This is a genomic window from Streptomyces camponoticapitis (assembly GCF_014646115.1).
GTDB classification, from domain to species: domain Bacteria; phylum Actinomycetota; class Actinomycetes; order Streptomycetales; family Streptomycetaceae; genus Streptomyces; species Streptomyces camponoticapitis.
In genome coordinates this window covers 1-57671 of record NZ_BMMV01000035.1, presented here as the reverse complement: position 1 = coordinate 57671, position 57671 = coordinate 1, and the positions used below count along the sequence as shown (strand labels likewise).

Genomic DNA, 57671 nt, shown 5'->3' with positions numbered 1-57671 from the left:
GGCAGCTACGGCTCAGGCTGCCCCGACCACAACGACCACCCCCACGTGGACGGACGCGCCTGCCGTTCCTGGTCCGCGCCCGACCGCGGCGTGTGACCGCCAAGTCCCTACGCGCACAGCAGTTCACCTTCCCCCCCGCATTCAAGTAGGAGTGCCCTGATGTCGTCCCGCATCCCCTGGCGCGCCCGCGCCGCAACGGCCCTGCTGGCGGTGTTCGCCGGTATCGGTGCCTTCGCCGCCCCCGTCCCCGCCGTGGCCGATTCCCCGCCCGAGAGCCCGCGGAGCGTCACCTACCACGGCTACCGCATCGAGGTGCCCGCCGGATGGCGGGTCGTCGATCTGGCCGATAACCCGCGCGCGTGCCTCCGGTTCGACAGACCCACCGTCTATCTGGGCGAGCCCGGCGACCAGAACGACTGCCCCGCCGGACTGGTCGGCCGTGCGGCGGGCATCGTCGTGGAGCCCATCACCGCCCGCTCCGCCGGCCAGGCGACGGCCGCGACCGCACGGACCCAGCGCGGCAAGGCCACCGCCCCCACCGCCACGTCCAGTAACGACACCATCCAGATCGCGGTCGAGGACGCAGGCGTCCTCGTGACCGCCGCCCACACGCCGGGAACCGAGAGCCTGGTTCGCGGCGTTCTCGCCTCGGCCGAGCTCACCGACGGCGCCGAGCGCACCGAGATGCCCCGCGCGGCACAGCGGTCCGATGCCACTGCGCGGGCCGCGGTGGGGCCGCAACCCGGCAGTTACCTGGGCAAGGGCTTCGACGCCTGCGCCGCGCCCTCGCAAGCCGCCATGAACGCCTGGCAGGCGAGCTCGCCGTACAGCGCGGTCGGCGTCTACATCAGCGGTGCCTTCCGCGCCTGCGCCCAGCCGAATCTGACGGCGAGTTGGGTGACCAGCCAGACCAACAACGGATGGCGTCTGTTCCCCATCGATGTCGGCCGCCAGGCACCGTGCACCAACTACTCGCTGAAGATGTCCGCCGATCCGGCCACGGCCAAGTCCCAGGGTGTCACCGCGGCGGCCGGTGCCATCACCGCCGCGTCGAACCTCGGCATCCCGGCGGGCAGCGCCCTCTACAGCGACATCGAGGCGTACACCTCCACTGCCTCGTGCAAGGCGGCCGTACTGTCGTACCTGTCCGGCTGGACCGAGCGGCTGCACAGCAGCGGCTATCTGTCGGGCTTCTACTCCAGCGCCGCCTCCGGCATCAAGGACGCCGCCAGCGAGTACAACAACAGCGCCTACACGCGGGTCGACCACCTCTTCTACGCGTGGTGGAACGGCGCCGCCGACACCAACACCGGTTCCTACGTGCCGTCCACGTACTGGTCCAACCACCAGCGGATCCACCAGTACGCGGGCGAGGTCACCGAGTCCTACGGCGGTTACTCGATCAATATCGACCGCGACTACCTCGACGTGGGCAACGGCACCCCGCCCACGCACACCTGCACCGGGGCGAACCTCGACTTCACCACGTACACCACCGTCCAGAGCGGCTCGACCGGAGACCGGGTCAAGGCGGCCCAGTGCCTGCTCAAGGCCGCCGGCTTCGACCCGGGCACCCCGGACGGGATCTTCGGGTCCGGCACGACCGCCGCCGCCCGGAACTTCCAGACCAGCAAGGGGCTCGCGGCGGACGGCGCGGTCGGCACGAAGACCTGGACCGCCCTGCTGTCCCGCGGATCCACCCCGACCATCCAGAACGGTTCGACCGGCGAGGCCGTCACCCGGCTGCAGCGCGCCCTGACCGCCGCCCTCGGCCGGACAGTGTCCATCGACGGCATCTTCGGCTCGGGCACCGCCCAGGCCGCACGCGACTACCAGTCCTCACGCGGTCTGGGCGCCGACGGCATCGTCGGCCCCGCCACCTGGGGCGCTCTTCAGTCGGGAAAGTGAGAGGACAAGTGGACGGGAAAGTGAGGCAGAAACCGTGAGACGACTCGCACGCATCATCACGCTGTTCACCGCGTTGGCGGCCCTGCTCCTGGGACTGGGCGCCCCCGCGCTGGCCTTCCCGCAGGCCGCGTTCCCGCTGACGAGCAACGGCAACCGAGGCTCCGACGTGGTCGCGTTGCAACATCTGCTCGCCGCGCACGGCCGCCCCGTGGCGGCGGACGGCGTCTTCGGCTCGGGCACGCGGAGCGCCGTGGTGGGCTTCCAGCAGTCCAAGGGCCTGGCCGCCGACGGTATCGTCGGGCCCGCCACCTGGGGCGCGCTCGCCGTCACCGTACGACAGGGTGACAACGGGCCGGCGGTGACAGCCGTCCAGTCGCTGCTCAACGCCAAGCGGGGCGCGGGCCTCTCGCTCGACGGGGCCTTCGGACCCGCCACCACCTCCGCCGTCCGCACCTTCCAGTCCCATGCGGGGATCGGCGCGGACGGCGTCGTCGGGCCGGCCACCTGGCAGAACCTGCTGTGGCACTACGAGAACATCGGCTTCGGTGCCGGCACGATGTGCGCACAGAGCCCCGACGGCAACGCGGGCGCCCACTGGGCGACGGCCGGCGCCGTCGGTCAACTGGAGGCCGCCGCCGCCACCTTCGCCGCCACCGGGAACGGCAGACTGCCGGTGGGCGACGCGGGCTTCGAGCACGGTGGGGACATCCCGGGACACGCCAGCCACGAAGTGGGGATGGACATCGACGTCTGGCCGGCCCGCACCGACTCGGCGCAGTGCACGGCGGGGCGTATCACCTGGCAGTCAAGCACTTATGACCGCGCGGCCACCCGCACGCTCGTGCAGGAGATCCGGGCGAAGGCCCCGGGTCACGTCCAGCTCATCTACTTCAACGATCCGCAGCTGATCTCGGAAGGGCTGACCACGAGCTACCCGAACCACGACAACCACCTGCACATCCGTTACCGGTAGCGCGCCGGCCGCGGGCCCGGGCTTCGCCCCCGGACCCGCGGCCGTCCGCGGCGATCAGCGGATCACCAGCGTGGTGCCGGCCACGGCGGGCACCAGTTCCCCGATGACCGGATGTCCGGGTATCTCCCCGGCGACCAGCAGCCCGCCGGAGGTCTGCGCGTCGGCGAGCATGTGCAGCTGGTCCTCGTTCGCCCGTCCCGCGTCCAAGTGCGGGCGCACCCAGTCGAGATTGCGCCGGGTGCCGCCACTGACGTACCCGGCCCGCAGGGACTCCCAGGCGCCGTCGAGCACGGGGACGGCGGCGGCGTCCACCACGGCCGTGACGCCGCTGGCCCGGGCCAGCTTGTGCAGATGGCCGAGCAGCCCGAATCCGGTCACATCGGTGGCGCATACCGCGCCGGCTGCCAGAGCAGCGGCACTCGCCTTGTCGTTGAGCGCCGCCATGCCCGCGACGGCGTGCGCGAAGACCTCACCGGTCCGCTTGTGGCGGTTGTTGAGTATCCCGACGCCCAGCGGTTTGGTGAGGGTCAGCGGCACACCCGGCCGGCCGGCGTCGTTGCGGAGCAGCCGGTCGGGATCCACCAGGCCGGTGACGGCCATCCCGTACAGCGGTTCGGGGCTGTCGATGCTGTGGCCGCCACCGACGAAGCATCCGGCGCCGCGGGCGACGTCGAGCGCTCCCGCCAGGACCTCGCGGGCCAGCTCCGCGGGCAGGAGGTCACGGGGCCAGCCCAGGAGGTTGAGCCCGACGACGGGCCTGCCGCCCATCGCGTAGACGTCTGACAGGGCGTTGGCCGCGGCGATCCGGCCCCAGTCGCGGGCGTCGTCGACGACGGGAGTGAAGAAGTCGGCCGTCGACACCAGGGCGGTGCCGTCACCCGTGCGCACCACCGCGGCGTCGTCACCGTCGTCGAGTCCGACCAGCAGCCGGTCCTCGTCCGCGCCGAGGGCCTGTCCGGGGTTCCGGGACGGCAGCAGTCCCGCGACCATCGCTTCCAGCTCGCCCGGAGGGATCTTGCAGGCGCACCCGCCGCCCTGTGCGTACTGGGTCAGCCGTACGGGCGCGGCGGGTTCGGCGGGTTGGGAGGGCTCGGCGGGTTGGGCGGGTTCGGCGGCGGAGCCAACAGTCGTCATACGACCATGATTTCACTCTTGCCCCAGCAGCGTGCGGGGACCACAATCTCGCTCGGAGGCGTTGGGTGGGCTGGTGCCCCTCCCGATCTTCAAAATCGGTGTGGTCCGGAAACCGGGCCAGGCGGGTTCGATTCCCGTCCGCCTCCGCTGACTTCGATCGGGGTGGCACGGGTGGCGCACGACAGGCGGCAACCGCCGGCGGACACCCGGAGGCAGGTGCCGAGCACCACGGCGCTCCTCGGCGATCCCCGGCTGAGCGAGGCGTCCACACGGCTGGGCAGACCCATCGTCAAGGCCGCGGTCACCACCGCCCAGCAGGCCGTACGCGACGGACGGATCGGCCCCGGCGACGCCGTCCACGCCGCTCTTGCCGCGCTGCCCACCCTCGCGGCCGGGTTGACCCCCGTGCACAACGCCACCGGCGTCGTGCTGCACACCAATCTGGGGCGGGCCCCGCTGTCGCGGTCAGCACTGGAGGCGATGACGGCGGCCGGCGGATACACGGACGTCGAACTGGATTTGAGCACCGGCAGACGGGCGCCGCGCGGCCGCAGCGCCATGGCGGCCCTGCGGGAAGCGGTGCCCGCCGCTGAGGCCGTGCACGTGGTCAACAACGGAGCCGCCGCCCTGGCCCTGGCGGCGGTGACGCTGGCCCCGGGACGCGAGATCCTGCTCAGCCGGGGCGAGTTCGTGGAGATCGGCGACGGCTTCCGGATCCCCGAACTGCTGGCCTCCTGCGGCGCCCGGATACGCGAGGTCGGCACCACGAACCGGACCCGTATCGGAGACTACGCGGACGCCGTCGGCCCGGACACCGGCCTCATCCTCAAGGTCCACCCCTCGAACTTCACGGTGAGCGGCTTCACCAGGGGAGTGGACCCCGGCGAACTGGCGTCGCTGGGCCTGCCCGTGGTCGTCGACATCGGCTCCGGCCTCCTCGCGCCCGACCCGGCGCTGCCGGACGAGCCGGACGCGGCCACGGCCCTGCGCGCCGGGGCCACGCTGGTCACAGCCAGCGGAGACAAGCTGCTGGGCGGTCCGCAGGCGGGGCTGGTCCTCGGCCGGGCCGCCGTCGTGGAGCGGATGCGGCGCCACCCGCTGGCCCGCGCCCTGCGCGTGGACAAGTTCACCCTGGCCGCGCTCGAAGCGACACTGCGCGGTCCCGAGCCACCCGTGCACGCGGCCCTGCACATGCCGCTGCCCCAGCTGCGTACGCGCACGCTGCGCCTGGCCGAAGACGCCGCGCGCCGCGGCCTGGACGCGCACGTCGTATCCTGCGAGGCGGTCGTCGGGGGAGGAGGCGCCCCCGGGATCGCCCTGCCGTCCTGCGCGCTCAGCCTCCCCGAGAACCTGGCAGGACCGCTGCGCACCGGTGAACCGGCCGTGCTCGGCCGGGTGGTGCGCGGCCGGCTGCTGCTGGACCTGCGGTGCGTGCCGCAGGAGTGCGACAGCGACATCCTTGCCGCGGTGCTGCGCGCGGCGGAGCACTGACCATGCGGGTCATCGCGACGGCCGGGCATGTCGACCACGGCAAGAGCACACTGATCCACGCGCTGACCGGCACCCACCCCGACCGGCTGGAGGAGGAGCGGCGCCGGGGTCTGACCATCGACCTGGGCTTCGCATGGACGGATCTGGCGTCGGGCGAACGGCTGGCGTTCGTCGACGTCCCGGGACACGAGAGGTTCGTCCCCACCATGCTCGCCGGCGTGGGGCCCGTGCCCGCCGTGCTCTTCGTGGTCGCCGCCGACGAGGGCTGGAAGCAGCAGTCCGAGGAACACCTGGCCGCCCTGGACGCCCTGGGCGTACGGCACGGACTGCTCGCCGTCACCCGCTGCGATCTGGCCGACCCCGGCCCCGCCACGGCGCAGGCCCGGGACCGGATCCGGTCCAGCACCCTCGGCGCCGTCGAGGCCGTGGCCGTCAGCTCCCGCACCGGCGCAGGCCTCGCGGACCTGCGCGCCGCCCTCGGCCGGCTGGCCGCGCGACTGCCGGACGGGGACGCCGACTCCCCGGTACGGCTGTGGATCGACCGGTCCTTCACCGTACGCGGCAGCGGGCTGGTGGTCACCGGCACTCTCGACGCGGGGCGGATCCGCCGGGGCGACGTCCTGGTGACCGCCCGCTCCGGCCGTCCCGTGCGCGTCAGGGGCTTGCAGGCCCTCGGCGAGGAGACCGACCTGGTGCGGGCCACCGCTCGGGTCGCCGTCAACCTCAAGGACCTCGACAAGGAGTCGACGGGCCGGGGCGACGCCCTGCTCACCCCCGACAGCTTCCTCCCCTGTCTCCGCTGCGACGTGCGCGTACACGGCGGAACACCGGCCGCGGAGCTGCCCCGCACCGCCGTCGCCCACATCGGTTCGGCGGCCGTGCCCGTACACATACGGCCCCTCGATGCCGATCTCGTCCGCCTCACCCTGCCGGCGCCACTGCCGCTGCGCATCGGCGACCGCGCGGTGCTGCGCGATCCCGGTCTGCGTCGGGTGCTGGCCGGCCTGACGCTGCTCGACCCGCAGCCACCGGAACTGCGGCGGCGCGGCTCCGCGACACGGCGGGCCGCGGAGCTCGGCGACGCTTCAGGCACTCCGAGCGAGACGGCTGAGCTACGGCGCCGGCTGCTGGTCAGGCGCGGGGAGCTGACCGCGATGGGGGTGGCCGTCCACACCACGCCGGTCGCGGACGACTGGCTCGCCGACCCCTCCCACTGGACCACCCTGCGCGCCCGGCTGGCCGAACTGGTCACCGCCCACCTCTCCCAGCGGCCCACCGAGGAGGGCATACCGGTGGAGGCCGCTCGGCACCGTCTGGGGCTGCCGGCCGTATCCCTGGTGGAGGCACTGGTCACGCCGCCCCTGCGGATGATCCGCGGCCGCGTGACCACTGGGCCCACTGGACTGCCTGCCGCTGTGGCCGACGCGGTGCACCGTCTCACCACCGACCTCGCCGACAGTCCCTTCGCCGCCCCTCACGCCCAGCGGCTCGCCGAACTCGGCCTCGGTCGCCGCGAACTCGCCACGGCGGTCCGCCACGGAGCGGTACTGCGGCTCGCCGAGCACGTGGTGCTTCTACCGGACGCACCCCTGCTGGCGGCCGACCGGCTGAGCGAACTCGACCAGCCGTTCACCGTGGGAACGGCGAGCCGCGCCTTGGCCACCACCCGACGCGTCACCGTCCCCCTGCTGGAGCACTGTGACGGGCAGGGCATCACCCAGCTGCTTCCCGACAAGCGCCGCCGGTGCGGGCCCCGCATTCGGCCCACGCCGGTCACCCCACCACCCTGAATCAGCTGGGCACCCTCACCGAGACGAGGCCGAACACGCCAGGTGGTTCGACCGCGACAGCCGGGCGAGCACGTCAACCGCACCCAACGCTACGGTCAGTGGCGGTCGGTCATGAGCGCGATCCCCTCGGGTCCCTAGCCCTGGCCGATCAGGCGCGGGTCGGTGGGACTCGCGACGTAGACCGGGGGATCCGGCTGGTAGAAGATGTCGATGTCAGCCTCCTCGCCGCCGACGATCAGCGTGTCCCAGGGGCCGCTCTCCTGGAGGGTCCGCAGGGTCGACGGAGCGAGCGCGGACAGATGCTCCCGCAGTTCGTCGTCGCTGGGCATTCCGGGGAGGCGCGGGGCAAGGCGCTCGCGGATAGCCAGCATGCGGTCCAGCAGGACGTCCAAATCGGTCCGGTCGGCCTCGAGTTCGGCGGCTCGGTCCCCCTCCATGCTCTGGGCGATGATGTCCTTGATGGCGCGGGTCACTCCCTGCCCGTCAGCGGCGACCATGGCGTTCCAGGCCCGACTCTTGTGGCGGTACTGCAGCATGGACATCGCTGCCTCGTGCCGGATGAAGTCGGCGTCGCGCAGCGGACGGCCCTGCCAGGCACGGGTGAGGGTCCGGGCGAGTGAAATGGCCGAGGCGAGGCCGCTGTTGAGGCCGCGTCCGGGCCAGAAGTGGATGGCGTTGGCCGCGTCGCCCAGCAGCAGGCCGTAGGTACCGGGGCTCGTGGCGGTGGAGCGGGTGAGTTCGGCCGTGAAGCGGGGCCGTTGCACCATGTCCAACCGGAACGAGGTGATGGCGCTGAGATCGTCCTCGGCGACACCGAACAGCTTCAGGCCCTCCTGAATCCGCTTCCACAGCGGCGAACTGCGCAACAGGGCGGGCAGGAACAGGGTGCCGTGGGTCGGGCAGACGAATTCGTTGTCCGTGTGGCGGCTCATGACGCAGGGCCTGGCCGCGATGCACTCCTCGAAGACCTGTCGGACCGGATCGATGCCGACAACGTTGCCCGCTTCCTCTCGGGTCAGCCTCATGTTGAGGAAGCCCTCGCCGCGCAGCGAGTTGAGCAGGAACCGGTTCTGCGCCACGGTGAGAAGGACGCTCATCGGGTCCGACAGCTGGGACTTGACGCGCAGTCCCAGCACCACGTCCTGAAGGTGCTCCCCCTCAAGGGAGTAGATTGACGCGTCCGCGGCGCCGAACCGATCCGCGAAGTGCTCTCGCGTGCGCGACCGTCCGCCCTCGCAGATCACCAGCAGATGTTCCTGGGAGAGTCGCTGCTCCTGTTCCGCCACGTCGAACGGCTTCGGCACCAGACGAATCGCGGACTTGCTGTTCGCCAGCTCCAGCAGCTTGTCCTCGATGTACGCGATCCGGATGTTCCGGGGCGGCCGTCCGTCGACCGAATCCGGTCCCACGGGCCACATCTCCGAATATCCGCCCGAGCCGAACAGCGCCGACCGTATCTCCTCGGTGAGCGCCAGGTACTGCCGGCTCTGAACGGTGACGACCTGCTGTCGGCGAACGTTGCCCTGACTCTCGTCCTTCCAGACCACGGTGGAGCCGTTTCTGATCCAGCGGCCGTCGTAGACGGTGATGGCCACACGCCCCGGCATGGAGTTCTCCAGCAGCAGGGCGAAGGCGAGGCCCACCGGGCCTCCTCCGGTCACCGTGACCCGCATCTCGCCCGGGTTCACCTTGGCGTCGACGCGTGGCAGGTCCAGCTCGGACAGGGCCAGGACCGTCTCCAGGGCCTCCTGCGTCTCGAACAGGAAGGTCTCGTCGCCGATACGTATGGAGTCGCCCGCCTTGAGCACATGACGTGTGACGCGCTGATCGTTGACGAACGTTCCATTCCTGCTGGTCCGGTCGTGGAGAACGAACTCCCCGTCCTCCGGGACGATCTCGGCGTGCAGACGGGAGGCACTGACGCTGACGATGATCACGTCGTTGTCGCTCTTGCGTCCAAAACGAAGCGGAGCACCGCCCAGTACCACGCTTTGACCCGCGAACGGGCCTGTGCGCCCCACGATGACCGACGACACGGACTCTCCTTGCGAATGTTTCGGCTGCGACGGAACGCCGCACCTTCGGACGAACAACTACGAGTGGCGAAAGATTCGACGCCGGCGCGCCGGTAGAACTCGGACTGCCTGATGCGACCTGGGGTGTCCTGGCGTCAACCGCCGGTCACCGAGGAGCATGTGATCGAGAACGGCACCGAGTTGGACACCTTGTCGAAGGGCGGCCGGATCTCGACCGCCAGTTCGCTTCGGAGCGTTCCGGCCCCCGCGTACGCCGACAGGCTCACCGTCTCCTCGCGGGATCGGGGTCCGTCTTCCCGGAACTCCAGCGTCCGCCACCGCCGGTCGATCACCGACCCGTTCGCCGAAACCCACCGGTACGAGAACTGGATGGGCAGCTCGGACACCGTGAAGTTCGCGGTGAAGCGGGGAGCCTGAGAATCGCTTGGGGGGCAACTCCCCGCGTACTCGGTCGTGTCAGCCGTCACCGTGATCGACACAGGCTGCTTGGTCTCGCCGTCCATGAGCGCGTAGCCCAGGCTTCCGGCGAGCAGCGCGAGTGCGACCCCGGCCACGGTGATCAGGAGGGCGCGCCGCCTGCGCGGAGTGGAGCCGGAACCGGAGGGGGCGGGGCCGGCGGATGTGTGAGGTGACGTGTCCGCCTGGTCCGAGGTGTTCCTCGGCGGGGTGTGGAGCGGCGAGGTCGGGGGCCGACCGCTGCGGTCGACCGAGATCGAGGGAGTTGCCGATTGTCGGGCGGCGAGGGGCTCGTCGCTCTTGGGCGCCGGGGGGAGTTCCCCGGCAGTGGGTACGGCGGCTGCGGCTGTCGGCCCCGCTTCCGGCACGGAGGAGCGGGGGACGGCTGTGCCGGTTTCCGACACCGTGGGAGTCGCGGGTTCTTCCTTCGTGGAAGTGTCGATCATCGCCACCATGACCCGGGGGTCTGCGGGCTGCCTCGGTGCCGGTGCGGTCGCGGTGGCGTTCAATTCCTCGGTGGCCGGGGTCGGTTCCGACTCCGCGAGGGGAAACTCGGCGGTAGGCAGGCTCGCGGTGCCGGACGTGGGCGCGGAGGGCGTGGTCGTGTCCGCACGGAAGAAGCCCAGCGCCCGCTCGGCCTCTTCGGCAGACATGCGTTCGGCGGGGTCCTTGCGTGTCAGGCCCTCGATGACCGACGCAAGCGGCCCGGCCTTGTGCGGCTGGGGCAACTGGTCGTCGACCACGGCGCGCATGGTGGACAAGGCCGTGGTCCGACGGAACGGCGAGCGGCCCTGAACGGCTGTGAAGAGCAGGATCCCGAGCGACCACAGATCCGATGCCGGCCCGGGAGCCCGGCCCAACGCCCGCTCCGGTGCCAGATACTCCGGAGAGCCGATGACCTCACCCGTCATCGTCAGTGCGGATTCACCCTCGACAGCGGCGATACCGAAGTCCGTGAGCACCACCCTCCCGTCGTCGGCGAGAAGGACGTTGGCAGGTTTCACGTCCCGGTGCAGTACTCCGGCGTCGTGCGCTCCGCGGAGCGCGGCCAACACCTCGGCACCCACCCGCGCGACCTCCTGCGGTGGGAGGGCACCGGTCGCGGTGATGACATCGGCCAGGGACTTGCCGCGGACGAACTCCATGACGATCCAGGGCCGGCCCTCGTCCGTAGCCACGTCATGGACCGTCACCACACCACGCGCACTGATGCGGGCAGCCGCCCAGGCCTCCCGATGCATACGGGCATACATCCGCTCCACGCGTTCCGCGGGCAGCCCGACAGGAGCGCGTACCTCCTTCACGGCCACCTCGCGCTGCAGTACCTCGTCATGGGCACGCCACACGGTGCCCATCCCGCCGTACCCGAGGACAGCCAGCAATCTGTAACGACCGGAGACCAGACGTCCGGCACCGGCATCGGACGACGCCGCGTCGTCCTCGTCATGCGTTGGCATGTGCCCCTACTCCCTGTCTACTGCGAACGGGCGGGGCGTGCCTACGCCCTCCGGTCGGATTCGGGCGCCCGGCCTTCGCCTTGACCACGGCCCGACTTCTTGCCCAGTTCCGGTGTACGACACGGGAGAACCCGGACGCATAGCCGCACTGCGCCCCGCGAGGAGGGCACAGCACAGAATAATATGTTGAAAGGCGAAGGACCGCAGACCGTCCTCACGTCCCTGGCGGCTTCCGTATCCAGCGTGAAGCACAGGGATCGCCGGGTTGAAGTCATCAACTGGCAGTGCCGTTCATCGATGAAATGTGACGGCGAGTCGGCTCCGGGTCGGCGTCAGACACAGGGGACTCGCCCCCTTCCGGCAGCGCGTCCGATCGCGAAGGCCAAGTGACGAACATGCCGGGTCGCCGGCGGACGCGGTGGGTCAGTCCTTCTCGGCCGCGTGCCAGGTCATTCCCCAGCCGTACTCGATATCCACGGCCTGCTGCTTGAAGATGCCCGGCGGCACCAGGATGTACTTCGCCTCCCGACGGACGATCAGTTCCCCGTCCACGTTCTCGATCAGAGCGATCGCGGCGGCCGTCGAGGGCACGGTGCACTCGTCCAGGCGCACCTCGATCGGTGGACCGACAGGGGGATACAGCGTGGCGACCCCGTCCAGGCCCGCGAAGCTCGACGCCCCGGAATGGATGACCACGAACACCAGAATGCGTTTCAGCTCAGCCGCGTGATCAAGATTGATCGCGAGGTTCTCGCCGGCCTCGCTTGAGCCGGTCCGGTCGTCCTGGTCCAGGCGTATGTAGGGCGGCTGGTCGAACGAGCCGAACTGGTTCTCGATGGGATGGACGATCCCCGTCATTCCGTTCCGCAGCTCCCACAGACACGAGAGGTCCAGGTCGACGTCCTCCAGCCGGACGGCGCTCTTTCCCTTCCTCAACCAGCCACTCGACGGCTTGCGAGGGCTCCACGAGAGATTGCACCGCATGGCTCCTGAGGTGGCGCCCTGCTTGGTCAGCGATACCGCGGGCGCCGCCTTCGTCAACGTGATCTTCGACAGCTGTGACGGCTGTGGCGGCTGAGGCGCCGGCGGCGTCGGATGCGGAGGGGCGGCCTGCCGCATGGGCGGTGCGGGCGGCGTGGGCGTGGCCTGCTGGGCCGACGGAGGCGAGGCGGGCTCGTCGACCGTGATACCGAAGTCGGTGGCGAGCCCCGCCAGCCCGGAGGAGTACCCCTGGCCCACCGCCCGGAACTTCCAGGCGTCGTTCCGCCGATACAGCTCCCCAAGCACGAACGCCGTCTCCGAAGTGGCGCCCGTGGCGTCGAACCGTGCCGCTTCGACGCCGCTCTCCGCGTCCAGCACCCGCACGAACAGCCCGGGTACCTGACCGAACGTGCCGTCGGTGGACGCGGCGACCACCACGGTGCCGATTCCCTGCTCGACCGCGGACAGGTCCACACCGATCGTCTCGACCACGCCCGTGCCGTCCTGACGCCTTCCATCGAGACGCACCGCGCCACTGCGATGCACAGGCTGGTTGTAGAAGACGAAGTCGTCGTCCGAGCGCACTTTGCCGGCCGTCGTCAGCAACAACGCCGACGCGTCCACATCAGGTGTCCCCGGCCCGCCGTGCCAACCCAGCTCCACCCGGACCCTGTTGGCGGGCACGGGTATGTTGGCGCCCTTCTGCAACAACACGGCGGGGCCTCCCTCCTTGAACTTCCCACTCCCGAAGTTCGAAAGCCCACCGTTGGAGTCAGCACCGCGTGCCCGGCGGCCGGGTTCGAAGTCGGCCAGAGCGGCGAACCCGGGATCAACCGTCGCGGTGGCCGTAACCGATCGCACCCACGCACGCACCCGTGACAGCGGATGGTCGGGGAACTGCGCGTCCCACGTCGGGTCGTCACCGCGGTGGTACGGCAGAGCGCTCTGGAGCTCGGGGGCGTAGGGATGCGGCAGGACCCAGCCATCCATGCCTGTGAGCCCCAGCTTGGCGACGATCGTCGCCTCCCTCACTCCGGTGATCCCGCTCTCCTCGGCGAGGTAGCTGACCGTGGCATGGCGGTCGGCCTTCGCCAGGAAGATCATCGCCATGAACACCTGCCCGGTGGGGGCGTTCGGTATCGGCACCTTCACCACCTGACACACGCCGCGAACACCGCCGAGGACCACCGGCTCGGCCTCGATGAGACATCCCATCCGCGGGTACGAAGCGGCGAGGTTACGCCGCATGGCGGGGATGTCCTCCAGCCAGGCGGTCTCGGTCAACGGCGAGTTCGTGACGGTCAGACTGACTCGGTCCCCGTAGGCGGAATGCAGCCAGGTCGTTTCGTCGACGCGCTGGAGGCCGGTGGAATCGAAAGTGACGACCACGCCTTGAACTCCTTCTGAAACCGGACCATGACAGCTGATCAGTCGCACCCTACCGCGCGCTCTTCGAAGCCCCTCCAACCACGGTGCCACGCGGTCGAGTTCGAGGTCCTACGCGGGAACGCGTGTGCCGCGACTACCCCTGGCTGGTGCGGATGCCACACTCTGCTGAGCCTCTGACGGAGGTGCCGGCACGACGCTGTTGTGTGTCTCCAGCCGAGGTATCCCGGGCAACCTGCCGAAGAAGGACGAGAGCATGATCACAGCAGAGCACTGGATCGAGACACTCGGCCTGGAACAGCACGTGGAGGGCGGGTACTTCCGCCGGACATTCCAGGCCGACCACCGTCCCCGCATCCCCACCCCCGCCGGGGACCGATACACCCTGACGTCCATCCACTACCTGCTGACGCACTGGTCGCCGGTCGGCCACTGGCACCTCAACCGATCGGACATCCTCCATTTCCACCACCACGGTGATCCGATCACCTACCACCTACTGCTCCCCGACGGCCGCCACCGCACCGCCGTACTCGGCCAGGACCCCGACGAGGGCCAGCTCCTCACGCTCGCGGTCCCCGGCGGAGTCTGGAAGGCTTCCCACCTCACCCTTGGGGACCACGGCCTGATCAGCGAGGCCGTCGCACCCGGATTCGACTACGCCGACATGACACTCGGACAGGCCGAGGACCTGGTGCAGCGATTCCCCGAGCACACAGAACTGATCCACCGCTACTGCCGCCCCACCGCACCGCGGTGAAACCGGCACGGCCCCCCGGGCTGCCGGCTCGGTCCACGCGTTGTGGCTCTGGCCCAACGTCCGCGGTGCCGGGCGCCGAACTGGTCCGGCAAGCGTCAGTGGCCGGGCACGCGACAGCCGCGACCTACGCGACCAGACCCGGGTGCGCTCAGGAGGTCGCGTGGCACGCCCTCGACCTGCGGGATCCCGAACGAGTGGAAGCAGTCGTGGTCGAGGTCAGCCCTTGTGGCGTAATCAACGCATCAAGCGGCGGGGCGGACTGGGCGGTCACGGCCGAGGATCCCGTCCGTCTGGCGATGGCGGCGGCGAAGTCCGGCACCCGTCTGACTTCGCGGAAGCCGCGGGCTCGACCGGTTGGAGATCCGTGAGCCCTCCGTCACCGGAATCGTCCACTTCGGTGCCCAGCCAGCCGTCGAGGGACATGGTCTCGGCTAGCTTTTCCCAGCTGACCTCGCCAGCTACCACGACGGGGCCGAGGTCTCCCTGGCGGTGGCCTTGGAACTGGTCCGCGTCATGCTCCGCGAACAGGGTGCCTGGTGCCGGCTGGAGGCAGGAGACGTGTTCACCGTGCACGTCGGGTGAGATCAATACATGTATGTGGGCAGTGATCAGCCCTGCACGGACGCCGTGGCCGGTACGCGGGAACTCGGCCTCTTCGCGCAACCCCTGGCGGCCTCCCCCTACGCCGCGTAACCAGAGATGACAGAGGTGGCCGATGAAGACTTCTGGGCGTCGGTACGCACCGAACTGGCGGCGGGACAGGGCCTGCTCCTGGAGGAGACCACATCGCCAACCCCACACGCCGGCACCGCCTCACCACGGAAAACCTGAACGCGGTCCGTCCTGACCGCACTGCCATCCGAATGGCACATCGAGGCCGCCTGTTCCGGGCCGTCTTCGGGATACCGCCGCAGGACCATCGAACCTATCGGTACAAACATTGCGCGAATCGTCAACATCGCTGCGCGGAATGACAAGGCCAGAGGCTATTCGCCTTGGCACTCTGAATGTCGAGCGCGCGACCACGGGCGCTCCGGATCGTACCCGAGAGATCGATCCGACTGTTCATCGAACTGGAAGGACCCGTCAAGTGTCCGTTATGACGACCTCGGAAATACAGCTCGACGATGCCTTCGACCTGGAGATCAAGGAAATCAAGGTGATCCAGGAGGGTCAGGAAGTGACCGCGACCGGATTCCTCTGCACATTGTTCACGTGTTCCTCGCTGACCTGCGACACCTGCACCGAATGATGGTCGCCTAGGTGCCATTCGGGCAGACGATCGACTGATCGCGACGAACCACGGGGCGCGGGTGCCTGCCTTCCGGGCGGACACCCGTGTTCCTGTGTCGCCGTCCAGGCAGAAGTGGAGAACGAGCCCAAAATGATTCGCGAACCACTATTTCGCTGCTCCGATGTCGCAATGCTGCGGGCTCCTGTGCATTCGGTCGGACAAGCGTCCGGGATGGGGACGCATACCGGTGAGCTGGCGGAAGACGTCAAGGTATTGGCTGACCTGGCGGCGGACCCGACGGTGAGGGAAGCCGTTTCAATCTCCAGCCCGTCACTGGCACATCGTCTGGACACCCTGATTGACACCGGCACCGAAGGAGTTGCTCCGCGGCCGGCCGATGTGCGCCGCGCCGTGCGGGCGCTGACCGGCTACCGGCTGAGGATGGCCACCAGATCTACCCCGTTCGGAATCATGGCCGGGGTGGCGAGAATCCACTTCGTGGACGATCCGGGCGACGCCAAAGTGCGTTTCGGTACGGAACACCGGCGGTACGCCCGGCCGGACCAGGAGTGGCTGAGCGAAGTCGTACGCGACTGTGAGCTGCGGCCAGAAGTGCTGCCCGAACTTCGGCTCGTGCTCAACAACCTCTGCTTCGTCCGCGGGGACCGGCTGGTGCTGTCCTACGTGCCGAATTCGGCGGAAGCGGAGAGATCGCGCACAGGTGTGCAGGAAGTGAGCGTCAGGCGCACTTCGGCGGTCCGTGCTGTCGCCGAAATGGCGAACGCACCCATCTCGTTCCGCGACCTGGTGATTCGACTGGCCGACGCCTTTCCCACGGTGCCGGAGGACAAGATCGATGTCATGCTTCGGCAGCTTGTCGGCAAAGACATTCTGCTCACCGAGCTACGGCCCCGTATGGACACCATTGATCCACTCGATCATGTGATCAGGACTTTGCCGCCCATCCCCGTGTCCCATGAGCTTCGAGCCCTCCGCGAGGACTTTGCGCGCTACGTCGCCCAACCGCTGGGCCAGGGCCGCGCCGCTTTGACGGAAGTGCGTGAACGGATGCGCAGGATGTCGCCGGGAGAGGGGCTCGTCCAGGTGGACTTGGCTTTGGACGCGGACGTGGCCCTGCCCCGCGTCGTGGCCGCCGAAGCCGAACGTGTCGCGACACTGCTGTGGCGGCTCGCGCCGAGACAACGGGGCACGGCAGAACTCCGCCAGTACCACGACGACTTCTTGGAACGCTACGGACAGGGCCGGCTGGTGGCCCTGAAGGATTTACTCAACCCCGACATCGGACTCGGCGCCCCGGCCGGCTACCGGATTCCGCCCAGCCCTCGGCTCCCCCGACCGGAGCAGGTACAGGACACCGACCGAGACCGTCTCGTCGCCGAACTCGTCCAGGAATCGATGCTGACCGGCCAGTCGGAGATGGTGCTCACTGATGACCATCCACTGCTGGCGCCGTCGGCGTCCGACGAAGACCGTCAACCAGCCTCGCTCGACCTGCACACGCACCTGCTCGCCGACTCGGTGTCGGCCATGCGGGAGGGAGACTTCCGGCTGGTCGTCCTTGGTTGTTTCGGGCAGGCGGCGGCAAGCGTTGGAAGGTTCGCGCACCTTCTCGACGACGCTTCACGGGAGGCGTACGGTGCGGTCGCCCGGGCAGGCATCACCGCGGATTCCACGACGTCGCCGGTACAGCTCACCTATCAAGTGCGCAGCCCGCGGGGCGGAAACGTGTCACAGGTGCCGCGCTGGGCACCAAATGTCCTGCCGGTGGCGGAGTTCGCCGAGATGGATGATCCCTCCGTGCTCCGGCTGGACGACGTAGCCATCGGGGGCGACGCGCAAGGACTGTTCGCGGTGGATGTGAAGAGCGGCAGAGAAGTCGTTCCGGCGACGTTCCACCTCCTTGTCGCGCGCAACGAGTCACCGAACGCGGCTCGATTTCTGCGTGAGATCGGCAGCATGGGGGCGCGCCCTTGGATGCCTTGGCGCTGGGGAGGTATGGGCGCCCTGCCGTACACGCCCAGGGTCCGGCACGGTCGCAGCGTGCTCGCCCTGGCCCGGTGGAGGCCGACGGATCGGCTCTGCGACCAGGACATGCCGTTCTCGGACTGGATCGCTGAAGTCGCGGCATGGCGGCGTCGCTGGCGGGTACCGAAGCACATCTGCCTGGGCCATGTCGACCAGCGCATCGACCTGGACCTCGACGAGCCGGCACACCAGCGGTTGCTGCGCCAGGAACTCGGCCGTCGCCGCAACTCCACATCTTTGTCGGAAGTGCCGGCCGCCGCTGGTCCCGGTACGGGCTGGCTCGCCGGTGCAGACGGCGTGCACCGCAACGAAGTCGTGTTCCCTCTCCTGGCCCTGCCCGGCAAACCTGCCGTGTCACGAACAAGGCATACAGCCTGCCGACCCGCGGTGGGCAAGCATTTGCCCGGCGGTGAATGGCTGTACGCATCGGTGTACTGCTCGGCCGAGCGACACGATGAGCTGCTCCTCGACGTCCCCGGGTTGACGTCCGGTCTGCCCATCGACCGCTGGTTCTTCCTGCGTTATGCCGACCCCGACCGCCATCTGCGGCTGCGGTTCCACGGTGATCCGGCCGTCCTCGCCTCGGAGTTGTTGCCCCGGCTGACTGCCTGGGTGAGCGGTCTGCGAGACGGCGGCAGAGCCCGGAGGATGGTTCTGGACACCTACGACCCAGAGATCGAGCGTTACGGTGGGCCCCGGGCCATTGAGGCGGCCGAACGGGCATTTCATGCCGACAGCGTTGCCGCGGTCACGCAGTTGGCGCTGCTGGCCTCCGGTGAACTGGCTCTCGATCCCTTGATCCTGGCTGCTGCCAACTGTGTTGATCTGGCAACGAGATTCTGTGGCAGCACAGAAGCGGGGATTGATTGGCTCGTACACCGGCTTGCGAAAAGCCCCGCCCACCGTGCATTCCAACTCCATCGCGGGGCCGCGTTATCACTCATCAATCCATACGACGGCTGGGCCGGGCTGCGCGGCGTACCAGGTGGCACAGTCGTCCTCAGCGCCTGGTCACAGCGCTCCGAAGCGATAACCCGATACGGCAACACCGTGGGTGAACTCCAAGGACATTCGCCGACAGCACGAACAGATTTGCTGAACTCGTTGTTGCATATGCACCACAACCGCCTCCTGGGAACGGATCGGGATGCGGAAGTACGGGCCTACGCCGTCGCACGTGGAGCGGTAGAGGCCCATCGGGAGCGCCGGAGGCGGGGAAAGTGACGGTACGCGGCGCCGCACAACAAGTCGCGGTGGAGATAGTAGCGCGGCTGGCGGACACGGACCGGGTGCTGTCGGTAGTGACGGCGCGGAGCAACCTGGACCATCCGCCCGGCATGCCACCGCGATCGCCGTGGTCCCCGCTGTCGCTGTCGGACGGGCACCCTGGCCTCGCGCTGCTCTTCGCGGAGTTCGCTCACGGTGACGCCCGGTACCGAGCGCACGCGCACGCACACCTGGCGGCCGCCGGCCGTGCGCTGGTCAGCAGCCCCTCTGACGGGCTGTTCGCCGGTCTCCCGGCGGTGGCATTCGCTGCTCGCTGCGCTCAGCAGACCCCCGATGACTACTCCAACCTGCTCCGGCCGGTGGAGGAACGACTGACGGCCGGGCTCCGCGCTCGACTCACCGCGGAGGCCGAAAGGCTGGACGCGGGGATGCCGGGCATGCCCGGTCCGGTCTACGACGTGATCGGCGGCATCTGCGGACTGGGCAGGTATCTGCTCAACTGGGCTCCTGCCGCGCCGGACCTACTGATGGAGATACTCGCTTACCTGGTACGCCTCACGGATCCGGTTTCCGCCCACGGGCATGTGGTCCCAGGATGGTGGGTGCGGGGGGCGCCATCCCTGGGCCAGCAGGCGCACTATCCGCGTGGGCATTTCAACCTGGGGCTGGCACATGGCGTTCCGGGCGTGCTGGCCTTACTGGCGCTCGCCAGCGAAGCGGGGGCAGAGGTGGAGGGCCAGTCGGAGGCGATCACTCGGATCGTCGAATGGCTGCTGGGCCGCCGGATCGACGACCATCGATGGCCTGCCGCGATCCCGTTCGATGCCGAGGCCGTCGGCGCGTTCGTGACTGAGAGCTCCGGTCCGGGATGGTGCTACGGCACAGCGGGCGTGGCCCGCGCCCTCTTTGTGGCGGGCCGGGCGCTCGACCGCGCCGACTGGCAGCGCACGGCGATTCACGCGCTGTTGGGAGCAGTTCGGGATACGAAGACGATGAGTGATTTCGGGTTGTGCCACGGGTGGGCGGGACTCCTGCACATCGCATGGCGCACCACCCTTGACTCGGGTGACCAGGCATTGGCCGACCACCTTCCGGAACTCGTCAACCGCATGGTGGAAGGCTTCGACTCGACCGTGCCGTTCGGTTACCGCAGCGATGACGCGGGCGGACGACGCGGTCCCCACCGCGCCGGCTTCCTCGAAGGAGCGGCCGGGATCGCGCTGGCGCTGCATTCATGGGCATCCGGCTCCGGCCCGGCTTCCCCCTGGGAGAGTGCTCTCATGCTCAGCTGACGGTAGGTCGGCGACATCAGTCCGGTGCGGACGACGTGTGACACCGAGGCGGATCCCGTACGCCTCCCCGGGGCTTCGCCGCAAGCAGCACGCAGCTGGCCAGGTGGCCCGCAGTCGCCCTATGAGCGACGCTCTGCGGTGGCCGCTATGTTGGGCTGGCATGACCAGTGATTGAAGTCCTTCGTGCGTTCCCATACGGCGCGTCCGAGCTGGATGTTCCGTTCGGGGTTGAGGGCGGTCAATGGCTCGGCACCGAGTTCCATCAGTTCCAGGTCGGAGAACTGAAACAGGCCCCACTGCCGACTGCCGTCGGGATTGCCCCAGATCCAGATGGGATCGAGCAGTGTCAGGCAGCGCACGAGGCGCACCGCTTTTTCTGGCTGTTCGGGGAAGACTTCACGCAGACGCCGTTCCACCTGTTTCGGTGTCCAGGTATCGATCTTCCGAGTCTCCTCGTAGAGTGCCTTCTTGGTGGTCTCATCCGCCATCGCGGTCAGAGGTATTCCGGCGAACGCCTGGAAGGCCATCAGACGCATCTTCGTGTAGGGGCCGAAGACTGCGTCTGCTGGAAGGTCGAGTCCATGGTGCTGGAGCCGCTTTTGCAGTTCCTGGACGCACAGATTATGTGCGCCTTTGACCAGTACCCCAGGACACTCTTCGGAGGACAAGAGAAGCGGCTGGCCCGAGTCCGGCTTCCCAATAGACGGACCGGCACGTGCTGCACGCCCGTTTGAGCTGTCCGGCACGATTATCCAGGCGAACGCCGCAAGTACGAGGGCTACGGCGACGACCGAGAGGAGGCGGAAACCTCGTGGCAGCCACGCGACACCTGAAGCGGCCGAACTGCCGACCTGCGAACCCTCACCAGCGGCGATCCGGTCCCTGGCCTCCAGCCATGCGCCGACATCGTGGTCATCGCCGCATGCCCGGACGAACACCGCCAGCGTCTCCGGACGGGGCAGGGTCGCCCGGCGCAGGACATCGGCCAGGGTGCTGCGCGCCAGGACCTCACCGCGGTCAGCCGCACGATCCTCCAACTGCCGGTAGGTCAGTCCCGACTCTTCCTTCAGCTGCCGCAGCAGCCCAACGAACGCGGCCGCATCCTGCGCATCTTGAGGCGCTAATCCCCCTTGGCTCCCCATGCGAACATCCTTGCCCGGCCCACGTTGCTTGACAAGGCCCGCTTCACGCCGGTCCGCCGCCGGATTGGCTGGGGAGCTTCTCCAGGTGGTGGACAGTTCTGATCCCGGTTCCCTCGAACTGCCGGTAAATCAGCCCCGACTGCTGCTTGAGCTGCCACATGAGCTCCACGAACTCTTCAGCATCGCCTGCTTGATGCGCCGGCGGATCCTCTCGACTGTCCATTCCGTGAGCTCCTCAAGCGTCGGGTGACATGACACCGGCAATCCGACCTGCTCTGGTGCAGCCCAGACGGATCGCCCGGACAGGACTCCCGGACAAACGCTCTGACCAGGCCGGACAGCACCCCTCCTGTCCCGGACAGGGCTGGGTTCGTCCCGGACAGCCTCTGCTATTGCTCCTTCTGTTGCCGACCGGCAAGGTCTGGGTCGAACTAGCCCGGCCGAACCGAAAGACGCGGCGTTCGTGCGCCCGGATAATTCGAAGTGGAAAGCGGGATCCTGTCGGCGCTATCAAGGCTTCCACTAGTTATGACCGTTGGAGACAACGGCGGATTCGGCTCGGTTCTCGCAGAAAGAATTTTGTGGAGGACCAGTGATTGAGACGGTGTTCACCACCGAGAATCTACCCGCAGAAGAGCGATTCGCGTGCTGGCGCGAGCTGACCTGCCGCACACTCGTCCCAACTCAGGCGCGATGTCACGACGAAGCGAATTTCCTGGCCTCGACACTTGTACGTGGCTCGAACACCCTTCAGGTGTATACGGAAACGGTGATATCACCGTGGTCCGCGGAACGTACCCAGAAGCTCGTCCGCCGGTCGGATCCGGAAAAATATCTACTCGGAGTTGTCCGGACCGGTACCTGCGGATTCAGTCGAGGGAGCCGGGAGACGACCCTCGGAGCGGGTGACCTGATCCTTATCGATTCCTCGCAACCGTTCCGGGCAAGGCGCGAGAGCGGGACGCACGAGATCCTCGTCCTCCCTAAAGCGGTGCTGCCACTGTCAGCGGCAGAGGTGGCCCCGCTGCTGGCCGGACGACTCTCGGGGCGTGAGGGCATCGGCGCCGTTCTTTCCCGCTGTCTGCACGAGATCACCAGTCCAGGAATCCGGGACAGAGCCGCTGATATCGTCCGCCTGCTCGACACCGCCCTGGAACTGCTGACCACCATGCTGGCCCATGAACTCCACTCGCTACACGCGGTGCCGCCCGAGAGCCGGCAGCGAGCCCTGCTCGCCCGTGTCCACACCTTCATCCACCAGCACCTCGGTGACCCGGAACTCTCACCGCGGACCGTCGCCGACGCCCACCATGTGTCCCTGCGTCAACTGCAACAGGCGCTGGCCGTCACAGGCACGACCCCGGCGGCCCTGATCCGGCGAAAGCGCCTGCAGCAGTGCCGGCGCGCTCTGGCGGATCCCGGGCTTAGCCGGCGCACTATCCACGCCATCGCCGCACGCTGGGGTTTCACCGACCACGCCCATTTCAGCAGGCTCTTCCGCGCCACCTACGGGGCGTCGCCCAGCGAGTACCGGGCTTCCCATCATCTTCTCGTGCGCGAACCGACAAACCCACTGCGCGAGTAGACAACGACGGCACGGGACCTTCGCGGAATCATGAAACCCGTAGAGCAAAATCGAACAAAAGGAGCTGAAGACTTCGACGCGACGGCTTGCTACGAGGCGCCCACACTGTTCGCAGCCGGGGGTTCGCCGACACCGTACGGGCGACCGAACGAATCGAGTACCCATGTCCGGTGCGCCAATCGGTGCGCCAATCGGTGCGCCGAGCGGGTGCGCCAGGGGCCGAACGAGAGCGTCGCGCGTGGCAGGGGCACGCTCGTCACCAGGACGTCGAAGAGGATCCGGGCCGGGCGGCGCATGGCGACCGGACCTCAATCGCCGTATTCACTGCCGTAATCGTCCACTTGGTGGCCTCCCGCCCGCCGCCAGGGGCGGAAGAAGTCGGGACCCGGCCCGCGCCGTGCCGTCACGCGGCAGCCCGCCAACGGCTGACGGCCGGCCCGCCGCACAGGCCGACACAGACCGTATGAGGTACTCATGGACGCTCCATCCGGCAGTCCGCCGGCACCCATCCCCCAGCTGCCGACCTCGTCCGAGCAGGGCAGACCTCATTCGCCCGCCACAACACCGCCGCCCCCCTGGCGGCAGCTTCTCCACTACGTGCGTCCGTACCGCTGGGTGCTGCTGGCCGGCGCGCTCCTGGCACTCCTCACCAGTGCCACAGGACTCGCCCTGCCCCTGGTCGCGCGCGGGCTTGTCAACGACCTCGGCCACGACCGGTCCATCACCACACCGCTGCTCGTGATGAGCGTTCTCGTCCTTGCCAACGCCGGGCTCGGGGGCGTGGGTTCGTACCTGCTGAAGCGCACCGCCGAGTCCGTGGTCCTTGGGGCACGCCGGGCGCTGACCTCGTATCTGCTGCGACTGCGCATCTCCGCGGTGGACCGCAGCGAGCCCGGCGATCTGATGGCGCGGGTCACCTCCGACACCACGCTGCTCCGCTCGGTTACCACCGACACCCTCATCGGCCTCGGCACCGGCGGACTCACCATGATCGCCACGCTGGTACTGATGGGTGTCGTCGATTCGGCACTGCTGGCCGTCACCCTCGCCGTGATCGTGTGCACGGGCATGGTCATCTGGGTGATCATGCCGCAGGTCAAGAAGACCATCCGTCGTGCGCAGGATTCGGTAGGGGTAATGGGCGCGTCCCTGGAGCGCGTCCTGGGCAGCCTGCGCACCATTAAGGCTTCCGGCGCGGAGCACCGCGAGGAGCAGGCAGTGCACGCCGCCGCGCACGAGGCCTGGCGGCACAGCGTGGACTCCGCGAAGTGGTCAGCTCTGGCGGGGAACATGGCCGGCCTGTCCATGCAGATCGCCTTTATAACGGTGCTGGCCGCCGGGGGCGCCCGGGTGGCCACCGGCGCCATCGACATCGGCACCCTGGTCGCCTTTCTGATGTACGTCTTCTACCTGATGTCGCCCGTCCAGCAGGTGATCGCCGCCGCCACCGGGTATCAGACCGGCACCGCAGCCATCGCCCGTATCCAGGAGGCCCAGGCTCTGCCTGCGGAGCCGGAGGCAGAGCCCGCCCCACTGCCCGCACCGGACGCCGAGCCGGCCGCGCTCGCCTTCGAGGAGGTCTGCTTCCGCTACGCCGGGGAGCTGCCCTACGTCCACCGAGCGGTCAGCTTCACCATCCCCGGCCGCGGGCTGACCGCCTTCGTCGGCCCCTCCGGCGCCGGGAAGACCACGGTCTTCTCTCTCATCGAACGGTTCTACGAGCCGACGGCCGGTCGCATCGTCCTCGACGGCCGCGAACTCATGCGCTGGGAGATACCCACGCTGCGTGCCGCCATCGGGTACGTCGAACAGGACGCCCCTGTGCTCTCGGGCTCGCTCCGCGGCAACCTGCTTCTCGGCAACCCCGACGCTTCCGACGAGGAGTTGTGCAAGGTACTCAAGACCACCCGACTTGACGGCCTCGTCGCCGGCCTTCCCCAGGGCCTCGACACTCTCGTCGGCCACCGCGGCACCAAGCTCTCCGGTGGTGAACGCCAACGCGTGGCCATCGCCCGCGCGCTGCTGCGCCGCCCCCGCCTGCTCCTCCTCGACGAGGCCACCAGCCAGCTCGACGCCGTCAACGAGGCCGCCCTGCGCGACACCGTCGCCGACGTCGCCCGCACCACCACCGTGCTTGTCGTCGCCCACCGGCTCTCCACCGTCACCACGGCCGACCGCATCGTCGTCATGGATGCCGGCCGGGTACGCGCGGTGGGCAGCCACCGCGAACTCGTCGCTGCCGACCTGCTGTACGCCGAACTCGCCGCCACCCAGTTCCTCACCGCCCTCAACTGACACATGATTCATCGGCCCGCCTCGCACAGAGCAGAACGGGACTTGTTCACGTTCAGTTGCCGGCGGCATCGCACAAGACGACCGGCCGGAATGCCGCTGGCGGCAGGCCAGATCGCGACGGCTCTGACCCCCCAACAGTGTTCCCGCGACGACTGGTCGCACACCCGCCGAGGACCTCAAATGATCTTGCGTAATGGATCATGGTCGGGTGATGCGTCGCCATGAACTGTCGGATGCCGAATGGGAGTTCGTTCGGCAACTGCTGCCCGAGTCGTTGCGGGGCAGGAAACGGTTGGACGACCGCACGGTGCTCAACGGGATCGTGTGGAAGTTCCGCACCGGGACGGCTCGGGGTGACGTGCCCGATCGGTAAGGCCCGTGGGCCACGCTGCACATTGGTTTCCGCCGGTGGGTCCTGGACGGCATGTTCGAGCGGATGCTTGGAGCCGTCCAGGCCCGGGCCCTGCGTTGGCCGCGCCGGGTCGGCCCCTCTCGTCCGGTTGCCGCTTGCAGGCCCCCGACCGCGGACGAAAGGCTGTTTTCTGACCGGTCAGTACGCGGCCGGATGAGGGTCGGGCTGCGGGACGGTCAGGGCCCAGGCTGCCATGGCTTCGAGTACGTCGCGCAGGTCCTCGCCGAGGGGGGTGAGCCGGTATTCGACGCGTGGGGGTACTTCGGGATACGCGGTGCGGGTGACGATCCCGTACGTCTCGAACCGGCGCAGCCTGCTGGTCAGGGTGTGGGGGCTGATACCGGGCAGGGCCTTGCGGAGTTCGGTGAAGCGGTGGGGACCGTCCAGGAGTTCACGCACGATCAGGGTGGCCCAGGGCCCGTCGAGCAGCGTGAGGAACCGGGAGACACCGCACTCGGGGAGCGGAACAGCAATCAATTCTCTTCTCGATCCAATAGTGCAGTTGAAGTAACCGGTGCACCCTGTGCACTAATTCGGTCATGAGTTATGTGATCCATGGCGCCACCGGCGCCCAGGGTGCCCCTGTTGTTTCTGTTCTCGCCGCCGCGGGTAAGTCCGTGGTTGCTCTCACGCGCCGCGCGGACGCCGCCGTGGCCGGCGCGCGGGTGAGGCCTCTCGACTACTCTTCCTCCTCGGAATTGGCAGACGCCTATCGGGGCGCCGAGGGACTGTTCGTCCATCTGCCGGCGGCCGCACCCGGTGACCGTGAGGCCTACGTGCGGCATATCGTTGCCGCGGTCCGCGAGGCCCGGCCCGCGCGTGTGGTGTTCTCCACCAGTGGCTCCGGGATCGGCGCCCCGGCGAGCCCGCCATCCATCCCTGTGGACAGCGCCGCCGCGACACTGATAGCGGGGCTGGAGGCCAGTGAGGTGTCGTATGCGGTGATCGCGCCAAGGGTGTTCCTGGAGAATCTGCTCCTTCCGACGGTTGTCGAGGCAGTTCGGGGACAGGGCGTTCTGCGTTACCCACTCCGTGCCGATTTCCCTGTCTCATGGGCCTCGCACCAGGACATAGCCGATGTCGCCGCCGTGCTGCTGGAGCGCCCGGATGTGACCGGCACAGTCGGCGTCGGGCAGTTCCCGGCAGTCACCGGACCGGATCTCGCCGAGGCATTCGCCGCGCGGCTGGGACGGGATGTGAGATACGAGGCGATCACGCCCGCGGCCATGAAGGAGTCCATTACGCCGTTGCTCGGTGAAGGTGCCGCGGCCGGCGTGGCGGCTTTCTACCAGGCTCTCGGTGCGCTGCCGGACCACGCGATCAGGCCCGAACACTCTGCCCAGGAACTTCTCGGTGTGACTCCCCAAAGCACAGCTCGCTGGCTGGCAGACATCGGCTTTTGAGCGCCACGGCGCTCCGGGTGCCCGCCCGGAGCGCCGGCTGATCGTGGTCGGCGGATCCGGCTCAAGGCAGGGTCATCCTTCAGACGGTGAGTTCCGCTGGGAAGTGCCGCGGGACCTGTCGGAGGGCGGTGCGAGCGCCGACAGTCCCAGCCGCAGCCCGTCCCGCTCGTCCTCGCTCAGGTGGCCGAACAGTTCGCGGTCCAGGCGCGCCGTGGCCTCACCCGCTTCGGTGAGCAGCCGCCGTCCCTCCTCGGTGACCTCCAGGCGTGCCGCGTGGCCGTGGCCGGGGAGGGTTCGCGTCACCGCGCCGCGCTGTTCCAGTGCGCGCACGGTCGCGTGCATGCTCTGTGTGGTGATCCCGGCGCGGCGAGCGAGGTCGGAGTACGACAGGTCCGAGCGGTGCGACAGGTGAGCCAGGGCGCCGTAGTGGCGCAATGTGAGCCCCAGCTCGGCGAGTTCGTCCTCGACGCGCCGGCTCAGCATCCGCCCCGCGGCCACCATCAAGAGCGCCACGGAACCCCGGTCCGTCGCCTCGTCCACACCTGCCATGCCGACCCTCTTCTCCCAGCCTGAGCCGCGTCCTGAACCCGCTCCTCCTCAGTATGGGCCCCTTCCTCGACGGGGTTCTCGGTCACCGGGGCTCTGCGGGAGGGTGCGTTCCGGGGCGGCCGCCCGGGCAGCGGGTGGAGACGACGACACTCAGGCGGATATTTCTTGTTCCCGGAGGCGATCCAGTACGGCGCGGGCGCCGAGGTTCATCATGGAGAGCCTCTCCAGCGAATCCTTGGTCATTTCCGGGCCGGCCAGGGCGGGGCTGCCGGTCCCGAACGGCGGGTGCGGCGCGTACTCGATGTCCAACTCGGCCCGCCGCGCGGCCTCTTCACCACGCAACTCGGCCAGTACGAGGAGGGCGGCCTCGTAGGACCCGGTAGCGGGCCCGGCCGTCCACAGGTTGCCGTGCCGCACCACCTCACCACCCCCGACAGGGGTCGCACCGACCTCCGGCAGCAGATCGAGGATGTGAAAGTTCGTGGTGGCCCGCCGTCCTTTCAGCAGACCTGCGGTGCCCGCCAGGAGTGCTCCGTCGCACACGGCGATGATGTGCTTGGCCCGGGAAGCAGCGTCCTTGAAGAACGCGATGACCTCCGGGTCTCCCTGGACGTCGGGGATCATGCCGCCGACGGCCAGCACGTCGAGTTCGGCCGGGCAGTCGGCGAACGAGGTGGTGGGCACGGTGGGGAACGTCGGGTATCCGTTGACGGTTTCACGGTTCTTCCACAACAGGTGGATCTCACTGTCCGGCTGGATACCGAGCACGGTCTGGGGCCCGACGATGTCGCAGACGAGATAGCCGGGTGAGACAACGATCCCGACGGTGAGTGGCTTGGACACGATGTCCTCCGAGTGTTGACAGATGTGCGGTACGCGGATTGCCGGCTGAGTTCCGGCAACCGACCATAAGTCACACTGTAAGTCATGCTGATACATGTCTGTAGTGCCCGGCCCTTCTTCGCGTCGCCGGTCTCGTCGACCAGGAGCACTGCCCGGTCGTCGTGCGGGCGCTCTGCCGCGTAGCCGCGAACCCAGGCCGTGGCGGCCCCGCCGGCGTGACCGGGTTCCGCCGGTCTGGTGCGGCTACCCATATCCGCGCATCACGGCTGGCAAGGCGCCCCCTAGGAGGCGAGTGCACAACGCGCCATGGTCGGAGCGGTGTCGGGTGCGCGTCTTCGTCGAGGTTGCCGTCGCGGCTGCTCTGCTCGCCAGGGGGGTGTCCTCTCGCCGTGCGAAGGGTCTTAGTCGCGGGGGGCTCTAGAGGTGGGTATTAGCTTGGCTTACAGTGTGGCTTAAAGGTGGGGAGCGGGCGGATGGCCCGTTCCCTTACCCGGCCGTTTCTCAGTACTTGGAGGACACCTTGTCCAAGCCACTCACCGTCGGGATTCTTGTCGGCCCCGACTACGCCCTGTGCGACATCGTCGGGCCCCAGACCGTCCTCGGCATTCAGCCGGACAGTGAGATCCACCTGTTGTGGAAGAACCGCGAGACCGTCAACGGTCTGCCGACGTTCCCGACCGTGCCCACCACCTCGTTCGCCGACTGCCCGGCGGAACTGGATGTCCTGGCCGTCGGCGCCATCTCGCCCGAGGTAGTCGCGGACCCGGAGGTCGTCGAGTTCTTCAAGGACGCTGCTTCCCGGGCCAAGCACGTCATCGCCGTGTGCGGCGGGGTCATGCTGGCCGGCGCGGCGGGACTGCTCGCAGGCCGACGGGCCACCACGAACTTCCACATCCTCGATCTGCTGGGGGAGTTCGGTGCGACCCCTGTCGGGGGTGGTGAGGTGGTGCGGGACGGCAACCTGTGGACGGCCGGGCCCGCTACCGGGTCCTACGAGGCCGCCCTCCTCGTACTGGCCGAGCTGCGTGGTGAAGAGGCCGCGCGGCGGGCCGAGTTGGACATCGAGTACGCGCCGCACCCGCCGTTCGGGACCGGCAGCCCCGCCCTGGCCGGCCCGGAAATGACCAAGAACTCGACGGAGAGGCTGTTCGCCATGCTGGACCTCGGCGACGGGCCTTCGGTGATCGACCAGTTCCGGGCGGCCAAGGCCACCGGCTGAGACCGTTCCCGAGCCGCCGCGGGCGCCGACGCCCGCGGCGGCTCACCCAGGGCTCTCGTACGCCCCCGGGGAACGGGCCGTGACAACCGGGCAGTTCACGCTCCGCAGAGCGACTTTCTCCCGAAGACCGCGCCCGGCCGGCTCGCGGTCCGCGCGAGCACCGACTGCCCCCCAGCGGCACCAAGTAGTGCGCGCACAAGAGTAGAAGGAACCATGCCCGCCCAAGGAACCCGACGTCCACAGCCGAACCGCCTACGCCCAACTCCCGGTGGCTTTTCACCGCCGACCGCCGACCGCCGCCCCGCAAGGGTCCACGTCCTGGTCGCCATCGTCGCCGTTGGGCCGGTGGCCGTGGCGGCAAGCATGTTCCCCTCGGCGACCCGCGCACGGGCACCACGGAGGGCGGCGTCCTCGACAACGTGTCCACCGTCCGTCTCCCGCAACGTCTACGCCGCGGTCGGCCTCGCCGCCACGGTTCGCCTTGCGATGTTCACCGGCGTTTGCAATCTCCTCTGGGGCACCGTGACTGTTCTGATGATCGTGCGCCCCGGCTCCACCACGGGAGCCTGACCATGAAGAGCACCCGTCGCCCTCTACGTATCTCCGCGGCTGTCGAACTCGTCTCGCTCGGGGTCCTCCTGCTCAACCTGGCCACGTTCCACTTCCAGTTAGTCGCCGCGCTGACCGGGCCCGTGCACGGCTGTACCTGGTTGTTCAGCATCGTCGCGGCCCTGCGCGATCCCCACATCACCCGCCCTACCGCGGCTTTCGCGGTGATACCCGGCATCGGCGGCCTGCTCGCCCTGCGCAGGCTGGATCGCGCCGACCAGGCGCACGCTCCGGAAGCCACCGCTTCCGAGCGTGTCGGACCCGGCCATCCGTGACACCCGCACCGCACTCATGGCACCCACCCAGCACCACCGCCCCGGACGGATACACCCGTGCGTGCCGCGTGATCCCCAGCGGCACCGTCTGGAGATCCGCTCCTACGAACCGGTGGGGGCGGCGTCGAAGTCGAAGACCCGGAGAGGGTCCTCCCCTGGGAAGCACGCGGCTTTGATCCGTCGTTCCGACCGGCGGCTGGCCCGGCTGCCGCACCCGGTCATCAGCAGCAGTAATCTCGCAGTACCGTCGCGCACGCGACGGCGGGTGCGGGAAGAAGGGCCTGATGGACCGGCACGCGGGCGAAGCCGCACTGCTTGAGGACGCGGCGCTGACGCGTGCCGCGCAGGCGGGCGAGGTGGCCGCCCTGGGACTGCTGCTGGAGCGGCATCGGGCGGGGATGCGCGCGGTGGCGCTGAGCATTCTGGGCCCGGGGCCCGACGTCGACGACGTGGTCCAGGACGCGGCCGTGACCGCGCTGCGGCGCGTGGGCGACGTGCGCGACCCGGCGGCCGTGGGCGCCTGGCTGCGGATGATCGTACGCAACGCCAGCCTTTCCCTGGTGCGCGGGTCCGTACCGTCCCGGCCCATCGACGATCTGCACCTGCCCTCCCTGGGCGCCGGTCCGGAGGAGTGGCTGGAGCGGCACACTCTGCGGAACTGGATCTGGGAGGCCATGGAAGAGCTGTCCCCTGTGCTGCGCCTGCCCATGGTGCTTCGGTATTTCAGCAATGGGGCCACCTCGTACGAGCGGATCGCCGAGGCCTGCGGGGTCCCGGTCGGCACGGTCCGCAGTCGGCTCAGCCAGGGACGGGCGAAGCTCGCGGCGGCCCTCGCCACCACGGCGGACGCCCGGCACGGCGACACCGCGCAGCGGGTCCGTGCCAGCCGCGCCGAGGCACGCGAGACACTGGCCGCCGCCGAGAGCGGACGCTTCGGCGCGCTGCTGACTGAGCGCTGGTCACCCGAGATCGCGCTGCTGAGGGGGAACGTGCCAGTGGGCGGCAGGAGGGTCCTGACCCGTGGCATGGACAGTGACTTGGAGGCCGGTGTGCGCCAGCGCCTGGTCCACGCGGTGGCCGGCCGGTCCCTCGTCGTCTGGGAGATGGATCTCCTCAGCCCGGTCGACAACCCCGACCACTGCCCGCCCTCGGTGGCGTGGGTGATGACCCTGGACGGCGCCGGGCGTCCGCACCGGCTGCGTCTGCTGCACCCCAGGCCGGTGGCGGCCCTCCAGGCACTCACCACCGTGTGACGGCCATCACATAGACGAAATCGAACTTCGTTCATTCTCCGGCGTCCTGCCTGTGTCATCGACACCGCGGGATACGGAGAACCCCATGACCACCTCTGCGACCGATCCTCTGGCCGCCGGATCGCACACCGTCGAAATCGACGGTGTCGTACAGCGTTATCACGTCCACGGCACGGGCCCGGTGTGCGTCGCGCACTCCGGCGGGCCTGGCATCCACTGGGAATACATGCGCATGCCCGCGCTGGAGCGCTCCCTGACGATGGTGTATCCGGAGCCGGTCGGCAGCGGTGCCTCCGACCGTCTGTCGTCCCACCCCAACGGCTACACCCGGCCCCTCTACAGCCGGTTCCTCGGGGAGCTGATCGAGCACCTCGGCGTCCCCGAGGCGCACCTGCTGGGGCATTCGCACGGCGGCTTCGTCGTCCAGTACCACGCCCTGCACCACCCCGAGCGCGTCGCCGGGGTGATCCTCTACGAGAGCGCGCCGCTGACCGGTCCCGAGCACGGCGCCGAGGCCATGCGCCTGGTTGAGCTGTTCGCGGCGCGGAACGCCGGCCGGCCCGAACTCGCCGAGGTACTCGCGGCTTTCCAGGCCATCCCCACCATCTCCGACGACGCGCAGATGACATCAGTCGCCAGGGGATTGCTCCCCGCGTACTTCGCCGACTACTGGGGCCGGGAGGAGGAGTTCGCGCCCTTCCGGGCCTCCGTACGGGCTTCCCACATCTCCGGGCTGGATGAGAATCTCGTGCCGCACCTAATCGACGACCGGGCGGCCCTCGGCTCGCTCACCGTGCCGGCCCTCGTCGTCGTCGGCCGCCACGACGTCATCTGCGGGGTGCGGTGGGCCGAGGAACTGCACCGGCTGATACCTGAATCGGAACTGCTGATCCTGCAGGACAGCGGGCACTTCGGCCATTTGGAAGAGCCTGCGGCCTTCGCGCGGGCGGTGACGCGTTTCGTGACGGCGACCGCGCATAGCGCGGCATGACCTTTCGTCTTTGCGGTCGGCCTGCGGCGCGCAGCATGTCCCGAGCCCGGCGATCCGGGTCGGGGGTGTGCCGTTGGCCGAGGTAGCCGAGGGTCGTGCTACTGGCGCGGGCCTACAGCCGGCGGCGACGGGTGGCGGCGCTGCGCCGGAAGCGGATCTCTGCGCTCAACTGGGACGCCGCGCGGCGGAATCGATGAGATTCCACCGCGCGGCGAGATCCGTGGTTCGTTTTCGTCAGGCCAGGTGCTCGGGCTTGTCGCCGTAGCCGCCGTGCTCCGAGGGCTTGGCGCCCTCGTCGTCGCCGTAGCCCGGCTTCTCCTCACCGTGGTCGGGCCGTCCGTGGTCGGGCTTGCCGTGGCCGTGGTGCGGCTTCCCGGGCTTGCCCGGCTTGCCGCCGTGGCCGCCGCCGATGTTGCCCGCCGTGTTGCCCACCGTGTTGCCGGTCGTGTTGCCCGAGATGACCCCGCCCGTGGACCCGCCGGTCGTAGCACCGGTCGTCCCGCCCGAGGTGCCGCCCGTGGTGCCGCCGGTCACGACGCCGCCGAGTACGCCACCCAGCACGCCGCCGGTCGTGGCGCCCGTCGTTCCGGTGGTGGTTCCCGTGGTGGTGCCGGTGGTGGTGCCGGTCGTGGTCCCCGTGGTGGTGCTGGAGCAGGTGGAGCGGGTGATCCGGTTGGTGTCCAGGGTCACCGAGCCTTCGCGGGCGAGCGCACGGCCGTTGATGGTCGCCCCGGTCGTTGCGCTGATCGAGGTCAGGGCCAGGATGTTGCCCACGAACGTCGAGTTGGTGCCCAGGGTGGCCGAACTGCCGATCTGCCAGAACACGTTGCACGCCTGCGCGCCGTTGATGAGCGCGACCCGGCTGGCGGATGCGGTCGTCAGGGCGGAGCCGACCTGGAAGACCCAGACGGTGTTGGGGTTGTTCTGCGCGTCGAGGGTGAGGGTGCCGGTCAGGCCCAGGGTCGAGGGCGCGGTGTAGACACCGCCGACGAGCGTCAGGCCGCCGGCGTCCGGCGGGAGCACCGCGTCCGTGGCCTGTCCCGCGGCGTTGTTGTACGCGGTGACGAGGTCGGTCTTGGCCTGCAGGGCCACCGCGTCCGCGGAGTGCTGGACACCGAGGACCATGCCGGGCGGGAAGCCGGTGATGGACGTTCCGGGGCTCACGCCGATGTCGCCGGTGATGACCGAGGGGCCGGTGTTGGTGATCGACTGACCGGCCAGAACGGCGAACGATTCGGTCGTGCCGAGGGGGACGGGCGTGGCGACGGCGAGGGCCTGGGTCGGCGTCACGGCCACCATCGCGGCGGCGACGGTCGCCGTGAGCGCGGTGGTGAGCCAGCCGGAAATGGATCGTTGTCTGGCCTTGCCACGGATGTTGAGCTTCATCGAGACCATTTCTCTGGGGAGACGGGGGCCGGCCGGGCCACTGCCGATCGCCCGGAAAGCCTTCATTCTGTCGCGGGCAGATTACGCATGAAATTTCCCTCCACAGCAATACACGCAGAGGATTCCCGATGTATTCAGTTTCAATATAGTGAGAAGAATCGGGCGGGCATTACAACGCCGTACGCCGAACGGTTCAGGCTTCGAATACACAGAATGCGCTCTCCACTCGGAATCAATAACGGCAGGACACCTTCTCCGTACTCGCATGGACGAACTCCCGTGGTGTCGCGAGCCTCGGCGAGATGGCGCCCGTCAGCTCCACCTCACTGGTCCTGCACGGGGCGCTGCCCCGGAGCACCGCAGCCTGTCGTGGGCGAGGCGGTAGAAAGCGTCCACGGGGTCGAGGGCCGCGCCAGACCGGCCGGCTGTGTCGTCCATATCACTGCCGGGGTGAGGTTTGGATCTTTAGTGAACGAAGTGTCTGGAATTGGGAGTGAGGGGCCATTTGTGGACAGGGGGTGATGGCTTAGTGTTCGGCGATGGGCCGCTCGGTCCCGTCATGGAGGGAAGTGCGTGGTGGCTGGTGGGGAAGGTACGACTCGTCTGGTCGAGTTGCTGACGGTTCGGGGTGAGGACCTCGGAGCCGACTGGGCGGACAGGGTCAGTCGTTCGCTGGGCGGGCGGGTGAGCCGGTCCGAGGTGCAGCGTGAGTTGGGCGAGCTGTACACCGCTCTGCTGACCGCGTTGCAGACCGGCAGTCTGGACGCGCACGGCGAGGCGTTCGGGGAGGTGCGTGCTCTGCTCTCGGAGCTGTCGCGCAGCCGGGCCCGGCAGGGGTTCACTCCTTCTGAGACCGCGCTCAGTCTCTTCTCGCTCAAGGAGGTTCTGGAGCCGGTCCTGACGGGCGAGGACGGTGGGGACGTCCGGGCGTATCTGGCGTTCACGAAGCTGGTGGACGATCTGGGCCTGTTCACGATCGAGGCATACTCCCGTACGCGTGAGGAGCTGATCGGGGCGCAGGCCGAGCAGTTGCTCGAGTTGTCGACTCCGGTGGTCAAGCTGTGGGACGGGGTCATCGGTGTGCCGCTGGTGGGCACGCTTGACTCGGCGCGCACGATGGTCGTGATGGAGAAGATGCTTCAGGCCCTGGTCGACACCGGTTCGGAGCAGGCGGTTATCGACATCACCGGCGTCCCCGCCGTGGACACCGAGGTCGCCCAGCATCTGCTGAAGACGGTCGTGGCCGCGCGTCTGATGGGCGCGGAGTGCACGATTTCCGGTATACGGCCGCAGATCGCGCAGACCATCGTTGCGCTGGGCATCGACTTCGGCGACATCGTGACCAAGGCCACGCTGGCGGACGCGCTGCGCCATGCGCTGCGAGCCTCCGGTGTCACCTTCACCCGACCTGGTGGTTCGGCCGGTGCCCGGTGACCGAACGGGTTCCCGTTCTGCAGATCGGCCAGATTCTGCTGGTCTCCATCCAGACCGACCTGGATGACCAGGCAGTTGTGCATCTGCAGGACGATCTCACCGCGAGGATCGTGGGCACCGGCGCCGACGGCGTCGTGATCGACATCAGCGCCGTGGAGATCGTCGATTCGTTCGTGGGCCGCATGCTGGCCACGATCGCTTCGCTGTCACTGCTGCTGGACGCGCAGACAGTGGTGGTGGGGATGCGCCCGGCAGTGGCGATCACCCTGGTCGAACTCGGCCTTTCCCTGGGCGGGGTCAGGACAGCCCTGACCCTTGAGATGGGCCTGAAGGTCCTGGAGCGCAGCCGCGTCCTCCGACAGGGTCCCTCCCAGGAGCTCGCGGAAAGCGGCCTGTCCGACGAGGACGGCGTGCGAGCTGATCCGGCCGGCCAGTGACGGCTGGAAGCGGTGGTGGCCCGGAAGTGCTGGCGATCGCCGCGAACGACGGTGTGGTGCGGGCCCGGCAGGTGGCCCGGACTCTGGCGCAGCAGTGCCGGCTGTCGCTGGTCGAGCAGACGAAACTGGTGACCGCGGCGAGTGAACTGGCCCGTAACACCCTGGTCTACGGCGGTGGGGGCACGATGACCGCTTCTCTGGTCGATGAACGGGGACGCCGTGGGGTACGGCTGGTCTTCGCCGATCAGGGCCCGGGGATCCCGGACGTGGATCTGGCACTCACGGACGGCTGGACCTCGGGCAGCGGCATGGGGCTGGGACTTTCCGGGTCCAAGCGGCTCGTCGACGACTTCGTGCTGGAGTCGGCGCCCGGTCGGGGCACCACCGTCACCATCACCAAGTGGGGCCGATGACTGTGCCGGGCAGGACACCGCTGGCCGACTGCGAGGACGTGGCCTGGTTCCGGGATCAGGCCGAAGGCGCGCGCGGCAGCGCCGCCGCGCTCACCCGGCGGATCGGATTCAGCGAACACCGCAGCGCCGAGGTGGTGCTGGCGGTCACCGAGTTGGTGACGAACATGCGCAAGCACGCCGTGGACGGCGCGCTGATCCTGCGCGTGCTGCGTACCCCGGCGGTCGCCGGGGCCGAAGTGGTCCTACTGGACCATGGACCGGGAATGGCCGACGTCCCGGCGGCGGTACGCGACGGGATGTCGACCGCGGGGACGCTGGGCATCGGCCTGGGTGCGGTACGGCGGCTGGCCGACACCTACGACGTACACTCCCGACCAGGTCAGGGCACCATACAGATGGCACGTTTCTGGCCCCGCCCCGTCGGCGCCGCGATCATGGCGGAACCCCTGGTGGGCGGTATCACCCGCCCGATCGGCGGAGAGCAGGTGTGCGGTGACGCCTGGGCGGCCCGCACCGACGGCGGCGAACGTACACACCACACACAGGAGTCGGCCGACGACACGGCGCCGCCGACCTGGCGGCCCGCGTTCGACTGGCGGGCGCTGACGGGCACGGACGGTGGCGCGAGCCGCTGGGCCGACCGCGCTGCGGCCGACGAACCGCGGGGTCGCACCAGCCCCGTGCGGTCCGTGACACCCGGGGCCGGTGACGGGGTGCTGGTGATGTCGTGCGACGGGCTGGGCCACGGGCCGGCGGCGGCGCTGGCCGGTCGGGCGGCCGTCCAGGCCTTCGCCACCGGCACCGCCCGTACGCCGGAGCAGGCGATGCAGGAGGTTCACCGGGCTCTGCACGGCACGCGTGGGGCGGCCGTGGCGATCGCTCGTATCGAACCGGCCGAGCGGCGCCTGCTGTTCTGCGGGGTGGGCAACATCACCGCCGCGGTGGTGACAGGCACCACCCGGAACAATCTCCTCTCCCACCCGGGCATCGTGGGCCATCAGATGCGCCAGTTGCGGACCTACGAGCACACACTGCCCCCGCTCGGGGCGCTGGTGCTGCACTCGGACGGTCTGAGCGAACGGTGGACTCCCGCGGACGTGGCCGGTTTTCTGCACCATGCCCCCGCCGTGGTCGCCGCCGGGCTGCTGCGCCGTGCCGGGACCCGCCGCGACGACGCCAGCGTGGTGATCGCCAAGGGGGCCTGGTGACCACGAGGTCGACGAACCGGTCCGAACCCGGCTCCGCCCGGATCCTCCTGGCCGTGCTGGTCACCGAACAGGACGTCTTCACGCTGCGCCGCCAGGCGAAAATCCTGGCGGACACGATCGGGCTCGACACCCGCGACCAGGTACGCCTGGCCACCGCCCTGAGCGAACTCGGCCGGGACCTGCTGCGTCCCACAGCCATGACCGCGGCCTTCACCCTGAAGCACGAACCGCCCGAACTCCAGGTGGCGCTGGCGTGGCCGGACGAACGGGTGCCGAGCGAGGAGTCGCTGACCGCTGTCACCCGCCTGCTGCCCCGTACCGCCTACGACCCCGCCGAGGAGAGCACAGACCACCTGGCCGGCCGGCCATTCCTCGGCGGGCGTATCACCCTCACCCATCCGCTCCGAACAGCCGTCCCGGACCCGGCCGCTGTCCAGGAGGCGCTGAGCGCCGGCCTTCCCGCCACCGCCATCGACGACCTGCAGGCACAGACCCGCGACCTTCTCGCGGCGTTGCATGAGGCTCATGCGCAGCGTGACGAACTGGAGCGGCTGAACGAGGAGTTGTCGGAGACCAACGCGGGCGTCATGGCGCTGTACGCGGAACTCACCGTGGAACACAAGGAGGTGGTGGAGCGCTTTGCCGAGGAACACGAACTCGCGCTGGCACTCCAGCGCACCTTCCTCCCCGCCGAACTCCCTCACACGCCTGGCCTGGAGCTGGCCGTACGCTACCTGCCCGCGGCAGCCACCGCCGAAATCGGCGGCGACTTCTACGAAGCGGTCCACACCCCCAACGGTCTGCTGCTCGCCGTCGGCGACGTGGTCGGCCACTCACTCCAGGCGGCCATGGTCATGGGCCAGCTACGTCACGCCCTGCGCGCCTACGCCGCCCAGGGCCACCCGCCGCACCGGCTGCTCGAACACCTCGACCACCTGCTCCATCTCCACCAGCCCGGCTGGACCGCGACCGTCTGCATCGTCCTGCTCGAATCAGGAAACCGGCGACTGCACGTCGCCAACGCCGGACACCTGCCGCCGCTGGTCATCATCCCCGGCGGTCCGGCCGCCTATCTCACCGAACACGGCCCGCTCCTTGGCCTCCACCTGCCCCAGCCCTTGGCGACCGCGCACGACATCACCCCCGGCACTCGGCTGCTCATGATCACCGACGGACTTGTGGAGGTACGGAACACCGACCTCAACGACCGGATGAAAGCCCTCACCGCCGCTGTTCTCTCAGGTCCCCCGGATCCGGAAGGGCTGTGCGACGCGCTGCTGGCCGAGTTCGGCAAGGAAACCGACGACGACATCATCGTCTTCGCCGCGCACGTCCACCCACTCGATTCGGCGAAGAGATGACGCGACGTAACACGGACCGCGTTGTCGAGGGTCCGGGCGTGCTGCGGGGCACAAGAGGGGCGATGACCCTCGTCCGACTGCGGGTCGCTTTGTCTCGGAGGCACATTGTGAGAACGAGTCCGTGGATCTGACGGCATCGGACGGTGAGGAACAGCCAGGCCTCGCCCGCACGTTCGCATCGGCGAGTGCCGTTTACGACGGAGAGCCCCAGTCCATCCCCGAAGCCCGCCAATTCACCCGCGAGTTCCTGACCCGCGTACAGGCCGCACAGGGAATTCTCGTATCCGCCCCGGCGATCGGCACCGCTCAACTGGTGGTCAGTGAACTGGTCACCAACGTATGCAAGTACGCGCCCGGCCCCTGCCTACTCGACCTGCGCGTGGCCGGAGACATGCTGATGATCACCGTATGGGACAGCGACCCCGCCCTGCCCGCCGTCTTGGAGACCGACCCCACACGGATCGGCCAGCACGGCATGGAGATCGTCCGCGCCCTTTGCCAGAGCCTGAACATCGACCAGGAACCTGTCGGCAAACGCATCACCGCCCGGCTCCCGCTCTCTGACAGTCAGGCGCCCACCGCTCCAGGCCGCTGATGTGCGGCCTCGTCCTGTCTGCGATCGCGATCTTTACCCGAGCCCGTAGTTCCCCAGGTCCTGGCCGCGTGAGTCAGTAGGTTGGTGTGCGTGGAGACGCGGGGGCAGAGGTATCGGTATGTGGGTCCGGCTGGGCCGAAGGCGCTCGTCCGGGCGGGTGGTGATGGTCGGAGTATCCGCATGAGCTTCCGTGAGGAGTCCGGGCAGTGGGTGGTCGGGGAGGTCAGCAACCAGTCGACCGGCTACTGCCCGGACATCGGCTCATGGCCGGCCGTGGCCGAGGCTCTGGATCGGATCGGGATCCGTCGGCCGTCCGGGTTCACGCACGAGGTGGTCTTTCGCCGATGCCGGTCCTGCCGGGAGCCCAGCATCGTGCGGGAGGAGGACTTCGTATGCGTCTTCTGCGGCGAGGACCTGCCGCGGGGGTGGAATGTCGGGGAGCCCGGGTGACTGGTCAGACCGCGAGGATCGCATCGTGTTGCGAGTGCGGCAGCGTGGCGGTGCGGCAGGTGAGCCAGTTCGTCCTTCGCGATGAGTTGTGGTGGGACTCGGAGTTCTCCTGCGGGTCCTGTGGCATCCACCTGTGCGAACACGCTGGTCCGGGACCAGCGCCTGATGACGTCCGGGGGGCTCTGCTCGCAGCGCACGGTTCCGTCAGGCTGCGGTTGGCCGGTCCGGTTCCCAGTCTTGTCCCAGCTTTGAGGGTTTTTCGGGAGGTCTCAGCGGCCTCGTTGTCGCGGGCTCGTGAACTGGTCGGGGAACTGAGCCACGATGGCCTGGAAGGGACGTTGTCGGAGATGGAGTTCCTGAAGGACCGGCTGCAGACGCGTGGTGTTCCCGTCGACGTCGATCGGTAGCTGTCCCGTCCCAGCGAGTCCTCCGGCGGCTGGACCAAGACCTTCACCGATGCGGACCTCGGGCGGCCGTCCGGCCGGAGCCTTGTTGGCATTCGGGCACGTGCTGAGCACCCGGCGAAGGCCGTCCGCCTCTTCGGACAGAGCGGACAGTGCCGGCTCAGGCGTCCGGCTGAGCCGGGCCCGTGGCGGGCGGCCAGCTTCGCATGGTCATGTCGGCCACCTGCAGGAGGACGTCGCGGGTGATGCCGCCGGCGGCCTGGACGGCGATGCCGTTCGCCATGGTCATGAGGTGACGGGCGAGCAGGTTGGGATCGGCGTCGGGAGGCAGGTCGCCTTCGTCGACGGCCTGCTGGAATCGGTCGCGGAGGAGTGATACGTGCTCCTCGCGCCAGGCGATGAGTGCGTCGCGGGCGTTGCTTCCCGGCTCTCCGGCGGCGAGGGATCCCTGGATGCCGAGGCACCCGGCGGGGCTGTCGCTGCCGGTGGTGGCCCGGACTGCGCCGTTGAGCACCGCGGTGGCCACCTGACGGGCGGTCGGTTCCCGCAGGGCACGGGCACCGTATGAGGCGGGGCCCTCCGTGTAGCGCTCCAGGCACTTTCGGAACAAGTCCTCCTTGTTGCCGAACGCCGCGTACATGCTGGTGCGGTTGATACCCATGGCGCCGGTCAGGTCGGTGAGGCTGGCGCCTTCGTAGCCCTGCTCCCAGAAGACCCGCATGGCTCGTTCGAGGGCCTGCTCGGTGTCGAATCCCCTCGGCCGGCCGATCGGCGCCTTCTGTCCCGTCTCCATGCCGTCGATCGTACTCCTTCTGTACCGGTCGGTGCGAAAGATGCTACGGTCTCCTTCAGTACCGATCGGTACCGAATCTGTGGAGGCCTTGATCATGGGGGAGCTCGAAGGCAAGACCGCCGTCGTCACCGGCGGCAGCAGCGGGATAGGTCTGGCCGCCGCCGTTCGACTGGCGGCCGAGGGCGCGCACGTGTTCATCACCGGTCGGCGCAAGACCCTGCTGGACGCGGCCGTCGAGACCATCGGCCCGGCAGCGGCCACCGCTGTGGTGGGCGACATCTCCAGCCTGGCCGACCTGGACCGGCTCTACGACACGGTCCGCGCCCGGGGCCGCGGCCTGGACATCGTGTTCGCCAACGCGGGAACCGGGTCGTTCGCGACACTGGAGCAAGTCACCGAGGACCACTTCGACGAGACCTTCGGCGTCAACGTACGGGGCACGCTGTTCACGGTGCACAAGGCGCTGCCGCTGCTCAACCGCGGCGCTTCGGTGATCCTCAACTCCTCGGTGCGCGCCGACGACGGTGTCACGGCGTTCGGCACGTACGCGGCCTCCAAGGCGGCCGTACGGTCCTTCGCCCGTACCTGGGCGAACGAGCTGAAGGATCGCGGCATCCGGGTCAACGTGATCTCCCCGGGCGCCATCGACACTCCCGCGGTCGACGCCGTGGCCCAGGGAGCCGCGCCCGTCACCAAGGCCCAGTTCGTCGCCGGTGTCCCGCTGGGCCGGATCGGGCGCCCCGACGAGGTCGCCGACGCGGTGGCCTTCCTCGCCTCCGGGCGGAGCAGCTTCATCCTCGGCGCCAACCTGTACGTCGACGGAGGCGAGAACCAGATCTGACATCGGCGTACGCGAACCGAATGACACAACCCGGAATCCAGAGCGCACAGAAAGGCCATCATGTCCGACACCGACCTGCGCGAGTTTTTCCAGCGCTACATCGACGCCCTCAACGCCCACGAGTTCCACCGCATGACGGAATTCATTCACGACGAACTCGTCATGAACGGCCGGCCGGTCACGCGGGACGACGTCATCGCCGAGTTGGAGGGGCACGGCGACGCGGTGCCGGACTTCACCTGGCGGGTCCAGGACCTCGCCGTCGAGGGCGACCGTGTGGCGGCCCGTCTGTTCAACAAGGGGACGCCCGCGAAGGAGTGGTTCGGTCTGACCCCCACCGGCGCCACGGTCGAGTACGGCGAATACGCCTTCCACAAGGTCCGTGACGGGCGCTTCTACGAGATGAACTACCTGATCGACGCCCAGGCAGTGCAGCGACAGCTGGTCGGCTGACCTCCAGGTCGACCTTCCGTCAGCATCTCTCAGACCGTTCGCGCGCCGCGCACATTCGCGCGGGCCCGCAGGTTCCCGGGGGCTCCGGCCACCGCGCGAGATGCACCTGCACGCGGTCATGGCCGTGGCCCGTGCCACGGCCATGACCGTATTCGACTTCCCGAGCCGGGTCTCGGAGGCTCGGAAAGTCGAACTCAAACGTGCCCGCCGGCCAGGGTGTCCGTCGCGTCGGCCAGCGCGGTCAGTGTGCTAGGGGGTGTCCGCAATGTCAGTTGGGGAGCCATAGTCGCAGGCAGGCGAGGGTGACCAGGGCTTTGTAGTGGCGAGCTCGTTTGTCGTAGCGGGTGGCGAGGGCCTTGTTCTGCTTGAGTTTGTTGAAGCAGCGTTCGACGACGTTGCGGCGCCGGTAGACCTTACGGTCGAGACGGCACAGGCTCTCGCCTCGTCGCAGGCGTCCGCTGATCTGGTCGACGCGTTCGGGGATGGTGCAGGCGATACCGCGTCTACGCAGGTAGGAGCGGATCTTGCGGGATGAGTAGCCCTTGTCGCCGAGCACCCGCAGCGGTCGTGTGCGGGGCCGGCCGGGCCCGGCCCGCTTGATGGCGATGCGGGCCATGACCGGCTCGAACTGTGTGCAGTCGTTGACGTTCCCGCCGGTGAGCGTGAACGCGAGGGGAAGGCCGCGGCCGTCGCAGGCGAGGTGGATCTTCGTGCTCAGCCCGCCGCGGGACCGGCCGAGTGCTTCACCGGTCCAGGGCCCCCTTTTCGGGCTCCGGCGGCGTGCTGGTGGGCGCGCACGATCGTCGAGTCGACGCAGACGACCGACCAGTCGACTTCGCCGATCGCATCCGAGTGCTGCTGGACGTGGGCCAGGAGCCGGTCCCAGGTTCCGTCGGCCGACCAGCGGCGGAACCGTTCGTAGACGGTCTTCCACGGCCCGTACCGTTCGGGCAGGTCCCGCCAGGCCGCCCCCGTGGACAGCTTCCACAGGATGCCGTTGAGGACCTGCCGCCGGTCCCGCACCGGACGACCCATCCGAGGCGGGGCCAGCAACGGCCCGATGACATCCCAAGCCTGATCAGTCAGTTCATGACGTCGCACCACGAACGGACCAACGACCGACCGACTTTGCGGACACGCCCTAGGTGCCCGCCCGTGCAGCTGGTCAGCGCGGGCTTCCTGCCGCGGCAGGGGATCACAAACAGAATTGCTCTGACTGTATTTCGCCCCACACCACCACCATCGGCGGAACCCTCAACCGGACCGAACCACCGGGCCGCAGCTGGCAGACCTCCCCGCGCGAGGGTGAGCGCCACGGCGGGACGCCGTGTCACCCCCCGCCCACGGCCCGCGAGGTAATTCGCGCTCCTCCTGCCGCGCGACGACATCAACAGATCAGCATCGGGTGGCGCGCCGTGAACTATGGCGCCATAGCGGGGGCAGTGATCGCGTGACACCGTGGAGTGTCACTGCAACAGCACGGCGCTGCGCCGCATTTCGCCTACGAAGCGTCTGATTGTGGTCCTCGACCAAGGTGGTCGCTGCGGCGAGGTTCGTCACTACGGCAAGGAGAACACTCGATGAGTGCGGGGAATTCGGCTTCGGCGCGCGCCGAGGCACTGCGGGCGGCGGCCCGGAAGGGCTGGTGGCGGCGTGTCTTGGGTTGGATAGGAATCGGAGGGCGTGCGACGCGGCATGCGGACGCGAGGGCGGCGTTGTGGTCGCACGGTGCCGCGGGGGAGGAGCGGACCGCCGGATTACTTGTCGGGCTCCAGGCCCAGGGGTGGGTGGTGTGGCACGACCTGATGTTGTGGGGGCGCCGGTTCAACCTGGACCACGTCCTCATAAGCCCGTGCGGGACGGCGGTGGTCGTGCTGGACACGAAGGCGTGGCGCCGCACCTGGACCACAGGGCTCGTGTACGAGCGGGTGTGCTGCGGGCCGGAAGACCGCCACATTCAGGTAGAGAAGGTCGCCTCGTACGCGCAGGCGGTTGCCGCAGTGGCCGGTTTGCACCCGGCGGTTGTACGTCCTCTGATCGTGGTGCACGGCTCCCCGGTCGCCGACGGGCTCTTGGTGGCGATGACGCCTCACGGACCGGTGCAGGTCCTCAGCCCCGGGTTTCTGGTGCCGACGCTGGTCAACTCCACAGGAGAGTTTGATGTCTGGCGTGCACGGGCGTTGGCCGAGCAGGTGGGCCGGGTGCTGACCCCTTACGTGGACCAGGGGTAGCGGTCCAGTCGTCTGACCATCTGGAGCGCAGACGGTTCCACTCCTTTCGTGGGGGCGGAGAGCCGTTTTCACGCGTTCACAGATGTAAGCCTGTCGGACCAGCCATGCCCGCACGGTCTGACGCGTTGCGAAGAAGCACTTCGTAGACCGCAGTCCCGTAGTCGCGTCGCGCACAGCTTCCTGGTGAAGCTCGATCGCGGGCACGGGGAGCTCCGGGCCACTCCTTGAGGTCCAGGACGCCCTGGGACCCATCAACGCACGCGCAGTGAGCGCAAGGTCGAAGCCATCGTGGGTCGGTATTGCGACCATCCCGCCCGTGCGGGGAACAGATCATCAGACGGTCGCGGCCGGGTTTGATCGGCGGACCAGGCCTTCCACGTGGACGCAGTCTGCGCGGGCTCCGAACTGTTCCGTGCCGAGGACCGGTTCACGCCGCCGGCGCTCGACCGCAGCCGGCATGCGGCTGCGAACGTGTCCGCGGTGAGGAAGAAGCCCGGATCTGCCGTACGTCGCCCATTACCTGACGTCCAGGCCGGTGCGGCGGGGATCCCTCTGGGACAGCTTCGACACTGGGATCGCAGCCGCCCCTATTTGGGGACCCGGACATGGCGCGCGATCACTTCGAGCGAGTCCTACGAGAGGACCCGTTGGAGCCTTGGATTGTCGAAGCCCAGGAGAAGACTCGTGGGCTTCAAGCGATCGCGGCCTCGCAGTTGAGCGCCGCCGTACCGACCGCGCGTTGCAGCAGTTCGTAGAGAGTGGTCCGCTCGTCGGCGTCCAGGGCGGCGAAGGTCCGGTCCTCGACGACGACCGCTCGCTCGTCGGACAGGACGACCTCCTCCTTGCCGGAGGCCGAGAGCTCGACGATGTGGCGCCGTCGGTCGGCGGGGTCGCGCCGTCGCACGATCAGACCGCGAAGACCACCCGGCGCCACCTCGCTGATGTAGACACGCTTGCCCAGCCGGGTCAGGTGCTCCAGGAGCGGCAGCACGCCCTGTCGGGCGGGATCAGCGGCGGCGGGCTTTTCCTGGACCATGGATCCCTGGATCACCTGGCACGCACACACCCTGTGCCGATGGTTCTGAGCCTCGTCGGCTTGCGCGGTGCCGGAATCTCGTCGTCCACCCGCGTCAGCTCGCGGGAAATCCGCGGCAGCGGACCGACATCCGCAGGTTTCCGCCGCAGGCGCCTTCTCGTGCCCGTCGTGGGTGGTGGAGCGCCCGATGCTCGTGGGCATGGACATCGATCACTCACCTGTCCAGAGGCCACCCACGACTCCAGCCTCACGGTGGAAGACCCTGCTGCTGCTCGGCTCGCTCGTCGCGGTGGGCCCGCTCACCACGGACATGTACCTGCCGGCCCTCCCGTCCATCGCGGAAGATCTCCACTCCGGCGCGGCCGCGGCCCAGCTGACGCTGACCGCGATGCTCGCCGGGCTGGCCCTGGGACAGCTCGTGTTCGGGCCGCTGTCCGACGCGATAGGCCGGCGCGTGCCGCTGCTGGTCGGCGTTGCCGTGCACATCCTCGCCTCGGTGCTGTGCGCGTTCGCGCCCAGCTTTGCGGTGCTCGACGTACTGCGGGTACTCCAGGGCCTGGGCGCGGCCACGTCCACGGTGGTCACCATGGCCATCGTGCGTGACCTGTACGAGGGCACGGCGGCGGCCACGATCCTCTCCCGGCTCATGCTCGTGCTCGGGACCGCGCCCGTCCTGGCCCCGACGATCGGCGGCGCCGTGCTGACCTGGTCCAACTGGCGGGGGATCTTCGGCCTGCTCGCCGTGGTCAGCGCCGCGGTGCTCGTGGTGACGGCCCGCGCCCTGCCGGAGACACTGCCGGTCGAGCGCCGCCGCTCCGGCGGCCTCGCCCGTTCCATGCGGGACTACGGCACACTCCTGCGCGACCGGGTCTTCATCGGCCTGATCCTGCTCGCCGGGCTGGGCATGAGTACGATCTTCGCCTTCGTCGCGGGATCTCCCTTCGTCTTCCAGGAGCACTTCGGACTCAAAGAGCAGCAATTCGGGGCCGTCTTCGGCCTCGGTTCGGTGAGGGTGGTACTCGCTACCCAGTTGAACGTCCGGCTGCTGCGCCGTCGCTCGCCCCGGGTAGTGCTGATTGCCGCGATCTGTCTTGCCGCCGCGGGCGGCGTGCTGCTGCTGGTCCTCAGCGTCAGCGGCGTCGGCGGATTCCCGGGAGTGCTGCGGCCCCTGTGGCTGGTGCTCTTCGCCATCGGCTTCGTCCTGCCCAATGCGCCCGCACTCGCCCTGTCCCGGCACGGCCACATGGCGGGAACGGCGGCAGCCCTGCTGGGTGCCGTCCAGTTCGGCATCGCTGCCGTGACGGCGCCGGTGGTCGGCTTCCTCGGCACAGGGCCCGCCGCGATGGCCTCCGTCATCACCGGAGGTCCGGTGATCGGCCTGCTGGTCCTGGGGACGCTGGTGCGCCCACGGCGTCCGGACAGCGGTCTCACCACCCACTGACCGTCATAGCGCACCCGTAATTTCTCGACCCACCGTATTTTTCCCGCGAAGGAGACACAGCTCGTGATCGCACTTGTGACTCGGCGGAAATCGTGGTCTGGGCCGGGCCACCGTACTGAGGCTGGCCCAGGACGGGACCGACATCATCCTCACCTACCGCGCCCACCGGGAGGAGGCCGAGGCCGTGGCCGGTGCGGTGCGTTCCCTGGGCGGGAGGCGCATGTGCTGCGCCTTGACGTCGCGGATGTCTCAACCTTCGCGTCCTTCGCCGACGAGGTGCGCGAGGTCCTGAAGGGTGAGTTCGGCCGCCCGGACTTCGATTTCCTTGTCAACAACGCCGGCTCCGGGAGTCCGGTGCCTTTCACGCAGGTGTCCGAGGAGCAGTTCGACCTGTTGGTGAACGTCCACTTCAAGGGCGTGTACTTCCTCACGCAGCGCCTGGAGCCTCTGCTGGCAGACGGTGGCCGGATCGTGAACGTGTCCTCGGCGCTGACGCGGTTCACCAACGCCGGTATGTCCGCGTACGCCTCGGCAAAATCGGCGGTGGAGACCCTCACCCGCTACCTTGCCGCGGAGCTCGGCCCGCGCGGCATAACGGTCAATGTGGTTGCCCCCGGTGCCACCGCGACCGACTTCGGCGGCGGCTTCGCGCGCAGCCCCGAGGGGCGCGCCGCCCTCAGCGGGATCACCGCACTGGGGCGGGCCGGGGAGCCGGAGGACATCGGCGGGGTGGTGGCCGCCCTCCTCGCCCAGGGCACAGGATGGATCACCGGCCAGCGTGTGGAGGCCGGCGGAGGCATGATGCTCTGACCGAGAACCGGACCCCCTTGGAAGGAAGCGCGCATGAGTCTCGCTCCGAGCGCCCGCCTGGACCGGGACGACCTGCGTGTCATCGCCGCGCTCCAGATCGCACCCCGCGAGGGCTTCGCCCGGCTCGGCTAGGGCCTGGGCCTGTCGGAGGCGACGGTGGCCCGCCGCTATCGCCGTCTCCGACACGAAGGAGTCCTCCAGGTCGTCGGCGTGGTGAACACGGCGGTTCTCGGGCAGAGCGAGTGGATCATCCGCGTGCGGTGCCGGCCGGACAGTACGCCCGCGATCTCCGACGCCCTCGCGCGCCGCACCGACGTCAGCTGGGTCTCACTCAACGCCGCCGGCTCCGAGGTGACATGCGCGCTGCGCTCCCGCTCCCAGGAGGATCGTGAACACCTGTTGGTGGAGCTGCTGCCCCGGGTCGCGTCGGTGCTCGACATCGACGCGACTGTCGCCATGCACGTCTTCACGCGGGGCTGTTCAGCGGACTGGACCGACCTGCACGACGCGCTGACCGATGTGGAGCGGCTGGCTCTGGGCACGCCCGGCCCGCCTCGGGAGGTCGGCGAAAGCGCCGAGTTCCGGCTCCAGCCGCACGACGAGGCCCTGCTGCTCGCCCTGGCACGGCCGGGCCAGCCACGTCAGTCTGGCCACCGCTGCCGGAATCAGCCCCGCCCGGGCCACCCGGCGCGTACGGGCGTTGCTGGACGCAGGTGTGGTCCACCTGGACGTCGAGCTCTCACGCGCCGCTCTCGGCTTCACCACCCGGGCCGACTTGTGGATACAGGTGGCCCCGACCGCGATACGCGCGGTCGGCGGGAACTCGCCCACATGTCCGAGATCGCCTTCGCCGCGGCCGTCTCCGGCGTACGTAACGTGCACGCCGTCGTCAACTGCCGCACCCTCGAAGACCCCCTTTTCGCCTTCGTCACCGACCGTGTGGGCGCCCTGGACGGCGTTCAGCACATCGAGGTCTCACCGGTACTGCGCCAGGTGAAGCAGTTCAACACGCTGATGAAGGACGACCTGCTGACCACCCTCCGATCCATGCGGGCTCGCCGCCACGCTCTCTGAAGGGGCGGTATGCGACTTGATCTCTGGGTGGTTGTCGCCTGAACGTGTGGCCGGGGGCTCCGGGCCGGTCAACGGGGTCGGCCGTGCTGGAGCGGCTGGGTGAGCGACGTCAACTCACGTACCGCCTTCTGACGGATGACACTCCTGGTGAGTGGTGGCCTGGGCTGCCGCATCCGGGTGGGACGGATTCCAGAGCCGGTCGGCCTCGCCGCGGACGACATGGTCCTGGTAGATCCTCACCTTGTGCCGCATCACGTCCAGGGTCTCTTGCAGTTCCCGGATCTGCGCCTCCACATGATTCTCGTGCCGGCGCAGCAATTCCAGTCGCTCATGTTCGTTGCCCGGGCCCTGGCGGACCAGCTCGATGTATTGCCGGATCGTCGCCAGTGACATGCCGGAGGAGCGCAACTTCGTGCAGATCGCCAGCCACTCCAGATCTTCCTCGTGATAGATCCGACGGCCGTTGGACAGGCGGCGTACCGGGTTGGCGAACAGACCCTCCCGCTCGTAGAACCGCAGCGCGTGGACGCTCAGCCCACTGCGCTCCGCCACCTCGCCGATGCCCAGGTCCATGAGCGACTCCCGTCACAAAGCTCTTGATCTAGACCCGACTCTAGTTTCTAGCGTCGAGCTGTTGGCCAATCGGGCGATCGGAACAGGGGAGAACATGAGCGTTTGGTTTGTTACCGGTGCATCGCGTGGGCTCGGCGCGGAGATCACCCGTGAGGCGCTGGATCGAGGACATAGCGTGATCGCTACGGCGAGGGACGTGTCGGCGGTGCTCAAGACATACCCGCAAAAGCCGGACGGACTGCTGGCGGTGAACGCGGACGTGACCGAACCGGAGCAGTTGACGGCTGCGGTGGAGGCCGGCCTGGCGGAGTTCGGCCGGATCGACATCGTGGCCAACAACGCCGGTTACGGCCTCGTAGGCGCGATCGAGGAGACCTCTGACAAGGCTGCCCGGGATCTGTTCGACGTCAACGTGTTCGGCGTGCTCAACACGCTGCGGGCGACCCTGCCGACGTTGCGTGCTCAGCGATCCGGACATGTACTGAACATCGGCTCCGTGGGCGGCTTCGCCACTGCTCCGGCGGCGGGTTTGTACGGAGCGTCGAAATTCGCCCTCGAGGGCATCTCCGAGGCACTGTACGGAGAGCTGGCCCCGCTTGGCGTCCGCGTCACGATCATAGAGCCGGGCGGCTTTCGCACCGACTTCCTCAACAGCTCCAGCATCCAGGTCGAACCGGCCGCCATCGTCGACTACGTCGCCGGCGCGGGGCCGGTGCGTGAGGCACTGGCCAGAAACGATGGCCGCCAGCCAGGCGATCCGGTGAAGGGAGCCAAAGCGATCGTGGACGTCACCGAGGTCGCCGAGCCGCCGCTGCGCCTGCAGTTGGGCGCGGACGCGGTCGAGCGCGACGCGACCCGATGCTCGTCGTCAGTTGCGTTGGGTGAGGTGTGCTGGTCGCGGAGGCGCTGGATGTCCTACGACCGGTTCTGGGTGAACAATCCGGGTTCGGTGGCCGGGAGCGACACCCGAGCCGCTTTTGCCCGTCGGCCAACTGGTGCGTCGTCCTGTACGGCTACTGACCCGCCCCTTGAGACCTCCCGGGTTGGCATCCCCAACTGGCCCGGGGCCGTGACGATGACGCCGTGTCGGGTAGCCCCGGGTCCTTCCGGACGCCGGGGCCCCCTCATGCGGGCTCGTAGTCGCTGACGTCGCTCTCCAGCAGGGCCAGGTCCGACTTGACGATGGTCGTGGTCACGAGGAGTTCGGTGATCAGGTTGTGGTTGAGCGCGTTGCCGACGGGCTGGGGGACTTCGTCCTCCATGAGTCCGGGCACCACGTAGCTGAGCCTCGTCCGTACGCCTGCGACGACGCGCGCCGCCCGTCCCTTGGCCCAGGTCTCCGCCGGGCGCAGCTCCGCCAGCTCCGCGGCGACGTCGGCCCAGGGAAGAGGCTGCGGTATGGGATCGTCGCGCAGGTAACGCTGGGCGAGGCAGACGAGGACCAGCTTCTCGGTCGCGCTCAGCTCCCACACATCACTCTCGTGCGTATCGGCCTCGCGTAAACCGTCGTCCCCCGCGCCGTGCGTGGCCGTGGCTATGTGCACCTCCAGCAGGTGCTCCCGCTTCCGGGCGACGATGAACAGCGGGGTGAAGCCGGACGGGAGTTCGACCCGGTCGCCTCCCAGAACCAGGCGTGCTCCCGGGAGTCGGATGGGCAGGCGCCCGGTGTTGTTGAGCACCCATCGCGAGTGCTCCCGAGCGATGTAGCCGTGTTTGCGGCTGACACGTGTGTCGTCCGGCGCGACGCAGACGTGGACTTCGGGCTCGTTGCGGCCGAACACGAGCGGGAAGGCGGCGTCCGGGGCCATGCTCATGCCGCCGTTGACCCCCATGACGAACAGCGTGCCGGGCTGCGTGGGGGGAATGCCGCGAGACAGGCTCCCGTAGTCCTGCGGCAGTATGTTGACCTTGCTCGGCAGCCGCGGCGGCGACAGTGTCATCCTTCTGGCTCCTCGTCCGACTTACTCGGGAGCACACTGGCGTTCCGGAACGGAGGGATCTCGCAGGATCTCCCTGTTCCGAACTGCGGGCCGTGACCCCAACTGGACTGACCGTAATGCCCGTTGGGGGCGAACCGACGCCCTGGCGTCGAGCTGGGCGCGGAACTTCCACACGGTCTCCCCGAGGGGCACGCGGTCATCCCAACTGAGGGCGTCCACGCACGGAGACGGGCCGGACGGGCCGGGCGGGTCGGTCTTGCGAACTGAAGCATGCGAAAGGCCCGCTGCCGCCCGGAAGGACCGGGCGGCAGCGAGCCTATGGGGTTACGGCGCCGGGGGTGGCGGCGGCGGTTCGGGTGCCGGGGGTGGTGGTGGGGGTTCGGGTGCCGGCGGCGGAGGCGGCGGTTCGGGAGCGGGTGGCGGTGGTGGGGGTTCGGGTGCCGGCGGCGGAGGCGGCGGTTCGGGAGCGGGTGGTGGCGGAGGCGGGGGTGGCGGCGCCGGTTCGGGCGCGGGCGGAGGTGCCGGCGCAGGCTCCGGTGCGGGCGGTGGCGGTGGTCCTGCTGCCGGTTCCGGTGCGGGCGGAGGTGGCGGCGGAGGAGCCGTCATCTCCCCCAGAGAGGGTGCGAACGGGTCCGCCGGAGGGGGCGCCACATCAGCCAGGATCTCTCGCGGCGACTCCACCGGGGGCGGCGGCGGAGGAGCGGGAAGGGGCACCGGAGCCGGAGCCGGCGGCAGCACCGGAGCCGGAGCGACATCGGCCGCGATCTCCGGCGCCGGTGGAGCGTTCGGGTCCACCGGCGGCTCGGGACGATCGGGGAGAGGAACCGGAACCGGGGCCGGAGGCAGCACCGGACCGGGAACCTCGGGCGTGACCACCCCTGCCGCGATGTCCTGCGGCGTCGGCCCAAGCAGATCCATGGGCGGCGGGGCCACATCGGACAGAAGCTCTCGCGGAGTCGGTGCGTTCGGGTCCACCGGTGGCGGCGGCGGGACCGGGGCAGGAACCTCCGGAGCCGGCTGCGACGCCCGCTGCTCCGCGAGCACCTGCCCCACGGCATACCCCGGATCCGCGGCCGCCAAGGTGTCGGTGAGAGCTTGCATCTGGTCGGGATGGTTGGTCCCGTACACGCCCAGGCCGTAGACGGTGCCCGCGACGCGCCCGACAGGGGAGACCCCCTTCACGACGGCGTCGACCACGCCGCCGATCCCGGATCCGAAACCGACGTCCTTGGTGAAGTCGGCGGCAGGCGTTCCGACCTGGCCGAGATGGGGACCGACCCGCGCAGCGGGCGGCGGCGATGCGGCGCCCGATGAGACATCGCCCCGAGTGGGCGAGGACTCTTGGATGAGCGGGTCCATCGACGGATCCAGCGGAATCGCACCGTCTATGCCCTGCACGAGCCGACGTGCGTCCGGGAACCTGTTGACGTACTCGCTGGCGTTCCAGACTCCGCCACCCACGCCTGCCGCGAGCGCGGTCCACGGGCCCACGGCGCCACCGACGGAAGTGCCGGCGATCATGCCGTCAACCGTGCGCGCACCGAACTCGTTCCACTTGAACGCCGGGACGGGCGCGGGCTCGTTCGCGAGATCCCTGAGCGGATCCTCCGGCGGTGGCGCGGGCGCGGGTGGTGCGGCTCCGCCCGGATTTGCCTGCGGCGGCTGCGATGCATCCTGCTGGGGAGGTATCTCGACGCCCCTGGCCTCCGCGATCGCCTCACCCATGGCGTAACCCGGCTCCGACGCCTTCGCCGCGTCGCTCAGGGCTTGCATCTGGTCGGGGTGGTTGGTCCCGTACACGCCCAGGCCGTAGACGGTGCCCGCGGCGCGACCGATGGGGGCCGCCTTCTCGGCGACGGTGCCGACCATGCCGCCGATCCCCGACCCGTTACCGACATCCTTGGCCAGGTCGGCGGCAGGCGTTCCGGCCTGACCGAGATACGGACCGACCTCTGTACCGGGCGGCCGTGCGACACCTGCGGAGACCTCGCCCCGAGTGGGCTGGAACGCCGGGTTGAGGGGGTCCATCGACGGATCCGGCGGAATCGCACCGTCCATGTCTCGCAGGATCCGGCGTGAATCCGGGAACCTGTTGACGTACTCGCCGGCGTTCCAGGTACCGCCGACCAGGGCGCCTGCCGCCCCGGTCAGCGGGCCACGGACCCCACCGAGGGAGTTGCCCGCGATCATGCCGTCAGCGGTGCGTCCACCGAGCTCGTTCCACTTGAACGACGGGGCGGGCGCGGGCTCGTTCGCGCGGGGGTTGACGATTTGCCCGTCGGGCAGGTCGTCTCCGCCGTCCGCGGGGGGCGGAACGGGAGCTGCCTCAAGGGGCACGGGAACGGGAGCGGGTGGGTCCGCGGGCGGATCCGGTTCGGCCGGCTCGGGAACCCTGACCGTCCCGTCGCGCATGTCCACGATCGGCGGTTGTTGTGCTCCGGCGACCTGCCAGAGTTCCGGCGAGTCCGCCTGCGGCGGGTCGGCGGGTGGCGGGTCGGCCTGCGGCGGCTGGGTGTTACCGGCCTCGGGAGCGTCGAACGGCGCGGGGACCTGCAACGGGGCCGGGGGCACCGGAGGGGCTTCCCGGGGCGCCGGTGCCATGCCTTGCGCCGAAACCTCCTGCGGAGTCGACGCGTTCGCATCCGCGGGAGCCGGTGCGCGCTCGGCCGGGGCCGGAGCTGGAGCCGCCTCTTCCGGAGCGGGGACCGGGGCGTCCGCGGGTGGTCCATCCGGTGCGGCCGGTTCGGGAGCCGTGGCAGGCCCGCCGCGCAGGTCGATGTCCGGCTGCTGCTGTGCCCCGGCGAGCTGCCAGAGGGTCCTCGGGTCCGCCGTCGGTACTCCGGAGTCCTCACCGGCGGATCGGGCATCGCCGGCCACATCGGTCACATCGGCCAGATCGGTTCCATCGGCTTCGGCGTCGTCGGCGGCTTCAACCGCGGCGGGAGCCGGGGCCGGAGGCGGAGCGGGGACCCCTCGGCGCCGGTCGGCGCCCTGCCCTTCCCGCGCGGCACCGTCCGGGCTGTTCGCGAGAACCTGCGCCGGCACGTCCTCTGCCTGCACGCCCCCGCGCCTGTCGGGAGTCCGCGGTACGGGGGCCGACCGCGGGGCCGGAGCGGAGGCACGGGACGGTTCAGAGGAATCCGCCTGGCCGGGCTGGGTGTTGGCCTGCCTTTCGTCCCGGACCTCACCCCGTTCGGGCGCCGGTCGCGGGTCTTGTCGCGGCGGCTCCGGGCGCTCCTGGCGTTCCTTCTCCGGGGCGGGGGGGGCGCGGCATCACGCCGGGGCGGAGGGGGAGGGGCCGGAGCGGGCGCCTCTTCCACCCTCTCAGGCGCCTTCGGCGCGGGCGCGGCGGAACGGGGCGGCCGGTCCTGCGACCGCTTATGACGATCGAACAACTCGTCCGAGTCGACGCCGGATTCACGCAACCGCTCCGTCACGGCGTCGCGGAGCGCCTGCTTGAATTCCGCCCGCTTCTCCGGGGACACCTCCCGGGACTGACGCTGCTCATGCTGGTAGCGGTGCCCGCCGTCATCGGCCTGCGCCTGGGCCGGCATCGCTGCCGACAGCAGCCAGGCGCCGACACCCAGCGCGCCGGTCACCATCGCCGTACGAACCAGCCGGCCGTCCCACAGCCCCTTCATGTGCCAATCGGGGTGCGGCAACGAGTAGGCCGACTGCGCGGACTTGGACGGCTCACCGCGACGACCGGCACCGAGCGCGCCGGCGACGACGTCCACCAGTTCGTGCACGGTGTTCGCCGGTACCTCGGTCACGTCGGCGCCGTGCGGGTACGGACGTATGACCCTCGGCCCCGGCGGCACCGCCACGTAAGCGGCCCGGCCGAGACCGGCCAGTTCCTCGGTTTCGACGATCAGCAACGTGGCCGCCGACAGATTCACACCCGTGTGCTGCCCGTCCCACCAGGCTCGCAGCCGCTGCGCGGTCGCCGCCGCGGCGAACTCGAACCCGTGCATCGGTGGTACGAGAACAGGCACGTCCCCGCCGATCTCGGCGAGCCGGGATCGCAGGCCCCACGAGATGACCTCAGCGAGCTGACGGTCTCTGGCCAGTACCAGACAGGCACGGCCCGCCTGACCCCCTCGGGGGCCGGTAGGTTTTTTCCCTTGCGGGGAACGGCCGGGTGGATCCGGAACTTTCCGTGGATGCATACGTGGCGCCTCCTCGCGACGGACGAAGCGCGCCGGCCCGTTCAGCTGGACGTGGCACGCAAAGTCCTGGTCCTGTGCGCCGTGACCATAGGAGACATGGCGCGGGAGGGGTACCAACCCACCAGTAGCCAAGCGGACGACAGGGCCCGACGGGCCCTCGGAGCCCCGCACACCGCAGACCCCACCCAGCCGCCTCCTCCACCACGCCGGCCAGCCCGTCGAACGCCCGTCAGGTACGCCGGTAACTGAACGTCCGGGTCCCCTGCCAGCTCTGCTTCTCGATGCGGTAGCCGTGTGCCTTCTCGTCGGCGAGGTGACTTGGCCCGATGTCGACCACGTCGGCGTGGCGCCAGACGCCGTCGATCTTCTGATCCACGAAGTAGGTGAACTCGTTGAAGTCCATCGTCGAGGATTCGAAGGTGTTCCTGATGGTGAGGACTTTCCTGCCCGCCGTGGACGACCTCGGCAGGTCCACAGTCTGATCCATCCAGACAGTGGGTGCGCTGTCCAACGGCGCCCACGTGCCTGCGTGCTGGCCGTCCACGGAGATCGACGCGACCTGCGCCGCGACGCTGGAGTCGAGGCGACGCGTCAGCCGCACGCCGGCGTTGGCCGGATCGACCGTCACCTTGAACTGGCTGAATCCTCCGGGCCCGAAGGCACGGCCGTCGTCGGTGACGATGAGCCCCTGGGGTGCCGACGGTGCGGCGGGCTCCGGGAGAACGAGGTAGACCACCCCGGTCGCGACCGCGGCCAGAATCGCCACGAGCCCGCCGAGCAGGAGGGTACGGGGCGAAAATCTTCGTTCGTGGTCGGGGTCCTCCGTGACCTGCCGGTGAACCCGATGGTCCGATTCCCCGGCCTCCGAGGCCAGGGCGCCGACGGACTCGGACTCCCTTGACGTAATCATGTCCATGACGGCGAGAGGCAGCCAGCCGTCACTCGGCGAGGGTTCGTCCAGCCTGGCGAGGATCTCGGTGAGAGAGGGCCGGTCGGCGGGGTTCTTCGCCAGACAGGCGAGGATCAACTCACGATGCTCACTCTCCACGGGGATGTCGCGCAGATCGGGTGGTTCGTTCACGATTCGGTGGAGGATGGCACCGGTTGACTCGCCGTCGAAGGGACTGCGGCCGGTGGCCGCGAACGCCAGTACCGAGCCGAGGGCGAACACGTCGCCGGCGGCCTGTGGCGGATGTCCGTTCACCTGCTCCGGGGACATGTAGGCGTAGGTTCCCAGGACGGCGCCGGCCGCGGTCATCCTGGTGCCGTCCTGGGTGCTGGCGATACCGAAGTCGATGATCCTGGGGCCGTCGGCGGCCAGTATCACGTTGCCCGGTTTCAGGTCGCGATGCACCAGCCCGCACGCGTGAACGGCGGCCAACCCCTCGGCCAGTCCGGCGCCCAGAGCTCGTACGGCCCGCGCGTCGAGGGGGCCGTGCTCGGTGACGGCACGATGCAGTGAGGGGCCGGGTATGTAGGCGGTGACCATCCAGGGTGGATCGGCGTCCGGATCGGCGTCGATCACCAAGGTGGTGTGGAACCCGCCGACCCTGCGGGCGGCCTCGACCTCACGGGCGAACCGGGCGCGGAACCGCTCACTGTGAGCGTGTTCGTGCCGGATCAGCTTCACCGCGACAGGACGCCCTCCCGGGGAACGCCCGAGAAGCACCTGCCCCATGCCGCCTTCGCCAAGCCGCCCCACCAGCCGGTACTTACCGACGTGCCGCGGGTCACCGGGCCGCAGAGGATCCATCGGAGTCCCCCCACTCTCGATACGGGGCCAATCACCATCACCCCCTCGGGAAGACTAGGGCGTGTCCGCAAAGTCTGTTGGTCGTTGGTAAGTCGTGGTGAGACGTCATGAGTTGACTGATG

Annotated in this window: 47 protein-coding genes, 1 tRNA gene and 4 pseudogenes (1 of these 52 running past the window's edge); 33 read left to right on the top strand and 19 right to left on the bottom strand. The window is 69.1% G+C overall.

All coding sequences use genetic code 11. The features are described 5' to 3' along the window. The 3 genes from IEY79_RS34515 to IEY79_RS34505 form a co-directional block, all read left to right on the top strand. Positions 1–96: the final stretch of a D-Ala-D-Ala carboxypeptidase family metallohydrolase gene (locus tag IEY79_RS34515; RefSeq protein ID WP_229701377.1), read on the top strand. It extends 477 nt beyond the left edge of the window; 96 of the gene's 573 nt are visible here — the last part of the coding sequence; its start codon lies off the left edge, out of view; its stop codon occupies positions 94–96. 63 nt (positions 97–159) lie between these two features. After that, positions 160–1908 (top strand): glycoside hydrolase domain-containing protein, encoded by a 1749-nt coding sequence (locus tag IEY79_RS34510; RefSeq protein WP_189111611.1) that lies wholly within the window; start codon positions 160–162, stop codon positions 1906–1908. Positions 1909–1942: 34 nt separating this feature from the next. Next, positions 1943–2881, top strand: coding sequence for a penicillin-insensitive murein endopeptidase (locus IEY79_RS34505; RefSeq protein WP_189111610.1), 939 nt, complete (start codon positions 1943–1945; stop codon positions 2879–2881). A 54-nt stretch (positions 2882–2935) separates the two neighbouring features. On the opposite strand, the gene selD is transcribed toward IEY79_RS34505, so the two are convergent. Next, positions 2936–4015 carry a selenide, water dikinase SelD gene (gene selD / locus IEY79_RS34500; RefSeq protein WP_189111609.1) on the bottom strand — a complete coding sequence of 360 codons (1080 nt, stop codon included), beginning with the start codon at positions 4013–4015 and terminating at the stop codon, positions 2936–2938. 54 nt (positions 4016–4069) lie between these two features. On the opposite strand from selD, the gene IEY79_RS34495 reads away from it, so the two are divergent. From IEY79_RS34495 to selB, 3 genes are all read left to right on the top strand, one after another. Then, positions 4070–4163 (top strand) — tRNA-Sec (locus tag IEY79_RS34495). 14 nt (positions 4164–4177) lie between these two features. After that, positions 4178–5506: an L-seryl-tRNA(Sec) selenium transferase gene (selA, locus tag IEY79_RS34490; protein ID WP_229701376.1), complete on the top strand. Its 1329-nt coding sequence runs from the start codon at positions 4178–4180 to the stop codon at positions 5504–5506. Positions 5507–5508: 2 nt separating this feature from the next. Continuing rightward, the gene (gene selB / locus IEY79_RS34485) at positions 5509–7296 is read left to right on the top strand and encodes a selenocysteine-specific translation elongation factor (protein ID WP_189111607.1); all 1788 of its coding nucleotides are present in this window, start codon (positions 5509–5511) and stop codon (positions 7294–7296) included. 134 nt (positions 7297–7430) lie between these two features. Here selB and IEY79_RS34480 read toward each other — a convergent pair whose 3' ends face one another. The 3 genes from IEY79_RS34480 to IEY79_RS34470 all read right to left on the bottom strand — a co-directional run bounded on the left by IEY79_RS34480 (position 7431) and on the right by IEY79_RS34470 (position 13615). Further along, the gene (locus tag IEY79_RS34480; RefSeq protein WP_189111606.1) at positions 7431–9332 is read right to left on the bottom strand and encodes an FHA domain-containing protein; all 1902 of its coding nucleotides are present in this window, start codon (positions 9330–9332) and stop codon (positions 7431–7433) included. Positions 9333–9466: 134 nt separating this feature from the next. Continuing rightward, positions 9467–11245, bottom strand: a complete 1779-nt coding sequence (locus tag IEY79_RS34475) for a serine/threonine-protein kinase (RefSeq protein WP_189111605.1) — start codon at positions 11243–11245, stop codon at positions 9467–9469. Between the two features lie 423 nt (positions 11246–11668). Next, a complete protein-coding gene (locus tag IEY79_RS34470) occupies positions 11669–13615 on the bottom strand; it encodes a TerD family protein (protein WP_308426714.1) in 1947 nt (648 codons plus the stop codon). Positions 13616–13868: 253 nt separating this feature from the next. Between IEY79_RS34470 and IEY79_RS34465 the strand changes: the two genes are divergently transcribed. The 4 genes from IEY79_RS34465 (at position 13869) to IEY79_RS34450 (ending at position 20171) form a co-directional block, all read left to right on the top strand. Beyond that, the gene (locus tag IEY79_RS34465) at positions 13869–14372 is read left to right on the top strand and encodes a cupin domain-containing protein (protein WP_189111604.1); all 504 of its coding nucleotides are present in this window, start codon (positions 13869–13871) and stop codon (positions 14370–14372) included. 1099 nt (positions 14373–15471) lie between these two features. Beyond that, positions 15472–15624 carry a hypothetical protein gene (locus tag IEY79_RS34460; protein ID WP_189111603.1) on the top strand — a complete coding sequence of 51 codons (153 nt, stop codon included), beginning with the start codon at positions 15472–15474 and terminating at the stop codon, positions 15622–15624. 132 nt (positions 15625–15756) lie between these two features. Then, entirely contained in the window at positions 15757–18876 is a 3120-nt protein-coding gene (locus IEY79_RS34455) for a lantibiotic dehydratase (protein ID WP_189111602.1), read from the top strand. Continuing rightward, a complete protein-coding gene (locus IEY79_RS34450; RefSeq protein ID WP_189111601.1) occupies positions 18873–20171 on the top strand; it encodes a lanthionine synthetase C family protein in 1299 nt (432 codons plus the stop codon). The genes IEY79_RS34455 and IEY79_RS34450 overlap by 4 nt, the downstream gene beginning before the upstream one ends. Before the next feature lie 119 nt (positions 20172–20290). Here the strand turns inward: IEY79_RS34450 and IEY79_RS34445 are convergent, their stop codons facing one another. Then, positions 20291–21313 carry a peptidoglycan-binding protein gene (locus tag IEY79_RS34445; RefSeq protein WP_189111600.1) on the bottom strand — a complete coding sequence of 341 codons (1023 nt, stop codon included), beginning with the start codon at positions 21311–21313 and terminating at the stop codon, positions 20291–20293. A gap of 43 nt (positions 21314–21356) precedes the next feature. Next, positions 21357–21536 (bottom strand): hypothetical protein, encoded by a 180-nt coding sequence (locus IEY79_RS34440; RefSeq protein WP_189111599.1) that lies wholly within the window; start codon positions 21534–21536, stop codon positions 21357–21359. Positions 21537–21905: 369 nt separating this feature from the next. Here IEY79_RS34440 and IEY79_RS34435 point away from each other — a divergent pair, with 369 nt between their 5' ends. From IEY79_RS34435 to IEY79_RS38520, 3 genes are all read left to right on the top strand, one after another. Next, on the top strand, positions 21906–22898 hold the full coding sequence (locus tag IEY79_RS34435; RefSeq protein WP_189111598.1) for a helix-turn-helix domain-containing protein: 993 nt from the start codon (positions 21906–21908) through the stop codon (positions 22896–22898). A 474-nt stretch (positions 22899–23372) separates the two neighbouring features. Then, a complete protein-coding gene (locus IEY79_RS34430) occupies positions 23373–25193 on the top strand; it encodes an ABC transporter ATP-binding protein (RefSeq protein WP_189111597.1) in 1821 nt (606 codons plus the stop codon). A gap of 193 nt (positions 25194–25386) precedes the next feature. Beyond that, positions 25387–25566 (top strand): transposase, encoded by a 180-nt coding sequence (locus IEY79_RS38520; RefSeq protein WP_373292684.1) that lies wholly within the window; start codon positions 25387–25389, stop codon positions 25564–25566. Positions 25567–25743: 177 nt separating this feature from the next. Here the strand turns inward: IEY79_RS38520 and IEY79_RS34420 are convergent, their stop codons facing one another. After that, a complete protein-coding gene (locus IEY79_RS34420) occupies positions 25744–26082 on the bottom strand; it encodes a winged helix-turn-helix transcriptional regulator (protein ID WP_189111595.1) in 339 nt (112 codons plus the stop codon). A gap of 62 nt (positions 26083–26144) precedes the next feature. Here IEY79_RS34420 and IEY79_RS34415 point away from each other — a divergent pair, with 62 nt between their 5' ends. Then, positions 26145–27008 (top strand): SDR family oxidoreductase, encoded by an 864-nt coding sequence (locus IEY79_RS34415; protein ID WP_189111594.1) that lies wholly within the window; start codon positions 26145–26147, stop codon positions 27006–27008. Positions 27009–27080: 72 nt separating this feature from the next. Here IEY79_RS34415 and IEY79_RS34410 read toward each other — a convergent pair whose 3' ends face one another. Together IEY79_RS34410 and IEY79_RS34405 are read right to left on the bottom strand one after the other, a co-directional pair. Continuing rightward, the gene (locus IEY79_RS34410) at positions 27081–27557 is read right to left on the bottom strand and encodes a MarR family winged helix-turn-helix transcriptional regulator (RefSeq protein WP_229701375.1); all 477 of its coding nucleotides are present in this window, start codon (positions 27555–27557) and stop codon (positions 27081–27083) included. 150 nt (positions 27558–27707) lie between these two features. Beyond that, positions 27708–28400 (bottom strand): DJ-1/PfpI family protein, encoded by a 693-nt coding sequence (locus IEY79_RS34405; protein WP_229701374.1) that lies wholly within the window; start codon positions 28398–28400, stop codon positions 27708–27710. Between the two features lie 520 nt (positions 28401–28920). Here IEY79_RS34405 and IEY79_RS34400 point away from each other — a divergent pair. Next, positions 28921–29619: a DJ-1/PfpI family protein gene (locus IEY79_RS34400; RefSeq protein WP_229701373.1), complete on the top strand. Its 699-nt coding sequence runs from the start codon at positions 28921–28923 to the stop codon at positions 29617–29619. Between the two features lie 572 nt (positions 29620–30191). Continuing rightward, complete coding sequence (locus tag IEY79_RS34395; RefSeq protein WP_189111591.1) at positions 30192–30503, top strand: DUF3817 domain-containing protein; 312 nt, start codon at positions 30192–30194, stop codon at positions 30501–30503. Positions 30504–30617: 114 nt separating this feature from the next. Here IEY79_RS34395 and IEY79_RS38515 read toward each other — a convergent pair. Continuing rightward, positions 30618–30731: pseudogene (locus IEY79_RS38515) on the bottom strand (IS21-like element helper ATPase IstB); the annotation flags it as partial. A 56-nt stretch (positions 30732–30787) separates the two neighbouring features. On the opposite strand from IEY79_RS38515, the gene IEY79_RS34390 reads away from it, so the two are divergent. Both IEY79_RS34390 and IEY79_RS34385 read left to right on the top strand, forming a co-directional pair. Then, positions 30788–31756, top strand: coding sequence for an RNA polymerase sigma factor (locus IEY79_RS34390; RefSeq protein WP_189111590.1), 969 nt, complete (start codon positions 30788–30790; stop codon positions 31754–31756). A gap of 85 nt (positions 31757–31841) precedes the next feature. Continuing rightward, complete coding sequence (locus tag IEY79_RS34385) at positions 31842–32747, top strand: alpha/beta fold hydrolase (RefSeq protein WP_189111589.1); 906 nt, start codon at positions 31842–31844, stop codon at positions 32745–32747. A gap of 234 nt (positions 32748–32981) precedes the next feature. Here the strand turns inward: IEY79_RS34385 and IEY79_RS34380 are convergent, their stop codons facing one another. Then, the gene (locus tag IEY79_RS34380) at positions 32982–34133 is read right to left on the bottom strand and encodes an ice-binding family protein (protein ID WP_189111588.1); all 1152 of its coding nucleotides are present in this window, start codon (positions 34131–34133) and stop codon (positions 32982–32984) included. A 576-nt stretch (positions 34134–34709) separates the two neighbouring features. Between IEY79_RS34380 and IEY79_RS34375 the strand changes: the two genes are divergently transcribed. The 7 genes from IEY79_RS34375 (at position 34710) to IEY79_RS34345 (ending at position 40031) form a co-directional block, all read left to right on the top strand. Further along, positions 34710–35567, top strand: a complete 858-nt coding sequence (locus IEY79_RS34375) for an STAS domain-containing protein (RefSeq protein ID WP_189111587.1) — start codon at positions 34710–34712, stop codon at positions 35565–35567. After that, positions 35564–36004 carry an STAS domain-containing protein gene (locus IEY79_RS34370; RefSeq protein ID WP_189111586.1) on the top strand — a complete coding sequence of 147 codons (441 nt, stop codon included), beginning with the start codon at positions 35564–35566 and terminating at the stop codon, positions 36002–36004. The genes IEY79_RS34375 and IEY79_RS34370 overlap by 4 nt, the downstream gene beginning before the upstream one ends. 29 nt (positions 36005–36033) lie before the next feature. Next, the gene (locus tag IEY79_RS34365; RefSeq protein WP_189111621.1) at positions 36034–36417 is read left to right on the top strand and encodes an anti-sigma regulatory factor; all 384 of its coding nucleotides are present in this window, start codon (positions 36034–36036) and stop codon (positions 36415–36417) included. After that, positions 36414–37625 carry an ATP-binding SpoIIE family protein phosphatase gene (locus tag IEY79_RS34360; RefSeq protein ID WP_189111622.1) on the top strand — a complete coding sequence of 404 codons (1212 nt, stop codon included), beginning with the start codon at positions 36414–36416 and terminating at the stop codon, positions 37623–37625. Before IEY79_RS34365 ends, IEY79_RS34360 begins: the two co-directional genes overlap by 4 nt. Continuing rightward, positions 37622–38986, top strand: a complete 1365-nt coding sequence (locus tag IEY79_RS34355) for a PP2C family protein-serine/threonine phosphatase (protein ID WP_229701372.1) — start codon at positions 37622–37624, stop codon at positions 38984–38986. The genes IEY79_RS34360 and IEY79_RS34355 overlap by 4 nt, the downstream gene beginning before the upstream one ends. Positions 38987–39107: 121 nt before the next feature. Beyond that, complete coding sequence (locus IEY79_RS34350; protein ID WP_189111585.1) at positions 39108–39581, top strand: ATP-binding protein; 474 nt, start codon at positions 39108–39110, stop codon at positions 39579–39581. Positions 39582–39761: 180 nt separating this feature from the next. Continuing rightward, positions 39762–40031 (top strand): hypothetical protein, encoded by a 270-nt coding sequence (locus IEY79_RS34345; RefSeq protein ID WP_373292682.1) that lies wholly within the window; start codon positions 39762–39764, stop codon positions 40029–40031. 564 nt (positions 40032–40595) lie between these two features. On the opposite strand, the gene IEY79_RS34340 is transcribed toward IEY79_RS34345, so the two are convergent. Next, positions 40596–41228, bottom strand: coding sequence for a TetR/AcrR family transcriptional regulator (locus IEY79_RS34340; protein WP_189111583.1), 633 nt, complete (start codon positions 41226–41228; stop codon positions 40596–40598). A gap of 94 nt (positions 41229–41322) precedes the next feature. Between IEY79_RS34340 and IEY79_RS34335 the strand changes: the two genes are divergently transcribed. Further along, positions 41323–42069 carry an SDR family NAD(P)-dependent oxidoreductase gene (locus IEY79_RS34335; protein WP_189111582.1) on the top strand — a complete coding sequence of 249 codons (747 nt, stop codon included), beginning with the start codon at positions 41323–41325 and terminating at the stop codon, positions 42067–42069. Positions 42070–42129: 60 nt separating this feature from the next. Then, positions 42130–42522 (top strand): ester cyclase, encoded by a 393-nt coding sequence (locus tag IEY79_RS34330; protein WP_189111581.1) that lies wholly within the window; start codon positions 42130–42132, stop codon positions 42520–42522. 268 nt (positions 42523–42790) lie between these two features. On the opposite strand, the pseudogene IEY79_RS34325 reads toward IEY79_RS34330, so the two are convergent. Next, positions 42791–43623 (bottom strand): annotated as a pseudogene (locus tag IEY79_RS34325) (IS5 family transposase). A gap of 479 nt (positions 43624–44102) precedes the next feature. On the opposite strand from IEY79_RS34325, the gene IEY79_RS34320 reads away from it, so the two are divergent. Beyond that, positions 44103–44753: a nuclease-related domain-containing protein gene (locus IEY79_RS34320; RefSeq protein ID WP_189111580.1), complete on the top strand. Its 651-nt coding sequence runs from the start codon at positions 44103–44105 to the stop codon at positions 44751–44753. A 691-nt stretch (positions 44754–45444) separates the two neighbouring features. Here the strand turns inward: IEY79_RS34320 and IEY79_RS34315 are convergent. After that, on the bottom strand, positions 45445–45789 hold the full coding sequence (locus tag IEY79_RS34315) for a hypothetical protein (protein WP_189111579.1): 345 nt from the start codon (positions 45787–45789) through the stop codon (positions 45445–45447). A gap of 199 nt (positions 45790–45988) precedes the next feature. Here IEY79_RS34315 and IEY79_RS34310 point away from each other — a divergent pair, with 199 nt between their 5' ends. From IEY79_RS34310 to IEY79_RS38635, 4 genes and pseudogenes are all read left to right on the top strand, one after another. Then, positions 45989–47230, top strand: a complete 1242-nt coding sequence (locus IEY79_RS34310; protein WP_189111578.1) for a multidrug effflux MFS transporter — start codon at positions 45989–45991, stop codon at positions 47228–47230. Between the two features lie 63 nt (positions 47231–47293). Beyond that, a pseudogene (locus tag IEY79_RS34305) lies at positions 47294–48040 on the top strand (SDR family NAD(P)-dependent oxidoreductase). 517 nt (positions 48041–48557) lie between these two features. Beyond that, a pseudogene (locus IEY79_RS38640) lies at positions 48558–48716 on the top strand (hypothetical protein); the annotation flags it as partial. Positions 48717–48817: 101 nt separating this feature from the next. Further along, positions 48818–49114, top strand: a complete 297-nt coding sequence (locus IEY79_RS38635) for an Lrp/AsnC ligand binding domain-containing protein (protein ID WP_506360960.1) — start codon at positions 48818–48820, stop codon at positions 49112–49114. 114 nt (positions 49115–49228) lie between these two features. Here the strand turns inward: IEY79_RS38635 and IEY79_RS34295 are convergent, their stop codons facing one another. Then, the gene (locus tag IEY79_RS34295) at positions 49229–49687 is read right to left on the bottom strand and encodes a MerR family transcriptional regulator (protein WP_189111577.1); all 459 of its coding nucleotides are present in this window, start codon (positions 49685–49687) and stop codon (positions 49229–49231) included. A 61-nt stretch (positions 49688–49748) separates the two neighbouring features. Here IEY79_RS34295 and IEY79_RS34290 point away from each other — a divergent pair, with 61 nt between their 5' ends. Next, positions 49749–50834, top strand: a complete 1086-nt coding sequence (locus IEY79_RS34290) for an SDR family NAD(P)-dependent oxidoreductase (RefSeq protein WP_229701368.1) — start codon at positions 49749–49751, stop codon at positions 50832–50834. Here the strand turns inward: IEY79_RS34290 and IEY79_RS34285 are convergent. The 4 genes from IEY79_RS34285 to IEY79_RS34270 form a co-directional block, all read right to left on the bottom strand. After that, entirely contained in the window at positions 50812–51627 is an 816-nt protein-coding gene (locus IEY79_RS34285) for an FHA domain-containing protein (RefSeq protein ID WP_229701367.1), read from the bottom strand. The two genes, IEY79_RS34290 and IEY79_RS34285, sit on opposite strands and share 23 nt — an antisense overlap. Before the next feature lie 324 nt (positions 51628–51951). Continuing rightward, positions 51952–54228, bottom strand: coding sequence for a hypothetical protein (locus IEY79_RS37705; RefSeq protein WP_229701366.1), 2277 nt, complete (start codon positions 54226–54228; stop codon positions 51952–51954). Between the two features lie 281 nt (positions 54229–54509). Beyond that, a complete protein-coding gene (locus IEY79_RS34275) occupies positions 54510–55601 on the bottom strand; it encodes a hypothetical protein (protein WP_189111576.1) in 1092 nt (363 codons plus the stop codon). A 424-nt stretch (positions 55602–56025) separates the two neighbouring features. Further along, positions 56026–57549: a serine/threonine-protein kinase gene (locus IEY79_RS34270; protein WP_189111575.1), complete on the bottom strand. Its 1524-nt coding sequence runs from the start codon at positions 57547–57549 to the stop codon at positions 56026–56028. Positions 57550–57671: the final 122 nt, after the last annotated feature.

Excerpts from the sequence above, each read along its gene's own strand:
- IEY79_RS34510 (WP_189111611.1), top strand. The coding sequence starts at position 160 with ATGTCGTCCCGCATCCCCTGGCGCGCCCGCGCCGCAACGGCCCTGCTG.
- selD (WP_189111609.1), bottom strand. The coding sequence starts at position 4,015 with ATGACGACTGTTGGCTCCGCCGCCGAACCCGCCCAACCCGCCGAGCCC.
- selB (WP_189111607.1), top strand. The coding sequence starts at position 5,509 with ATGCGGGTCATCGCGACGGCCGGGCATGTCGACCACGGCAAGAGCACA.
- IEY79_RS34475 (WP_189111605.1), bottom strand. The coding sequence starts at position 11,245 with ATGCCAACGCATGACGAGGACGACGCGGCGTCGTCCGATGCCGGTGCC.
- IEY79_RS34465 (WP_189111604.1), top strand. The coding sequence starts at position 13,869 with ATGATCACAGCAGAGCACTGGATCGAGACACTCGGCCTGGAACAGCAC.
- IEY79_RS34460 (WP_189111603.1), top strand. The coding sequence starts at position 15,472 with ATGACGACCTCGGAAATACAGCTCGACGATGCCTTCGACCTGGAGATC.
- IEY79_RS34455 (WP_189111602.1), top strand. The coding sequence starts at position 15,757 with ATGATTCGCGAACCACTATTTCGCTGCTCCGATGTCGCAATGCTGCGG.
- IEY79_RS34445 (WP_189111600.1), bottom strand. The coding sequence starts at position 21,313 with ATGGGGAGCCAAGGGGGATTAGCGCCTCAAGATGCGCAGGATGCGGCC.
- IEY79_RS34440 (WP_189111599.1), bottom strand. The coding sequence starts at position 21,536 with ATGGACAGTCGAGAGGATCCGCCGGCGCATCAAGCAGGCGATGCTGAA.
- IEY79_RS34430 (WP_189111597.1), top strand. The coding sequence starts at position 23,373 with ATGGACGCTCCATCCGGCAGTCCGCCGGCACCCATCCCCCAGCTGCCG.
- IEY79_RS38520 (WP_373292684.1), top strand. The coding sequence starts at position 25,387 with ATGGATCATGGTCGGGTGATGCGTCGCCATGAACTGTCGGATGCCGAA.
- IEY79_RS34415 (WP_189111594.1), top strand. The coding sequence starts at position 26,145 with ATGAGTTATGTGATCCATGGCGCCACCGGCGCCCAGGGTGCCCCTGTT.
- IEY79_RS34410 (WP_229701375.1), bottom strand. The coding sequence starts at position 27,557 with ATGGCAGGTGTGGACGAGGCGACGGACCGGGGTTCCGTGGCGCTCTTG.
- IEY79_RS34395 (WP_189111591.1), top strand. The coding sequence starts at position 30,192 with ATGAAGAGCACCCGTCGCCCTCTACGTATCTCCGCGGCTGTCGAACTC.
- IEY79_RS34390 (WP_189111590.1), top strand. The coding sequence starts at position 30,788 with ATGGACCGGCACGCGGGCGAAGCCGCACTGCTTGAGGACGCGGCGCTG.
- IEY79_RS34385 (WP_189111589.1), top strand. The coding sequence starts at position 31,842 with ATGACCACCTCTGCGACCGATCCTCTGGCCGCCGGATCGCACACCGTC.
- IEY79_RS34380 (WP_189111588.1), bottom strand. The coding sequence starts at position 34,133 with ATGAAGCTCAACATCCGTGGCAAGGCCAGACAACGATCCATTTCCGGC.
- IEY79_RS34360 (WP_189111622.1), top strand. The coding sequence starts at position 36,414 with ATGACTGTGCCGGGCAGGACACCGCTGGCCGACTGCGAGGACGTGGCC.
- IEY79_RS34345 (WP_373292682.1), top strand. The coding sequence starts at position 39,762 with ATGAGCTTCCGTGAGGAGTCCGGGCAGTGGGTGGTCGGGGAGGTCAGC.
- IEY79_RS34340 (WP_189111583.1), bottom strand. The coding sequence starts at position 41,228 with ATGGAGACGGGACAGAAGGCGCCGATCGGCCGGCCGAGGGGATTCGAC.
- IEY79_RS34335 (WP_189111582.1), top strand. The coding sequence starts at position 41,323 with ATGGGGGAGCTCGAAGGCAAGACCGCCGTCGTCACCGGCGGCAGCAGC.
- IEY79_RS34330 (WP_189111581.1), top strand. The coding sequence starts at position 42,130 with ATGTCCGACACCGACCTGCGCGAGTTTTTCCAGCGCTACATCGACGCC.
- IEY79_RS34320 (WP_189111580.1), top strand. The coding sequence starts at position 44,103 with ATGAGTGCGGGGAATTCGGCTTCGGCGCGCGCCGAGGCACTGCGGGCG.
- IEY79_RS34315 (WP_189111579.1), bottom strand. The coding sequence starts at position 45,789 with ATGGTCCAGGAAAAGCCCGCCGCCGCTGATCCCGCCCGACAGGGCGTG.
- IEY79_RS34310 (WP_189111578.1), top strand. The coding sequence starts at position 45,989 with ATGGACATCGATCACTCACCTGTCCAGAGGCCACCCACGACTCCAGCC.
- IEY79_RS34295 (WP_189111577.1), bottom strand. The coding sequence starts at position 49,687 with ATGGACCTGGGCATCGGCGAGGTGGCGGAGCGCAGTGGGCTGAGCGTC.
- IEY79_RS34285 (WP_229701367.1), bottom strand. The coding sequence starts at position 51,627 with ATGACACTGTCGCCGCCGCGGCTGCCGAGCAAGGTCAACATACTGCCG.
- IEY79_RS37705 (WP_229701366.1), bottom strand. The coding sequence starts at position 54,228 with ATGGCACCGGCGCCCCGGGAAGCCCCTCCGGTGCCCCCGGCCCCGTTG.
- IEY79_RS34275 (WP_189111576.1), bottom strand. The coding sequence starts at position 55,601 with ATGCACGGGTTCGAGTTCGCCGCGGCGGCGACCGCGCAGCGGCTGCGA.
- IEY79_RS34270 (WP_189111575.1), bottom strand. The coding sequence starts at position 57,549 with ATGGATCCTCTGCGGCCCGGTGACCCGCGGCACGTCGGTAAGTACCGG.